This window comes from Collinsella sp. HCP3S3_D1, from assembly GCF_052064015.1.
In the GTDB taxonomy this organism is placed as follows: domain Bacteria; phylum Actinomycetota; class Coriobacteriia; order Coriobacteriales; family Coriobacteriaceae; genus Collinsella.
This window is the reverse complement of the sequence record NZ_JBQHWK010000009.1, coordinates 1-57,671: the sequence shown is the minus strand read 5'-3', so window position 1 is coordinate 57,671 and position 57,671 is coordinate 1. Positions and strand designations below refer to the sequence as shown.

The window sequence follows — 57,671 nt, the reverse complement described above, 5'->3', positions numbered from 1 at the left end:
CCTCGTCGACGACCTTGAGGCCGCGCGTGTGGTCGATCTCGTTGAGGAGGTTAACGCGACGCTCGTGACGGCCGCCCTCGAACTCGGCATCGAGCCACTCGTCGACAATCATCTTGGCGAGCTCGGAGCCCACGACGCGGGCGCCAAAGGCGAGCACGTTGGTGTTGTTGTGCATGCGGGAGAGCTTGGCGCTGAAGGGCTCGGAGCATACGACGGCGCGAACACCTTCGACCTTGTTGGCGGCCAGGCTGATGCCGACGCCGGTACCGCAGATTAGGATACCCAGGTCGACGTCACCGTTGGCCACGGCCTTACCCACCTTGTAGCCGGCGATGGGGTAATCAAAGCTCTCGGAGGTGTCGGTGCCAAAGTTCACGACCTCGCAGCCGCGCTCCTTCAGGTGCTCGGAAATGATGTTCTTGAGCTCGACGGCGGCGTGGTCGTTGCCGATACCGATCTTCATGAGTGGTTCCTCTCTGGTCCGTGCGGCGGAATTGCTAAAGGTTTTACCGCGTTCGACTGCATGATAGCGCGTCTTTTGCCTAAACACTCGGGCGTTTTTTGGTCAAACGCTTTAGCGGACGCGAACATTAGCCCATCACGAAAAATGCCGCCAATTTGCTTCTGGCGGCCGTCTGCCGGAACTCGACTTGCGGTTTTTGGTGCCTTGTTATCAAATGGAGAAGTTGATACTTGCGAGAGCAACCCGTTATACATGTAGGAGATACCTATGCCTACCGATTCCATCCGTGATACCGCGTTTTGTGATGTTTTGAACCGCGAGCTTGTCTGTGCGCTCGGCTGCACCGAGCCCATTGCCGTTGCCTATGCGGCGGCGCTGGCGAGCCAGACGCTCGGTTGCGAACCCGAACATATGGTTGTTGCCTGCTCGGGCAACATCATCAAGAATGTAAAGAGCGTGACCGTGCCCAACTCGGGCGGTATGCACGGTATCGAGGCTGCGGCCGTGCTGGGTGCCGTGGGCGGTGACGCCAAGAGCGCGCTCGAGGTGCTCGAGAGTGTTGACGATGCAGACCGCGCTCGCGTGACCGAGCTGCTCGCCGACGCTGACTACTGCGACGTGTCGCTTGTCGAGGGTGTGCCTAACCTCTATATCAAGGTAACTGCCACTGCCGGGGGCCATACCGCGGTCGTCGAGATCACCGACCACCACACCAATGTTACGTGCCATACGCTCGACGGTATTCCGGTGTGTGGCAAGTCGGCGGGGGAGTGTGACGCCTGCGCCGAGCGCGTCGTGGCCGAGCGTGCCGCCGATAAGGCCGACACGCCCATGTCGATCGAATCCATCATCGACTTTATCGAGGACGGCGACATCGAGGGTGCTCGCGCCGCCGTTGAACGTCAGATTGAGCTGAACGGCGCAATAAGCGCCGAGGGCCTGGCGCACGCTTGGGGCGCTGAGGTAGGCCGTACGCTGCTGGGCGCTCGTGCCGACGACGTCGCCTGCCGTGCCCGTGCCCGTGCGGCCGCCGGGTCCGATGCCCGCATGAACGGCTGTGCGCTGCCGGTCGCCATTGTGTGCGGCTCGGGCAACCAGGGTATTACCTGTGCGTTGCCCGTTATGGAATATGCCGACTACCTGCGCTGCGACCACGAGCGCCTGGTGCGCGCCGTGATGCTGTCTGATCTTATTGCCGTGCATATCAAGAGCTATATTGGTGCGCTCTCGGCGTTTTGCGGTGCTATTTGCGCTGCGTGTGGTGCCGGCGCGGCGATTACCTGGTTGTGCGGTGGCACGCGCGAGCAGATCGGCGCGACGGTCTCCAATACGCTCGGTAACGTGGGCGGCATCGTGTGCGATGGCGCCAAGGCAAGCTGCGCCGCTAAGATTTCCGCTGCCGTTGATGCGGCGATTCTGGGCCACGATATGGCCATGCAGGGCCGCGGCTTCCGTGCCGGCGAGGGCCTGATTCAGGATACGGTGGAAGAGACGATCGCCAGCATGGGCTATGTGGGCCGCGTTGGCATGAAGGATACCGACGTCGAGATCCTCAACATCATGATCGGCAAGACCATCGTCGACTGCTAGGGGCTCTGGGGCACTGCATCTTGTTGTTGAAACTATCGCGCTTGTGGCTGTAAAGCACCTGTCTGCATTGCGGACAGCGAGGATCTCGCGGTAGGTCACCAGGTCGTTCTCGCGCTTGATGCGCTCGAGGACGGTTGCGACAACAAGCGCCGCTATCGCCGGCAGGAACGCCGCAGCCGCGGCGAAGCCGGCGCCCCAGGTGCCCTCCATCCAGTTAAACGCCGGCGACAGTATCAGTGCGAACGCCACCGCCAGCCGCAGCATCCGCGTTCCCATGCGCTTGCGATCTCTTTCGACTGCCTCTTCCATAACGGTTACGTCTCCCTTCACGAGCGTGTCTATGGAGGTGTCGAATAGGATGCTCAGCATGAGCAGGCTCTGGACGTCCGGATACGTCTTGTCCCGCTCCCAGTTCGAGATCGTCTGACGCGACACGTAGAGTTTCTCGGCGAGCTGTTCTTGGGAGAGCCCCATCGCCTCGCGCCGCGTCTTGATCTGGTTGCTGATGTCCATCGTCACCTCCCGGTCGTGAAGGAGCGTCCCGCGAACACGTAGGGTGCGCTATCGAATCTGTTGTACATCATATGCGGCAAGGCTTGCCGGGCGCTGCAAAAACTGTTTTGCACGGGGTTTACCTGCATGATTGTTGCTGCGATGCGTGCCATCGCCGCGGGGAGATTTGGCTTGTGGAGGCTTGCGGGGCGATGGCTTAGCGATGCTGTCGAGCAATCGTCCAAGTGTACAGGCCCATGGCGGCGTAGCCGATTGCGGTATAGGCAACCCCATGGAACGCAAGGTCCTGGCTGCCCTCGACCTTGAGGGGAAACAGGACCGCGGGTCCGATTCCGAGCGCCGCGGGTACCCAGAAGAGCGTCCTCGCGGAGTTCGCGGCGAGCAGGCCGAGGGTGATTGCAGTTGCGGGGAGCACGGGGTAGATCAGCGCCATCATGGCGATCATGCCGGCATCGGGTGGGACGACCCTCACCAGGAGGACGGGGATTGCCCAGCAGGCGCCAACGATTGCGATCAATGCGATGAGGGACGCGCGTACGGTGACGTTCATGGGGCACCTCCTAACGGGAATCGCCCCCATTCTGGCATACATCTTCAGAATGGGGGCTAAGGGGGATACCATTTCGGGGAACGGGTGCGTACCCGCGCTTTTAACTCAGCATCTTGGCGAGCATGCCGATGCCGACGCCCACCAGTCCGCCGGCGATGGCGCCGATGATGATCTGCACCGCGTTGCGCGTGCCCTTGACCCAAGGGTTCATCTCGCGCTCACGGCGCCCCTCGAGCGTGTCGCGATCGACCTGCTCGCCGCGGCTAAACGCCAACACCTCGCGGTACGTGACGAGGTCGTGCTGCTTCTTCATGCGTTCCATATACACGAACGCCACGAGCATCACGACGAGCGCCACGGCGGCAAACGCCGCGGTGGGCGCGATGTGCATGCCCCAGCCCCATTCGAACTGGAACGCCGCCCACGCGCTCAGCACCAAAAACACGACCGCACTCACGACCGTGATTGTGGATAGGGCGTTGTACTTCTTGACCGCTTCGTTCATTACCTGTGCCATGGTTTCCACATCTCCTTTGATGAGGGAGTCCACGGTCACCCCGAACACGTTGGAAAGCAGCAGCAGGCTCTGGACATCCGGATACGTACGGCCGCACTCCCAGTTGCTGATGGTCTGGCGCGACACGTAGATGCGCTCCGCCAGATCGTCTTGGGACAGTCCGAGCTCCGTGCGATGCTCCTTGATGTGCGAGCCCAGCTCCATGCGTTTGCTCCCTAGAGGGTCGGGGTGACCCCTGTCGAGAGCCACCATGTCATTGACGCGAGCATCGTACCATCAAAGGTCTTTATATTTGACCCCCACGGGGCAAAATCGAGCTGTCAAAAGGCTTTATATACGACATCTAGCTGGGAAAAGAACGGTCCCCAAAGGCGGATGCCTCCGGGGACCGGTTGGTGCGTATAGAGGGGGCGAGCTTGCTTTGGGTTGGTGTTGGCCCCGCCGTTCGGCTCGACTTTGGAGCGGCGGGGCTCAGCTCTGCCTCGACCGCGGCGCGGGGCGCGGCTTTGTCCCGACGTCGGCAGCGGCCGAGCCCTGTCTTCCCGGCTTAGCCCTCTTCGCCTTTGGGCGTGCCCTTGAACGAGGGCTCTTTCTTCGGCAGCCTTCCCGCGCGTTTGAGGGCGTCTCGCAAGATCCATTCCACCTGACCGTTGGCGCTGCGCATCTCATCGTCCGCCCAGCGTTGGACGGCCTCCCAGATAGCGGGGTCTATACGGAGTGGATACTGCTTGCGTGCCATGACGTGCCTTCTTGTCGAATGTGCAATTTTGCACCCGTCCCCATATTACTCATTGGTGTTGGGGTTAGTACAGCGAGCCTGCGTTGAGCACCGGGTGCGCCTCGGATTCACCGCAGAGCACCACCATGAGGTTGCTGGCCATCTGCGCCTTGCGCTCGTCGTCGAGCTCGATGGTGCCGCCGGCAGCCATCTCCTTCACGGCCATGTCGACCATGGAGACCGCGCCCTCGACGATCTTCTTGCGTGCGGCGATGACGGCCTCGGCCTGCTGGCGGCGCAGCATCGCCTGGGCGATCTCGGGGGAGTAGGCGAGGTGCGTGAGACGTGCATCGTCGACCTCGACGCCGGCGGGCGCCAGGCGCATCGCGAGCTCGCGGCGCAGGGCTTCGGAGACCTCTTCCACATTGGCGCGCAGCGTGATGGCGCCGGCGGCATCGGACTCGTCCTCCAGGTGGTCGTAGGCGTACACGCTCGCCACGTGGCGCAGCGCCGTCTCGGCCTGCATGGCGACATAGCTCTGGTAGTCGTCGACGTCGAAGAGCGCCTTGGCGGTATCGGCGACGTGCCACACCACGACGGTTGCGATCTCGATGGGGTTGCCCATTTTGTCGTTGACCTTCAGGCGCTCGCCATTCAGGGTGCGCACGCGGGTGGAGATAGTGGTGGGGTTGCCCTTGGCGGCCTTCTGCGCCGCGGCCTTGGCGGCCTTGGAATCGCTCATCTCGAGCTCGATCATCTCGCCGATCCCGGCCGATCCGCCCATGCTCTTGCTAAAGAACGGGTTGGCCCAGAAGAAGCCCTCGTCGCGGACGGTGCCCACGTACTTGCCGAACAGGATGCACACGCGCGCCTGGCCGGGCTGCAGCGAGAAGAATCCGTTGAGTGGGATGAACCACAGGCAAAACGCGAGGATGCTGAGGCCGAGCCCCCATCCGTAGACTGCGGGCGCGTCGACGCCGTCGGGCGTGCTCGCGAGCCCGATGGTGCTCCAGATAAAGAGGCCGATGATGACGATGAGCGCCACCGCCACGGCGACGAGCATGCCGTAGCCCGACTTGGCCTTGAGTTGCTTTTCCACGCTCATTGTGAGTTCCTTTCATGACTGCGCCGGCGTTTGCATGACGTCCCCGGCGCCGCGCTCCAGATTGCGATGGGGAGGAGGCGAGTCCCCGAGCAGTCCGTGCGACTGCTGATTGCATTGTGATATCACATTGAGACCAAGTCAAGGAGAATCGGATGCCGTCTCTCATGGCATAAGTGGTTCGGGGCGCCCGGCATCTACGCTCCGTAGAGGTCTTCCTGTTGCATCTTGGCTCGCAAGTCCCTATAATAGATTCACTCACGGCTGAAGGTTTACCTCTAGATTTGGAAAGGGGAGCTGCACCATGCTTGCTTCCATGAGGATTTGGCTCTAGCCACGGTCGCGTGAGCGACCGGTACTTCGCTGCATACCACCGATCGCATCAAAGGATTATTCCATGACACAACCGAATCCCTGCGCTTCTTGGAAGCGCTCGCTCGCCATCGTCTGGATCGGCGAGTTCTTCTCCGTGCTCACGAGCTCCATTCTGCAGATGGGTCTCATCTGGCACGTCACCCTCACCACCGGCTCCGCGAGCGCCCTGTCGTTCGTGAGCCTGGCGGCCTTCTTGCCCATGGCGCTCCTCGGCGCCTTCGCGGGCACCATCGTGGACCGCACGTCCATCAAGCGTCTCATGATCGGCGCCGATCTCTTCATCGCGGCCGTGAGCCTCACGCTTGTCTTCGGCTCGCTTCGGGGCGACCTTTCTGTCGCCGTTGTGGCGGCGGTGCTGTTCGTCCGTGCGCTGGGCAGCACGCTCCATACGCCCGCCTTCAACGCGCTCACACCGCTCATCGCCCCGCCCGAGGTGCTCGGCAAGCTGGCGGGCATGCTGCAGTTCATGCAGTCGGGTAGCTATATCATCGGCAACGCCATCGCCGCTGCGGTCTACCCGGCGTTTGGTCTGACTTTCATGATCGCGCTCGATGTCGCCGGGGCGGTGCTCGCGAGCATCGCGGTGGCGACCTCCGGCATCAAGACGCCGGCGCCCGAGCGCCATACGCCCGAGGAGAACGCCGAGGCGTCGCACCGCGCGGTGCGGGCCTTCCTATTGGAGACGGCCAACGGGTACCGCGAGCTCAAACGCCATCACGGTCTGTTCGCCATGCTCTGGATCGGCTTCGCCTTCTCGGTCCTGTTCTCGCCCATATCCGCGCTGTTCCCGCTCATGGTGTTCGACCATTTTGGGGGCACCACTACGCAGTCGGCTATCGCGGAGATCGCGTTCTCGGTCGGCATGATCGCGGCGAGCGGCTGGATCGGGGCGACGGGTGGCCTTAAGAACCGCGCTCTTTCGTGCACGCTGGCCATCGGCCTCTTCGGAGCGGGCACGCTCGCGGGCGGCCTCGTGCCCCCTTCCGCGCTCGTTGTGTTTCTGGGGCTTACGTTCGCGATGGGGGTCTCGAGTCCGCTGTACAGCGCGCCGCAGATGGCGCTCATGCAGGAGCGCGTCGATCCCGAGTGCATGGGCCGCGTCTTCGGTCTGTACGGAGCGGTCTGCAGCTGGGCTATGCCCGTGGGGCTCGTCGCATCGACCTTGTTCGCGGACGCCATCGGCGTAAGCGCGTGCTTCGTGCTCATCGGTGCTGCAATGGTGATCCTAGCAGGCATCACCTGGGCGATCCCGAGCATCCGCAAGATTGGGTAGCGCTCTGGCGGAGTGCGTTTCGTTTCGGACGGCTCGTAGGGTCGCTGCGACGTGAAGGGTGGTCGACGGTGCGCCTGCGAGGGCGCCGTCGACCACCCTTTTGTTTAATTCGTCTGGCCCGGCGCCGATCATCATCTGTTCGTCGGGCGATTGCGATGCCGCCGCTTGCCGATACGCGGCTCCTTACGTTGTGCGCATCCCATCGTTCTGGCAGCGTTTCCTGCAGTTAATCTCCAGAGCTCGAGGCGGTGGCCCCTATGAGTAATCTGCTCGAATCCATTCTGCGCGTCGGTATGACCGTGTTCATCGTCGGCCCGCTCACTGCATGGGTCGCCCGCCGCGGCGCGCGCGAGCGCAGCGAGGCAACGGACAGCCTCGATTGCTTCACGGTGCGCATGCCCGCAGCCATCCGCACGATCATCGCCTGCTGCGCCGTCGCGTTCGAACTGCTCATGCTGGGTGTCTACGTCTGGCAGGGCGTCTCGCTGGGCGAGTGGGACCACGAACTTGTGTGGTTCGGTCATGCCATGGCGCTCGCGGGTATGGCTATCTGGGCCTTGCTGAGCATCCCGCGTATCGACGTGGACGGTGGGCGCATTCTCTCGCGTAACGCCTTCGGCATCCGCAAGGAGACGACGTTTGGCAACATCACCCGTGCAACGCTTCACGCGCAGATGATGAGGATCGACCTGTTCGAGGGCGACCGGAAGTTCTGCTCGATAAGCCTCGAGGGGGTGTGCTCGCTCAACCTCCTCGCCCGTCTGGAGGAAGAGGGCATCGAAGTCTCGGACGCCGTCGACGGTCCCATGACCAAGGCGGGCCTGTGTTGGTCTGCCATCAAGCCGTTGACGATTGTTTTCAACGGCATGGCCCTCGTCTTCTCGCTCGTCCTCGCCTTCATGGCGGTCTTCACCGACGAGGGTGCGCGCCTGCTCGTGCTCATCCCGTTCCTGTTCCTGTTCATAGGGGGGGTTCCTGCCCCTGCTCATGCTCGGCATGCCGGCCCGCGGCATCCTCGAGATCGGCAGGCAGGAGCGCGCGCTCGGTTTCTCCTTCTCCGAGGAGATGGCAAGCCGAGGTGCCACGGGTACTTCGCTTGTCGATGACGATTGGTTCATCGAGATCAGCAACGCCCGCGTCGTGGCGTTTCGCCGCGATTACCTCAAGAAGATCACGGCGCACGAGAACAGCGAGAGCGGCGACCGCTGCACGGTGACCACGAGGGGTGGTCGCAAAATCAAGGTGTATGCAAGCGGGCAGCACGCTCGAGGACCTGCGCACGTGGTTCAAACAGGGTGCCAAGGTCAGAAGCACACTCGACCGCGCGGGGGACGCACTCGAGGCGACCGTTTGATTGGGTTGCCTGCCAAGGATCCAAAACGGGAAGGGGCGCTGTCGGCGCCCCTTGTCATACCAGGCCCGCTGGCCAGCGAGAGGCCTGCAGGTCGACATGTCCGTTGGCGAGGAAGGCAACGCCTTCGTCCTCGAGCAGTGTGCGCTGCGCCTCGGGCCCACCGAAGGCGAACCCCTCCGCGAGGCGTCCGTCGGCGAATACGATGCGATGACAGGGGATGGTGCCGGGTTCCGGATTGACGTGCAGGGCGTATCCCACGTATCGGGCTCGACGGGGCTCACCAACGAGCTTGGCGATCTGACCATATGTGGCAACCATGCCGCAGGGCACCTGGCGTACCATGTCGTATACGCGGTTGAAGAATCCGTCGGTGTCCCGGTCTGCCATGCCGCCCTCACTTTCAATCGATATCGCCATTGTAGTCAAGAAAGGCGCCCCACATGCGCGGGGCGCCTTTCCAAAGAGGTGTTGCGCGAGGGGAGGGAAGGCGCAACGTTCGTGTCGAAGGTCTTTAATTCGCCTGTGCCTTCATTAAGTTACCTATAGCTAATTCTCTGAGACCCAAGTCGTAGACCGACGAGCACACAGCCTCTCCATAAGTTAATCAAGGGTTACAAATAGAAAGACACAGTGACATGTGGTCGTTGGGGTTCAAGGAATCGCTCGATGAGTTCGGAGAACGCACCCTCAGTCCCAGCCGTTTCAAGGACGACATCGCAATACGGCCGCACGTCGTCGGTGACATTCGCCACGCCGACGCCCAGTCCCGCCGCCTTGATCATGGAGAGGTCGTTTGCGGAATCACCAACGGCGATGACCTCGGACATCGGAATTCCCAGCATATCGGCAAGGCGCGTGAGCCCCGTCCCTTTGTCAACGCCTGCGGGCATGAGTTCGAGGTAGCGCTTGGAGGAGAAGGTGATGTCAACGCCGAGTCGCTCGGCCATCGGCGCGAGCTTGCGGCCCAATTCCTGCAGCTCATCGAAGTCCCAGTCGACGTACAGGATCTTCACGATGCCACGGCCTTCAAGGAATGAGAGGTCGGGATGGTCAGATCCGCGAAAATGAGTGACCCCGGTGATCGATTCCAGATAGTCGCGCTCCCGTGTGGGTGCGTCATTCACGAACACGTGGCCGTCGGCGACGTTGACGTGCATGCAGAGTCCGAGTTCGAGCCCCTTTGCATAGATCGCGTTCGCGCATTCGTTGGAAAGGCCGCAGGTGGTGAGCGGGGTGGGGTCTCCCACGCGGTTGATGAAGCCGCCGTTATAGGAGAGCACATAGCCGTCTTCGATCAGCTCGCGGGCCTCCCCCGAGAAGTTGTCCATGATAGAGGAATACCATCGCCCGCTCGAAGGGACGAACAGCACACCGAGCTCCCTCATGCGTTTGAGTGCTCGGAGATTGGACGCCGGGATGGCGTGGTCGGCGTCGAGAAACGTCTCATCCATATCGCTGGCAACAAGTCGGTACATGCAATCCCCCATACAACGTAAAAAACGAGGCGGGCTTATTATCGCCCACCTCGTAAGACCTTGGCTATGTCGAAGGCGTGGACACGTGAAGATGGCCCATTCGCGTGTCGCGGCGCGTTTCCGCGAGCCGGATGGCTTAGTACACCATTCCCATGGCTTCGCGTACCTCGGCGAGCGTCGCCTCGGCGACCTCGTTGGCACGGCGATTGCCCTCGCGTAGGACGTCCTTGACGTAGTCCATATCCTGGACCAGTTCCTCGCGGCGGGCGCGGATGGGGGCAAAGTGCTCGTTCACGCTCTCGGTGACGTACTTCTTGAGCGCGCCTGCGCCGCCCATGCCGATCTCCTCGGCGATCTCGACCTCGGAGCGGCCGGTGCAGATGGCGGCGGTGGAGAGCAGGCCGGACACACCGTGACGGGCTTCGGGGTCGAACGTGATCATGCGCTCGCCGTCGGTCTGGCTCTTCTTGATGCGCTTGGCCGTCTCCTCGGCGGTCATGGAGATGTTGATGGCGTTGCCGTAGGACTTGCTCATCTTGCGCCCGTCAAGGCCGGGCAGCAGCGGCGTATCGGACAGCAGCGCGTCGACCTCGGGGAACACCTTGCCGTAGCGGTTGTTGAACTTGCGTGCGATGGTGCGGGTGAGCTCGATGTGCAGCAGCTGGTCGCGCCCGACCGGCACGACGTTGCCCTTGCAGAACAAGATGTCGCACGCCTGGTGCACGGGGTAGGTGAGCAAAAGGCCGGTGAGCTCATGGCCGCTGGCCTCCATCTCGGCCTTGACGATGGGGTTGCGCTGCAGCAGGGCCTCGGAGACGAGCGACAAGAACGGCAGCATGAGCTGGTTTGCCGCGGGCACGGCGGAGTGCGTGTAGATCATCGTCTTGTCGGGGTCCAGGCCGCAGGCCAGGTAGTCGATGACCATGTTGTAGACGTTGTCCTAGATGTTGTCGGTGCTGTCGCGGTCGGTGATGACCTGGTAGTCGGCGATGAGCACGTTGGTGTGGACGCCCATGTCCTGCAGCTCGACACGGCTCTTGAGCGTGCCGAAGTAGTGGCCGAGGTGCAGGCGGCCGGTGGGGCGGTCGCCGGTGAGCATGGTGTACTTCTCGGGGTGCTGCGGCAGGTCGGCGCGGATCTGGTTGCTGCGCTCGAGGCTGACCTCATAGCTGAGCTCGTTGGGCATGCTGTCTCCTTTTGGGTTGAGTGCCTGGCCGGCATTGTCGGTCTTGGTTGAAGATGAAGCTACCAGAGAAACGGCGTCTCTTGCCGGAATCAACGATGGTTTTCGCCGTGTCGTCCCGCAGGGTCGTTTCCCTTCTTGGGAAGGAGCCCCTCGATATGCTCGAGCCGCTCCTCATGGGCCGCGTGCGCCGCGCGCTCCTCGGCGGCGAAAGCGGGGTCTTCGGGCGTGACGGTCTCATCTCGCTGTCGACTCCGGTACCACCGCGACGGCGCTCCTGAGCCTGCTCGTCGACAAGCCGGTGACTATCTACACCACCAACGGCTATGCATGTCGGTTTACGGGCGAGCTTGCTGCTAAGGTGGTGGTAATTGGCGGCGACTTCAACCCCGTTACCTGCTCGCTCACCGGTCCTATGGTTGAGAGCGCGCTGCGCGAGCTGTACTTTGACCGGGCGTTTATAGGTGTCAATGCGGTGGACGAGGACCGCGGCATCATGACGCCAGGTTATCCCGAGGCTATCAAAAAACGTATCGTGATGCAGAATTCCCAAGCGAGTTGCGTACTCGCCGATAGCTCCAAGTACCACGTGTTTTCAAATGTAAAGGTGTGCGACCTGGAGGGCTTTACTGTTATTTCCGACAGGCGCGACTCCAAAATCGGCGAACGCGTCAAAATGATCACGGCCTAGGACACTGGGGCATCGCATCTTGCCCTCAAGCCGTTGCCCACGTAACGAAGCGTGGGGCAAACGTGCGCCCCATTCCTGATTTGGGGACTAGCTTAGTTCGTCGGCTATTTGGTGCTCGTAGAAGGCTTCTACTACGGCGTTAAAGTCGCGGGCGAAGTCTTCCATGGTTCCACGCCAGGTGGCTCGGCCGGGCTTTCCTTGGCCCACATAGGCGGTTTGAATGCCGCAGGCGGGGCTGGGGAAATCGCGCTTGGGGTCGTTGCCCACCATGAGAACCTCATGTGGCTCGAGCCCCATGACCTGCAGCTGCCCTAGATAATATGTGGCATCGGGCTTGCAGCGCGTGGCGTTGCCCATGTGCGTTACGAGCTCGAAGGGCGCGTCTGTCAGCTCGCCCCAGCCCATGCGGCACTCGATGGCCCCTTGGGGAAAGCTGGGGTTGGTGAAGAGCGCACAGCGCAGCCCCGCGTCCTGTACGGCTTGAAGCGCGGCGTGCGCACCCGGCATGGCGTGGGCATTGATGGCATCGTCATTCTTGTACGGGAGAACTTCGCGTTCATAGTAGGTAAAAGCCTCATAGATGAGTGGGTCCGAGAGGCAGATGCCGCACCTGCGCTCGACCTCGGTGCGGTAAAACTCAAGATTGGTGCGATTGTCCGTGCCGCTTCGGCGATTGGCGTTGAGGTCGACCAGGATGGTGCCGAGGCGTGCCATCGTACCACCGCGGCTGCATCGTCCGATATCCGCGAGCATTGACGAGACATCCTTAAAATAGCGAAGGATAAACGCGTTGAGATTGATGCTGAGAAGCGTCTCGTCCATATCGAAAACGACTGCTTTGAGCACGCGGGCACCTTTCTCGAAAAATCGTTTAGAACGTGGGCTCCGGATACTTTACCCCAAAGCCGTATACTCAACTGCTTATCGTCAACTTATGGAGACGGTCGTTCACAAGATTGCGAAAAAGTCTCCATACGAGTAAAAAATCGCAGTTCACGCTTGAAATCGAAGTGATTTCCACGTAACCTATACGAACGTGATTGCATAAGCGTCACATTAGTATCTGTCGGCTCCCGAGTGTTCCTAAACGTTGTGTGCTTGTCGCACCCTTCTGTAGGTCCTAGCAATCGGGGCCCCGTAGTTCGAAAGGGGTCCACCTTTGAGTGAGATTCAGAACTCGTCCATTTTCTCTCTTGACGATGTCAACGAGGAGGAGATGAACAACCTCATCGACGGTACGATTACCGACTTTGATGAGGGCGATCTCGTTAACGGTACTGTCGTTAAGATCGAGCATGACGAGGTGCTCGTTGACATCGGATTCAAGTCCGAGGGCGTTATCCCGGTCCGCGAGCTGTCCATCCGCAAGGACGCTAACCCTGCAGACATCGTTGCACTCGGTGATTCCATCGAGGCCCTGGTTCTCCAGAAGGAGGACAAGGACGGTCGTCTGGTCCTTTCCAAGAAGCGTGCCGAGTACGAGCGTGCTTGGAACCGCATCGAGGAGAAGTTCAACTCCGGCGAGAACGTCGAGGGCGAGGTTATCGAGGTTGTCAAGGGCGGCCTGATCCTCGACATCGGCCTGCGTGGCTTCCTGCCCGCTTCCCTCGTCGACCTCCGTCGCGTCAAGGACCTCACCTCCTACATGGGCACCCGCATCGAGGCCCGCGTCATCGAGATGGACCGCAACCGCAACAACGTCGTTCTCTCCCGTCGCGTCGTGCTTGAGGAGTCCCGTAAGGCCGAGCGTTCCGAGATCCTGTCCAAGCTCAAGTCTGGCATGCGTCTCCAGGGCACCGTTTCCTCCATCGTCGACTTCGGCGCCTTCGTCGACCTCGGCGGTATCGACGGTCTCATCCACATCTCCGAGCTCTCCTGGAACCACGTCAACCATCCTTCCGAGGTTGTCAAGGTCGGCCAGGAGGTCGAGGTCGAGGTTCTCGACGTCGATCTCAACCGCGAGCGCATCTCCCTGGGTCTCAAGCAGACCACCGAGGATCCGTGGCGCGCACTGGTCAAGAAGTACCCCGTCGGCGCTATCGTCGAGGGCACGGTGACCAAGCTTGTCCCGTTTGGCGCTTTCGTCGATCTGGGCGAGGGCATCGAGGGCCTGGTGCACATCTCCGAGATGGCCAACAAGCACGTCGACCAGCCTTCTCAGGTCACCCACGTGGGCGACAAGGTTCAGGTCAAGGTCATGGAGATCGACCTCGACCGTCGTCGTATCTCCCTGTCGATGAAGTCCGCTGCTGAGACTCTGGGCGTCGAGATCGAGGTTACCCCGCTGCCTTCCGAGAAGAAGGACGAGGAGACCGACGCCGAGTAAATCGGTTTGACGATCACTTGCTTTAAGGGATCCGTCCGCAATGGACGGGTCCCTTTTTGCGTTTGCCGGTGAGGTGCGCAATGCTACTCGTGCGCAATGCTGTCCGGGCTGTTCACAGGCTATTGGGTTGTCGGTGCATGAAAATGCCGACATCCCGCCTCGGGGAGGAGGCGGGAACGCACCGAGTAGACGGAGGGGTGCGGAGCGCGGTCGCGTCTCGACTGGCGACGTTGCCCATCGACAACCCTATTGTACTGCATGGCATGGTTCTTGGTATATCGTGTCGAACGCTTGTGTTGTGCCTTTGCCTGCGGCAACGGTGTGTTACACTCTTGCACTGCTGAGTGGGCCAGACGGTCGCGCGATGTGCTGCTTGCGGCACGCGTGAGGAAAGTCCGGGCTCCAGAGGGCGGGATGCCGGCTAACGGCCGGGCGGAGTGATCCGACGGAAAGCGCCGCAGAAAAGAAGACTCCCACCTGCGCCGCAAGGCGTAAAGGGAAAAGCTGAAACGGTGGTGTAAGAGACCACCAGCGTCGTGGCAACACGGCGGCTTGGCAAGCCCCATCCGGAGCAAGCGCGAATAGGAACGCTATGGGCCGGCCCGGTCCGCGTTCGGGTAGCGTGCGTGGAGCTGCACGGTAACGTGCAGACAAGATAAATGACCGTTCACGACAGAACCCGGCTTATAGGCCCACTCGGCACTTTGTTGACGCTGCGAACCCGTCAGCGCGACAATCTGCCTTTCAAGCCTTCGGGCATGACCATAAGGTCAATGCCCTCGTCTTTCAAGGCACCTTGCTCGCGCTGACGGGTTCTCGCTTTCGTTGACGGAATCATCGGCGGTTCCGTTCTTGGCATCTCGCTGTTTTTGCCTGGTCATCGGCAGCCTCATTTCTGTTGCAATCTCGTCTTTCAAGGCACCTTGCTCGCGCTGACGGGTTCTCGCTGTTGGTGACGACATCATTGGCGTTTTCGCTCTTGTTGGCGAGGACAACGGTGCTGTCTTTGCCGTATTATTGAGGCTGTTTGTTGCCGCGCTTAGTTTTGTTGAGGGGCTTTGTTGGACAGCTACTTTACTCTGCGATCGAATATTGAGGCTTCTGGCGAGTTTGTGGATCGCAAGAGCCGGTTTATTGCCCAGCTGGTCCATATTGAATCCGAGGATGAGGCGAATGCCTTCATCGAGATGGTTCGCAAGCGTCATTACGACGCTCGACACAATGTTCCCGCGTGGATTTTGGTCGATGGACGCGAGCGTCAGAGTGATGACGGTGAGCCGAGCCGCACGAGCGGCATGCCGACGCTCGAGGTGTTGCGCGGCGCTGGGCTCAAAAATGTTTGCTGCGTGGTGACGCGCTATTTTGGCGGCACGCTGTTGGGGCCCGGTGGCTTGGTGCGCGCCTATACCGCGGCGACGCAGGCGGCGGTGGCAGCTGCTCAGGAGGCAGGGCAGGTCGTTGAGATGACGAGCGTCGTGCCTGTTGACGTGCACGTGGCCTATCCGCAGTATGAGCAGGTGCTTCGTTTGGCGCAGGATTCGGGTGCCAAGGTTTCGGATACCGATTACGCGGATACCGTGACGATTCATTTGGTGTTTAAGGCGGGGGAGCAGGAGCCGTTTTGCGCTAAGATGCGCGAGCTTATGGCGGGGCGCGAGGAGATTGAGGTCGGCGCTCCCAAATTTGCCGAGTTCTAACGGCGACGGCCGGCGTGCTTTTGGATGAATCCCACGCCCGCCGGCCGTCGTTTTCTGTTGCCGCCGTTTACTCGGCGAGCTGCTTTAGCACATCGCAGGCGATCTCGACGGCGTCGTCGATGCAGCCGGGGCAGCTGCGGAGCGGACCATTGTCCGATCCGATGCCCTTGAGCGTGCCGCAGACGGTCGTCGTGTTTTTCGTTTTAAAACGCTTGGCGATTTCGCGCGACAGCTTGTAAGTCTGGCCCTTGGTCTTGGGGTTTTCCATGCCGTCGCTCATTACAGCGCCCATGATGGCCACGGCGCCCGAGATAGCGCCGCAGGTCTCGGTCATGCCGCCCATGCCGGCGCCAAAGCCCTCGGTGAGGATAAAGGCAGTCTGGGGGTCGAGCCCGACGGCGGGTGCGAGCGTGCAGGCGACGGCCTGTGCGCAGTTAAAGCCGCAGGCGTGGTATTCGGCAGCCTGAGCCTGACAGGCGGTGATGTCGAGCTGGGCAGTATCGATTTGCTTCATCGTTGTCTCCTCGGTAACGGTTACTCGCCTATGGTACCCTTGCCGATGCATTTGTTCATCGAAAGCCTCATGTATGCCTCATTTTTATCTATCGAATAAATGCCAAAATCTGCGATAAATGCCCCCGGTTGATTTGTCTCATAACCTACCTTGGGGATGGGTTGAGAGGGGTGCGGGGTAGCGGTATCGTGAACCGGATAAAAATGTAACCCAGGCAAGGGAGCTAGATATGAGCGAGCAGACCATCGGTACGACATGTGTTCAGGGCGGCTATCACCCGGGAGATGCGGAGCCGCGCCAGGTGCCCATCTACCAGTCCACCACGTGGAAGTATGACACGTCCGAGCACATGGGCAAGCTGTTTGACCTGGAGGAGTCTGGCTATTTCTACAGCCGTCTGCAGAACCCTACGTGCGATCTGGTTGCCGCCAAGATCTGCGAGATGGAGGGCGGCACCGCTGCGATGCTCACGAGCTCGGGTATGGCCGCGAACTTCCTCGCGATCTTTAACGTGGCCGGCGCCGGCGATCATGTGGTCGCAAGCTCGGCCATCTACGGCGGTACCTACAACCTGCTTGCCCATACCATGGGTCGTATGGGCGTTACCTGCACGTTCGTTGCCCCCGATTGCACCGATGAGGAGCTCGAGGCAGCCTTTGAGCCCAATACCAAGCTCGTCTTTGGCGAGACGATCGCCAACCCCGCCCTTGCCGTGCTCGATATTGAGCGCTTTGCCAAGGCCGCGCATGACCACGGCGTGCCGCTGATGGTCGACAACACCTTCCCGACGCCCGTGATGTGCCGTCCCTTTGAGTGGGGCGCCGATATCGTTACGCACTCCACCACCAAGTACATGGATGGACATGGGGCCTGCCTGGGCGGCGTGATCGTCGACCACGGCCAGTTTGATTGGATGGCCCATGCGGACAAGTTCCCGGGTCTCACCACGCCCGATGAGAGCTACCACGGCGTGACCTATGCCGAGAAGTTTGGTCGCGAGGGCGCCTTCATTACCAAGGCAACCGCTCAGCTCATGCGCGACCTCGGCCCCATGCAGAACCCGCAGGCGGCGTTTTTCCTGAACAGCTCGCTCGAGAGCCTGCATGTGCGCATGCCGCGTCATTGCGAGAACGGCCTGGCTGTTGCCAAGTTCCTGCAGAGCCATCCCAAGGTGCGCTTCGTGAGCTATCCGGGTCTGGAGGGCGACAAGTACTATGACCTAGCTCAAAAGTACATGCCCAACGGTACCTGCGGCGTTGTGAGCTTTGGCTTTAACGGTGGTCGCGCGGCGGCCGAGACCTTTATGAAGAGCCTCAAGCTCGCTCAGATCGCCACGCATGTGGCCGACGCCCGCACTTGCTGCCTGCATCCCGCTAACGCCACGCACCGCCAGATGAACGATGAGGAGCTTATCGCCTGTGGCATCTCCGCCGACATGGTGCGCCTGTCGTGCGGCCTCGAGGACACGGCCGATCTGATTGCCGACCTTGAGCAGGCGCTCGAGCAGTGCTAGGCTAGCGTTCGTGCAAGGCGCCGATGCCGGCAGAAAGCTTCGGCGACCTTTAGCTCCGATACCTTAGGCGGGGCCCCAATCGCGACTGTTTGCAGGCGATTGGGGCCCCGTTTTTGTGTTGCGCCACTCGAAAGGATGGATATGGAGAAAACCGCAGAGCAACTGCACCGCGAACACATCGCTCTTGAGGGAGACACCCATGGCAAGAACAAATGGGCGATTCTGTTTACGGTGCTCATCATGACGTTTATGGTGTGTCTGGATTCGACCGTCGTGACCGTGGCGCTGCCCGTGATGCAAAAGGAGCTGGGCGTGGGCCTCGATCGCATTCAGCTGGTAAGCTCGGTGTATCTGCTTGCGGCTTGTGCGGCGATGCGGCTTTGTGGTGCGATGCGGCTTGTGGGGCGGGCGGGGGTCGGTCCGTGGTAGACTATCGAGCAACGTTTATTAATCGCGCGGTATCGTTGCCGCGAGAAGGGGTTGCGCCATGCAGGAGCTTGAGGACCGTATTCGCCATGACGGCATCGTAAAGGCCGGTAATGTCCTTAAGGTTGATGCTTTCCTCAACCACCAGTGCGACGTTGATCTGTTTGACCACATGGGCGCCGAGTGGGCCCGTCTGTTCGAGGATGTCGAGATTAACAAGATCCTTACGATCGAGGCTTCGGGCATTGGCATGGCCTGCATCGCATCCCAGCATTTTGGCGGCGTGCCGGTGGTCTTTGCCAAGAAGGCGCAGTCCATCAACCTCGACGGCGAGCAGTATGCCACGACCATCTATTCCTTTACCAAGCAGAAGGAGTACCCGGTCATCGTTGGCAAGCGCTTCCTGTCCGAGGGTGACAAGGTCCTGATTATCGACGACTTCCTGGCCAACGGATGCGCGCTCGAGGGTCTTATCAAGATCTGCGAGGCTGCGGGTGCCGAGGTGTCCGGCATTGGCATTGCGGTGGAGAAGGGTTTCCAGGGCGGTGGCGATAAGCTCCGCGAGCGCGGCTTCCGTGTTGAGAGCCTGGCCCGTATCGCCGATATGGACTGCGAGAACGGCGAGATCACCTTCGCCTAGGCTCGTAACACAAGCGATTGGTATGCGATGTGACAAAGGGACTGTCCCTTTGTCACATTTTTTGTATGAGGGGAGGTGTTGATATGGATGAGAACACGATGGGATGGCGTGAGTATGCGCGCTATGCCGAGATGTCGGTCGAGGAGCTGGCGCGCGATTGCGAGGTGCAGGTGTTTCGCGCGACGGGTCCGGGCGGGCAAGGCGTGAACACGACGGACTCGGCGGTGCGCATGAAACATATCCCTACGGGGATTACCGTGACGGCGCGCGAGAGTCGCAGTCAGTTCCAAAATCGTAGCTGCTGTTTACGTAAGCTACACGCTGAGCTTGAGCGTCGCGGGCGTCCACCGCGTCGACGCGTAAAGACCAAGGTGCCTCAGCGCTCTCGCCAGCGCAGACTTAATGACAAGCACTTCAACGCCATTAAAAAGGCCAACCGCCGCAAGCCGGGCGGGGAGGAGTGATCTTCTCGATAAGTTGCGGTGAAATAGGGGTGGTTAGCGGGTTGGACGCCAGACTTGGAGGGCGCCGGGTAGGATGTCGACTTCGATGCGCGAGGCGATAACAGGTTCGCCGTCGGCCTGGATGGGGTAGTCGGGCTCCTCAAAGGTAAGCTCGGCATGGCGGCAGCGGCGCATGCAAACCGGTGGCAACTTGGTATGGTGGCCGTCCTTGGCCGAAAGAAACATGGGAAGCGCGACCGCACGCGGAACGGGGCCGCAGGCGTAGCAAACGTCGAGCATGCCGTCGCACGGGTCGGCGTCGGGACAGATGCGATAGCCCGAGCCATAGGTGGGGCCCAGCTGAATCGCCATGATGATCGCCCTCACGCGCTCGGCGGGCGCGCCGTCAAAGCTGACTGTCATGGGGTAGTTGCGATAGCGCAGGCCAAACTGTTCAAGTCCCGAGAGGGTGTAGAGCGGAGCGCCGGTGAGGCCCGTCTTTTTGCGCAGCTCGGTGGTGCCAAGGCCGATGGCGGCGTCAATACCGACGGAGAGCGTCTGGTCGTAGTACTCAACGGAAGCCTCGCCGCTACCGCTTGCGGGGTTCCATGAGCGAATGCGACCGATGTCCTGACGCTGCAGCTCGCAGGTGAGCAGCGCGCCAAAATCCTTGCCGGAGAAATCTTCTATACCGAGCGTTTGGGCAAAATCGTTGCCGGAACCCACGGGTAGGATGGCAAGAGCGGGGCGGGGGTCCTCCTTTTGTGCCATAAGCCCGTTGACGACCTCGTGGATCACGCCGTCGCCGCCAAGGGCGATAACGGTGCGATAGCCCTGAGCCTGTGCGGCCAGCTCCTTGGCGTGTCCCATACACTCGGTCAATACCAGGTCAAACTGGGATGCGCGTGCAGTCATGTCCAAAAAGCGTTGCAGGCGCTCGGCAACTTCGCGCGCCGCACCCGATTGGGCGGCGGGGTTGGCGATGATGAGCGTTCGACCAAAATCAGTTGCGTGCATGGGCGACTCCCGGCGTATGGCGTGACGGTGCGGTCGCGCTCGGGTCGAATTGTCCCCCGATTGTGGCTGCACGGCGAATACTTACGTCTACTCTATCAGGTCGTTGTGGCGCTCGATAGCATCCGCTACCGTACCGCCCTCGTCCACTATAAGCGAACGGCGCTTGGGTGAGATGATGCGCTGGGCAGGGTACACGCCGCGGTGTCCGCCGGCGAGGTAGCTGATAAAGGCCACGATGACAAAGAACCCGGCGGCCGTGCCGTGGAACAGGTCGATGGCCATCATGCAGGTGGTGATGGGCACGTTAAGGCCGGCACAGAACACGCCGAGCATGCCGAGAGCCGCCAGAAAACTGGGGTCGAGCCCGGTAAGGCAACCGATCCAGCCACCGAGTGCCGCACCGATGCCAAACAGGGGCGTGACCTCGCCGCCTTGGAAACCGGCACCCAGGGTGAGTGCCGTTACGACGAGCTTGATGGCGGCGTCGGCGAGGGTGGTGTTGCCGGCAAACCCGGCGCCCGAAAGCCACGTGGAAAGGCCGGCGTAGTCCCAGGCGTCGAGGAGAGCATAGACAGCCAAAACCACGAGTGCGCCTATAAGTGCGCGAACGAGGTAATTGGTGATAAAGCGACCGTACAGGCTCTTGACGGTTCGAACCGCCCAGGCAAAGAGGCGTGCCGTCAGACCGAAGATAATGGCGCTGATAACAACGATAACGACCGTTTTGGGCGTCATGGCGGGAACGCTGGCGATGGCATTCGCTTCGTACTCGGTACCCAGGGCGAGTGATGTAAAGTAGCCGGTAAACGAGGCGACCAGGCAGTAGATCCCTGCGGTGTAGTCGATCTTGCCGATAAAGCACATCTCCATGCCAAAGAAAGCTCCGGCAAGGGGAGAGCCGAATACGGCGCCAAAGGCCGACGAGATGCCGGCGAGCATGAGGTCGTGGTGGTCATGCTTTTTGAGGTGGGCGAGGCTTGAGATGTTGCTGGCGATGGTGCCGCCAATCTGCACCGCGGCTCCCTCGCGACCGGCCGATCCGCCCGTTAGGTGCGTGAGCGTGGAGCAGACGAAGGTGAGGACGGCCATGCGCTTATGGATGAGGCGTGTGCCCAGAGCGGAGTCGATGACCAGGTTGTTACCGCGTTTGGCGGCAAGACCGTGGTTTTTGTACGCCCATGCGGTGGCAACGCCCACAACGGGAAGCAGCGCGTAAATCCACGTATGGTGCTCGCGATAGTCGGTCGCGATATTCAACGAGGCCAAAAACGCCCAAGCGGCAACGCCCATGGCGAGCGAGACGATGACGACGAGTACGAGCAACTTAGCGCTCGCGAGTAGGTTGTGGGCATTGCGGCGCGTGTCGGCAGCCAAGAGATGCTCGGAGCGGGTGAGCTGTTGCCTGCCTGCCATGATGACGTCGTTCAGGGAGAAAAAGCCGTCGTCGTCGAGCGGCTGGGAATGATCCTGCGCCTCGTTTGCGCTTTCGGGTTTGTCGGTAAAAGCCATACGGTCCTCTTTTAGGTTGCAACACGAGCATTATAGAACGTGCCAAACGTGACAAACCGGCAGGTTGGTTTCGGTTCTGTTTCGCGGCTTGCGGCCGACAGATGTATTCGAGAACGTGGGTCGTTTCGCCGCCGTGCGGCAGGGGATTATACTGAGACAAGCATAAAGAATTGGCGCCCCCGTTGTGCGCTGTGGCATTAAGAGGTGCATATGGCAGAGAAACTCATTCCGCTGGAGGACGCGCAGTCGATTGTTCTGTCGCACGTTGCTCCGACCGGTCTCGTCGAGATTCCCGTGTGGCAGGCCGCCGGCCTTCCCTTGGCCGAGGACGCGGTGGCCGATATCGACATTTCACCGTTTGCCAACAGCGCTATGGACGGATATGCCGTGCGCGCCGTCGACCTCGCCAAAGCGTCCACCGATGCGCCCGTGACGCTTTCTGTCGTGGGGCACGAGGCGGCGGGCCATGTCTTTGAGGGCGCAATCGGCGCGGGCGACACGGTTCGTATCATGACGGGCGCGCCGGTACCCGAAGGTGCCGATGCCGTGGTGAAGTACGAGATCGTCGATGTGCTCGACGGTGACGGCAACGAGGGTTCGCGTGTGAGATTCTCGGCGCCTGCCAAGGTGGGGGAGAACGTTCGATCGGCTGCTGAGGAAGCGCATGCTGGCGACGTCGTGATGTACGCTGGAGAGGTTGTGGCTCCGGCGGGCGCCGGCTTGCTGGCGAGTGCCGGGTATGCGAGCGTGAAGGTGCATGCCGCTCCGCGCGTGGGCATTATCTCGCTGGGGACGGAACTGGTCGCACCGAGTAACGTGCCGGCGCGCGGGCAGATTCGCGACTCCAACTCGTCGGCGTTGATGGCCGAGGCGCTCGATGCAGGAGCCGAGCCCGTGTTCTACGGCATTGCGCCCGATGATGAGCAGGCGATTGCCGAGTTGGTGCATCGCGCCGCGCAGGACTGCGATTTTGTCATTACGAGTGGTGGCGCCTCTGCGGGTGATTACGACTATGTGACGGCGCTCGTTCGGCGCGAGGGCGAGGTGCTGTTCGACCGCATCTCGATGCGTCCCGGCAAGGCCATCACGTTTGGCCTGCTTGGGGGCAAGCCATATTTGGGACTTTCGGGCAATCCCGCGGCGGCGTATGTGGGCTTTGAGATGCTTGCCCGCCCGGCGATCCGCAAGATGCGCGGCTTTGCCGAGGGCGTGCGTCCCGTGCAGCAGGCGAAGCTCACACACGGCGTGAAGAAGCGACAGCATCGCCGCTTCTTCGATCGTGCCACGGTTTTGCGCGACCCCGAGACCGGTGAGCTGTTGGTGACCGAGGCCAAGACGCAGAATTCGGCGCTGCTCGGCACGATGCAGCGGGCCAACTGCCTGCTGCGTATTGACGAAGGCCCGTGTGACCTCAGGGCGGGCGACGTCGTGGATGTCGTGCGTGTCGACTTGCCTGAGGGCGCGGTGCTATAGGAGGAATGCTATGGAGCTGAAGATATCGATTGTGACGTGCTCGGATACGCGCGATCTTGCCCAGGACGAAGCGGGTGCTGCGCTCGAGGAACTCATCGCGGCGCAGGGCTGGACGGTCGCCTCACATGTGGTCGTGCGCGACGACGTCAGCGAGATCGGTGATGCCATTGAGGAAGCGGCCGATGAGTGCCACGCCAATGTCGTGCTCACCTGCGGCGGCACGGGCCTTTCGATGCGCGACGTGACGCCCGAGGCGACGCGTGCCGTCTGCGACCGCGATGTACCGGGTATTGCAGAGGCAATCCGTGCGTACTCCATGACCAAGACGCGCCGCGCTATGCTTTCGCGCGCCGTGTGCATGCAGCGTGGGCATACGCTTGTCATCAACTTTCCGGGATCAACGAAAGCGGCCCGCGAAAGCTGGGAGGCCGTGAGCGACCAGCTGGAGCACGCAGCTCAAATGACGGCGGGGGGCGGGCACGCCAAATAAGCGCATTACCTGCGGCGGAGTGACCTTACGGGCTGCTCCGCCTTTTTTATGCAGCGACAGTGCGGGCCGTCTCGTGGTTATCGGTAAAGGAAAATTATTAGACGAGAAATATTTATCACAAACACTATTCGTGCAAAAGTATAATCTAGTAACAGCATAAAGCTTGCGGCGGGGTGCCCGGGCGTAGCGTTCGAAAGGGTTGAACATGTTCGATACGGTTTCTCGCCGCGGGTTCGTTTCACTTTCCGCTGTCGCCGCTGCCGGCCTTGGCCTTGCCGGCTGTTCCGGCAGCAAGACGTCTGGGCCGACTGGTTCCGATGCCGGCTCCGCCAAGATTTCGTCCAAGAAGGCTGTTGAGCTGCAGGTCTTTGCTGCCAACTCGCTCGAGAAGGCCCTGCCCGAGGTTCAGAAGCTCTATACCGACCAGACCGGCACCACGTTTGCCGACACGCAGTTTAAGGCTTCCGGCGACCTTGTCGAGCAGATGCGCGCCGGTGCCGCCGTCGACGTACTCATCACGGCCTCCAAGGGCACCATGGATGACGCCGAGGCCGCCGAGCTCGTCGACGCCGACACGCGTGAGGACATGTTCGTCAACGACCTCGTGATCATTCGCGCCGAGGGCTCCGACACCAGGGTCGAGGCCATCGCCGACGTCGCGAACCTGGACGGCAAGATCGCCATCGGCGACGCCAAGACCGTTCCCGCTGGCAAGTACGCCAACCAGGTCCTGGCCTCCGTGGGCCTCTACACCGGCACCGAGGGCGACGACGGCGAGTATGCGCCCGATCTCGCCGACAAGGTGGCTCTGGCCGACAAGGTCGGCACCGCTGCGTCTTACGTCTCTACGGGCGATTGCGTGGCCGGTTTTGTCTACAGCTCCGATATCTTCCGCTACGACGGCATCGAGGAGACCTTCGTGTGCCCCGAGGACTCGCACAAGCCCATCGTGTATCCCGGCGCTGTCGCCGATAGCTCCGAGCACGCCGACGAGGCCAAGGCGTTCATCGACTTCTGCCTGACCAACAAGAAAGCCCAGAAGATTTGGGCTAAGTACGGCTTTGAGCTTTCCGCGTAGTTCGCAACATCGCCGCATAACGATATGCTTGAGGGCGGGCGTTCTCGCGATCGCCCGCCCTTTTGATTGAACCGGCGTGTCCGCGTGCCGTTGCCCTGTGTTTGAGGAGTCGCCCGTGCCAAGGAAAACGATTCGCCTGCTCGCCGTGCTGGCTGCGGTTCTGTGCGTGCTGACCGCACCGCCCGGGGTTGCTCGGGCCGAGGCACTCTTCACCACCGCCGATGGCTGCCAGGCGACCGAAGATTCCGCGCTTATCGATGGCGTCGGGTTTGGCCTCAACGCGTTTGAGCGCAATGCCAAGGGCACGGCCCGTTCGTTTGCGGGTCAGCCCGAGGGCTACCGTTTTCCTATCTACAAGAAGACGACCCTCGTGACGGTGACGACGCCTGAGAGCATCGTGGTCTGGCTCGACGCCCATGCCGCCAAAGACGCGGGGCTCGATATCTCAAAGGCAGATGACCAAAAGGCGCTCAAGAAGATGCTCGTGGGGCTCGACAAGTCGCACTCCATGGGTGGTGCGTTGCTGGAGGACTCTAATCTCGAATGGGTCTTTACCTCGGATAACGCGCTGGTGCAGAGCGATTACCGCTATCAGTTTAAGGTGAAGGGCGGCAACGGCGATTACTACACGGTAGTGAATGCCGCCGACGCCGCGAATGCCGAGCTAGATTTGGGTGACGGCGTCCTGTGGAGCGATAACGCCGCCCTCGTGCGGTATGCGGACGTGTCGACGACGGTGCCGCCGTCGCTGGCGGAGCGCGCCGCAGCCTTCTTTGGCGACATCGACTATCGCCCGTTTTGGGTGTCCATAAAAACGAGCGGCCTTGCCCTGCTGATCTCCTTTGCGCTGGGGCTGTTCGCCGCGTGGAAGACTATGGGTACCTCGAGTCGCATCAAGGGCCTGCTCGATTCGGTTTTTACGATTCCTATGGTGCTGCCGCCCACGGTCTGCGGCTTTCTGCTCCTCATGCTGTTTGGCCGCTCGACCGGGGTGGGCCAGTGGCTCATCGCGCACGGCATCTCGATTGTCTTTACGTGGTCGGCGGCGGTGATATCTGCCGTGGTGGTGTCGTTTCCGCTCGTCTATCGTACGGCACTTGGTGCCTTCGAGAGCCTCGACACGCAGATGCTCGATGCGGCGCGCACGCTGGGATGGTCCGAGCGTCGCATCTTTACCAAGCTCATGATGCCGCTCGGCTGGCCCTCCATCGCCGCCGGCACGGTGCTCGCCTTTGCCCGCGCAATGGGTGAGTTTGGCTGCACGCTGTTCTTTGCGGGCAACTATGCCGGCATCACGCAGACCATTCCCATCGCCATCTACTTTGAGTGGATGGGCGGCAATACGTCGGTGGCCCTCTTTTGGGTCGTGGTCGTAATCGTGTTTAGTTTCCTAGTCATCCTGTTCATCAACATGTACACTGCGCATTCGCAAAAGTACCGCGAGCGCGGCCTTTCCCGTGCGGAGCGCAAGCAGGCCAAAGATCTCGCCGGACGGGGCGATTCGCTCGACCCGGCGGGCGGCGATGCCTTGCGTATCGATCGCGAGGCGCTGGCCGAGCTCATGCGCGATGACGCCGCTTTGCAGGGAGGTCGATAGGCCATGTCGCTCGTTCTGGATATCAAAAAGCGCTATCCCGGGTTTACGCTCGACATGCAGCTTGAGGCCGGCGAGGAGCGTGTGGCGCTGCTGGGCGCCTCGGGCTGCGGCAAGAGCTGCACGCTGCGCTGCATTGCCGGCGTGGAGACGCCCGACGAGGGCAAGATCGTCGTCAACGGTGTAACCTTCTTTGACTCGGCGGCGGGCATCAACCTGTCGCCCCAGGAGCGAAAATGCGCCCTGCTGTTCCAAAACTATCAGCTGTTTCCCAACATGACGGTGGCCGATAACGTATGCGCCGGCGTAAAGGATGCGGGCGACGCCGCCGCGCGCAAAAAGCTCGCCGAGCGCTATCTGGGCATTTTCGGTCTGGCCGATTTTGCCGACCGCTATCCCGCGCGACTCTCGGGCGGCCAGCAGCAACGCGTGGCGCTCGCCCGCATGGTGGCGGCGCATCCGGGCATCTTTATGTTCGACGAGCCTATGAGCGCGCTCGATTCCTATCTTAAGAGCGCACTCGAGCAGAACATGCTCGACCTGTTCGACGTCTGTAACCGCACCGTGCTCTACGTGAGCCACGATATCGACGAAGCGTGCCGCCTCTGCCAGCGCATCTGCGTGATGCATAACGGGCGCGTCGAGGAGATCGGTTCTGTCGAGGACGTGGTTCGCCGTCCGCAGACACTGGCGGCGCTGCGCTTGACGGGCTGCAAGAACACTAGCCGGGCGCGCAAGATCGGCGATGAAGAAGTTGAGGCGCTCGATTGGGGCATGACCTTTAACGTGGGTCGCGAGGTTCCCGATAATGTGGTGTACCTGGGCATTCGCGCAAGTTACTTCCATGTTGACAACCGTGCCGAGCGGGGCCGCAATAGCTATGATTTGCACGTGGCCCGTGTGAGCGATTCGCGCTTTGAGCGCCTGGTGCTGTTGGATGCGCCGCGGGCCGATGCACCAACGCGTCTGCAGTGGAAGGTCAACAAGGTGAGCGTACCTGTCGACGAGCTACCGCAAGCAGGCGAGACGCTGCGCATGCATTTTGATGCGAGCAGGATTCATTTGGTTTGTCGATAGCGCCGGGTAATGCCGTCGGGGATATAAGCCTCGGCGGCTTTGTCTTGCCGTTCGCCGAATGAGGGATGACAAACTCTTATCAATCAAGATAATAATTTATTAAACGACGGCACACGATGCTGTCGTACGACGATGCCGCGGGGGCTGCAAGCGTGGCTCTGTGCGGTACGTCCGACGAGGTGATTCCCGAGGCCGAGAAGGTGCTGCCGTCAAACCTCTGCCCGTTCATCAAGTCGACGTACGGCTTTGCCTACTCGCAAAAGTGCCCGTTTACGTACTTTAGCGACATGATCATCGGCGAGACCACCTGCGACGGCAAGAAGAAGATGTACGAGCTGCTGGGGGAGCTTAAGCGCACGCACATTCTGCATCTTCCTCAGGGTCGCGACCGCGCCTACGAGCGTGAAGGCTGGTACGAGGAGTGCCGCCTGCTCAAGGAGGAGCTCGAGGGCTTCTACGGCGGCTAAGGCCGCTGTGGTCGATGGGGTGGATTCGGTGACGTGGACCTGCGTGCAGCCAACCGGGTTCTCCTCGGTCGATGCTTCCGAGCGGCTGCGCGAGGCACTGGCAGCGGCTGGCTATGACGTGGCTGCCGACCTGGCGCGTTCCGGCGAGCCCACCAAGATCAGCAGCATGTGCACGGTGTTTGCCGAAAGCGAGGTCATTAGCCTGATCGGCCGCGGCGAGCCGCGCGAGAACATTGCCCGCGGTGTGATCGACAGCGTCGTGTCACGTGTGGCGACCATGGCCTCGCAAGCCGCGGGCGCCCCGTACTATCTGACCGGTGGTCTGTGCGAAAACGCCTATGTCGTCGAGCGTCTTGGCGCATTGGTGGGCTCGCCAGTCACCACCTCGCCCCAGGCCCGCTTTGCCGGTGCCATCGGCGCGGCCATTCGAGCCCAGGCGCTCGCGTAGGGGGCCGGTGCGATAAATTGCCCGCTCTCGGCGCCGTCATGCGTATACTGGGAGGAACTGATTGACCGATGAGAGGAGGTATCGATGGCTGACGATCTCATGAAGCTCACGCAGATGACTGCCGCGAGCGGTTGAGCCGCTAAGTTGGCTCCTGGAGCCCTCGCCCAGGTCCTGGGCGACTTACCCAATGTGCATAACGACAACCTGCTCGTGGGGTTCGATACTTCCGACGATGCGAGCGTCTTCCGCGTTGGCGATAACTTGGGCCTCGTGCAGTCCATCGACTTCTTCCCACCGATGGTCGATGACCCGTTCCTGTTTGGCCAGATCGCCGCGGCAAACTCGCTGTCGGACATCTACGCCATGGGTGGACGGCCGAGCCATGCCATGAACCTGCTTTGCATACCCAGTTGCCTGGGCGTTGAGGTTGCCGGCCAGATTCTGGCGGGTGGCGCCGACAAGTGCGTCGAGGCCTGCTGTGCCATCGCGGGCGGCCACACCATCAACGACGACGAGCCCAAGTACGGCCTGTCCGTGAGTGGCTTTGTCGCGCTTGACCGTATGCTCGCCAACAGCGGCGCACGCGTGGGCGATGTTCTGCTGCTGACCAAGGCGATCGGCTCGGGCATCATCACTACGGCCATTAAGGGCGAGCTCATCGAACAGGACGAGGCCGCAGCCATGTTTGACTCGATGCGGACCCTCAACGAGGCTCCGATTCGTCTGGCCGAGGACCTCGAGCTTCATGGCTGCACCGACATCACGGGCTTTGGCCTGATCGGACATGCGTGCGAGATGGCCGAGGGCTCGGGCGTGCAGATTGAGCTTGTGTCGGGGGCGGTGCCGCTCTTTGACCAGGTGCTCGACATGGCACGCCTTGGCATTATCCCTGCCGGCGCCTACCGTAACCAGGACTTTTTTGGCCCGCGCGTGGCAGTCGACGATGGTCTGGAGCCGGGGATGCTGGATGCGCTGTACGATCCGCAGACCTCGGGCGGCCTGCTTATCGCGGCACCCGCTGCCGATGTGGATGAGCTTGCGCGCCGTCTGCATGCCGAAGGACGTATCGCCTCCGTCGTCGGTCGCGTGTGCGAGCCGGTGCCAGGCGGTCCTGCCGTCCACGTTGTCCGCTAGCCCGCACGTTTATGTAACTGTTTACCGTTCTCTAGAACGGTTCTTTCGAAAGGAAATGCTATGTCTACCAAGATTGAAGTCAATGCCACGGGCGATGCCTGCCCGCTGCCCGTCGTCAAGACGCTTAAGGCGCTCAAGCAGCTCGATGGCGAGGGCGTTGTCGTGACCTCGGTCGATAACGAGACCGCCGTCAAGAACATCTCCAAGATGGCGCAGGAGAAGGGCTGCACGGCCTCGGTCGAGAAGGTTTCTGACGCCGAGTGGCACGTGACCGTGGCGACCGCCGGTGCCGTGGCCGTTGCGGACCCCGAGCAGGACGGTGCTGCCTTCTGTGATGCCAGCGCCGGCAAGGGCAAGCTCGTCATTTCCGTCTACACCGACTGCATGGGCCGCGGCGACGACGAGCTGGGCCACAAGCTCATGAAGGCGTTTATCTTTGCCGTGACGCAGCAGGAGGAGCTGCCCGCGACCATGCTGTTCTACAACGGCGGCGCCAAGCTCACCGTCGAGGGCTCGCCGGTGCTCGATGACCTGAAGGGCCTGGCCGAGCAGGGCGTCGAGATTCTCACTTGCGGTACCTGCCTGGACCACTTTGGCATTAAAGACCAGCTTGCGGTGGGCGAGGTCACCAACATGTACGTGATCGTGGAGAAGATGGAGCAGGCCGTGCGCGTCGTGCGCCCGTAGCGTATTGGTTGGAGTTGCCATGAGGGAGAAGCGCCCGGCGCTTGTCATCACGTTTCCCACCACGGCGGCCGCCATGGGCTGCGAGACCCTATGCATCGAGCGCGGCCTTCCCGGGCGCACGATTCCCGTGCCCGGGGAGGTCGCTGCCGGCTGCGGCTTGGCGTGGAAGGCGTTGCCTGCCGATGAGGAACTGCTGCGCACCGAGCTTGCCGCAGCTGGTGTTCCCACCGAGGGCTTTACGGTGATTGACATGTGGGAGGTCGTGCGATGATCTATCTGGATAACGCGGCGACGACCATGCTCAAGCCGCAGGCGGTCATCGATGCCGTGACGCAGGCGATGTGCTCGCTCGGCAATGCCGGGCGCGGCGCCACGTCGGGTGCTCTCGATGCGGCTCGTACGATTCACGGTTGCCGTGCCAAGCTCGCGCGCCTTTTGGGTTGCCCGAGAGCGGACCATGTGTGCTTTACGCCCAACTCCACGGCTGCACTCAACACCGCCATCTGTGGCGTGGTGCGCCCCGGCGACCGTGTGGTCACGACGGTGCTCGAGCACAACTCGGTGTTACGCCCGCTCAATCGCCTGGCGGCGGAGCGGGGTGTGGCGGTTGAGCATGCGGGCTGCGACGCGAACGGCGTGCTCGACTACGACGAGCTCGAGCGGTTGGTCACGCCCGGTACGCGCGCTGTGGTGGTGACGCACGCCTCCAATGTGACCGGCAACGCGGTCGACATTGCGCGCGTGGCGGCCATGGCCCATGCGGCAGGTGCGCTGGTGATCGTCGATGCCTCGCAGTCTGGCGGTACGGCGCATATCGATATGCACGCCATGGGGCTCGATGTCGTGTGCTTTACCGGCCACAAGGGGCTCATGGGACCTCAAGGCACCGGCGGCCTGGCCGTGGCGGAAGGCATTGACGTGGCGCCCTGGGCCATGGGCGGCACGGGCGTGCACAGCTTCGATGCGCTGCAGCCGCTTGAGTGGCCCACGCGCCTTGAGGCGGGCACGCTCAACGGTCACGGTATCGCGGGCCTTTCTGCCGGTCTCGACTTTATCGAGGCCCAGGGTGGGGTCGAGGCGATTGCGGCGCACGAGCGCTCGCTTGCAGAGCGCTTCCTTGCCGGCGTGCGCGAGATTCCGGGGATTAAGCTCTACGGTGCCTTTGACCAGCCCGTGCGCTCGGCGATCGTCTCACTCAACGTGGGTGATATCGACTCTGCCCAGATTTCGGACGCGCTCATGCAGGGGTGGGGGATTGCGACGCGCCCCGGCGCCCATTGTGCCCCGCTCATGCACCGCGCGCTCGGGACTGAGCGTCAGGGTGTCGTTCGTTTCTCGTTTGGGTATTTCAACACGGACGAGGAAGTCGACACCGCGATTGACGCTTTGCGTGATTTGAGCTGCGATTAGACCAACCTTCTGCGCCCTTAGATAAACCGTTTGCGTAACCTTCCCGCATTGTCGCTTATACAGGGTATTGTGAGATGATGGCCCGCACTGGGTCCTCGGTATCTTTGCGAATTGCGGGAAGGTTCCTATGAACAGGATCACTGCTGCCCTCTATAGGTTTTTGGTCGTCTATCTTTCGGTCGCGATGGTCGTGACCTCGATACCCCTTGCGCCCAGCACAGCCTATGCCGATGATGCTGGGGCGGTCGCCGTCGAAAACGAGGCCCAAGAGACCGACTCGGGCTCTGACGCTGATGCCGATGCGGTCGATAACGCGTCGTCTTTGGGCGAGGGCGGCTCATCCACAACTTCCGACCAAACGAATAACGCTCTGGACGAATCGTCCAGCTCGGATACCAGCACTTCCACGTCGAGCCTGGCCCAAGATCTTTCGAGCTCCGCGACCAACTCCGATGCAGCAAAGACCTCGCCTGCAACGGCGGAACCCTCGTCCGATGACAGCGAAGTCGATCCCCTCGTGTATGAGGACCCAACGGTCTATGAGTATGCCAAGCTTATGCCGAACGGCTATGTGTATCCGTGTGATGCTGGCGGAAGCGTTACGGTAGAGATTGATGAAAACGACCCGAATGAGAACTCTGTCGATGGTAAATTGGTGACCAACCTGATCGTTGATTACGGAGTGGATGGGGTCCCCGGATATATTTGTGAGTACTCCTCCAATCTGCGCTCGGTACGTTTTGAGAACAGCTCTATTTCTTCAATTGGATTACACGCCTTTTCTGGCTGCTCGAATCTCGCCGATATCAGCTTTTCCGGTATGACCATTGGGGGCATCGGAACAGAAGCGTTTTCTGGGTGCGGATCGCTTACGAGTCTGAACATTAATGACGTTGCTACCATCGGCTCTATGGACGATGCCGCGTTTGCCTGGAGCGGGCTGCGGTCTACGGGGCTCGACAAGGTCGTTGGTCTCAGTTCGATTCCTGAGAACGCTTATAATGGCTGCAGCGCTCTGACCGATACCGGTCTGGGAGGGAACACATCTATCACATCAATCGGCGTTAATGCGTTCAAAAACTGCTCTCGCCTTGCGACGACGGGGCTCGAGAACAATACGACGATCAAGACGCTTCGCGAAGGCTGTTTCTCCGGGACCAATATGAGCGGCGGGCTGACGCTGCCCCTTTATTCCAAGATCGAGGAACTGCCGAGCCGTGCGTTCTATGGCTCTAAGCTTGAAACTGTGTACTTTGGATGCGACCATGTGGTGCTCATTAATTCCACCACGTTCCCCAAGCAAAACATGACCGTCATGGTTCCTGCCAAGATGGTTTCGCAATACGCAAGCGGTCGCCCCAACGAGGTCTGGGAGAGTTGCAATGGCAGCCTGCCCGTCCCCGTGGGCAAGATGCTTCAAAAGATTAAGGTCTCGCGTGATCCCGACAAGATGGCCTATCACCAGGGTGACACCATTTCGCTCGAGGGCATGATCGTCACGTTTCAATATCCTCATTCGACGATGGATAGCGACTACGAAGCGCTCATAAAGGACGAACTCGGCGAATACCTTACGGCGACCCCCTGTGATGGTGATGTCTTCGACGAGTCGATGGACGGAGAACCTATACAGCTCGTGTACGACGATGGCTACACGCGCCTTGTCGCGTACAGCAAGGGCAATCTGCAGCAGGCGGCCTACGAGTATGCCAAGTTTATGCCGAACTACTACCTGTATCCGTGCGACGCAAACGGAAATCTTACGGTAGAAATCGATGAAAACAACCCGCGCGAGAACTCCGTCGACGGTCGAATGGTAACGAATTTGATTGTCGATTACGGGGTTGATGAAGTCGACGCACAGCTCTGCGCCGACTCTACCAATCTGTGCTCAGTGCGCTTTGAGAACAGTTCCATTTCCAAAATCGGACTGCACGCCTTCTATAACTGCCCGAATCTCACCGATATCAGCCTTTCCGGCATGACCATCGGTACCATCGGGAAAGAGGCATTCTATGGCTGCAAGTCGCTTACGAGTTTGAACATCAACGAGGTTGCCGCCATTGGCTCTATGGGCGACGCCGCGTTTGCCGAGAGTGGGCTGGTGTCCACGGGGCTCGACAAGGTTGTCGGCCTCACATCGATTCCCGACAGAGCCTACGAAGGCTGCAGAGCTCTGACCGATACCGGCCTGGACAAGAATACCTCCATTACATCGATTGGCGTTTGCGCGTTTAGGTTCTGCTCGAACCTTGCTACCACGGGGCTCGAGAGCAACACAACGGTCGAAACGCTTGGTCACACCTGCTTCTACGGCACCGACTTGAGCGGCGGGCTGACACTGCCATATAACTCCAAGATCGAGGAGTTGCCGAAAAAGGCGTTTGGCAGTACCAATCTCGAGACCGTGTTCTTTGGGTGCAACAATGCGGTGCTCATTAACACCGACACGTTCCCCAAATACAACATGACCGTCATGGTCCCCGCCAAGATGATTCCGAAGTATGCTAACGGGCATCCCAAAGCTGTTTGGGAGATGTGCAACGGCTGCCTGCCCGTCCCGGTGGGCAAGGTGCTCGAGAACGTTGAGATTTCATGCGACCCCAACAACATGACCTATGAGACGGGGGAGACCATTTCGCTCGAGGGCATGAACGTCGAGCTCGATTACCCGCATTCGGTATCGATTTGGGACTACGAGGCCCTCATACAGAAAGAGCTCGGCGAGTACCTTACGGCCACCCCCCGCGACGGCGACGTCTTCGATGGGTCGATGGACGGACAACCCGTAAAGCTCGTGTATGACGACGGCTATTCGCATTTTGAAACCCAGACCAAGGGCACGCTACAGCTTAAGAAACCCACGCCGACATCGTTCCAGATCTCCTATGCCCAAACGATTGATAAGGGCGAACGCAAGCTGATGGACGGCGTTGAGCTTCCCGATGTTTCCGGCACGATGACGATCGATGCAGGTGCCGAGGTCGCGCTCGATGCCGGTACTTTGGGGATGCTCAACGACAACATCACGTTTAAGGGCTGGTATGACACCGAGTCCGGCAAGTACATCTCCAAGGAGCCGGTCTACACGTTTACGCCAGATAAGGACCTGTCCCTGGAGGCTCGCTTTAAGCTCAAGGACTATGCGGTGTACGTCAACGATGCGCAGGCGACCGACTCGTCGCAGGACTTTGCGCACCTGAGTGTTACCGCTCAAAACTGCTATCGCAATGCCGGCGAGACGGTTGAGGTTTCCGCTGTCACGGATAACGCGCTGTTCCTGGGCTGGTATCTGGGCGAGGGCGATGATGCGTACGCCGTGAGCGATCAGCTTGACTTTACCTATACGGTGGACAAGGCGGACGCGATTGTGTCCGAGGACAAGACTGACGCTAGGATCGAGATCACTCCGCGCTACTGCGCTCCGCAGGCGAGCGTTGTGCTGGGTGTGGACGGGGTCGATGAGAACGGGCAGCCGCTCGGACAGTTCCTCTCTACCGGTCTGTACGGTATCGGGTCGCGCGTAACGGTCGTGGCGGTGCCAATGCCTGGCTATGTGTTTGACTACGCGACCGATGCCCTCGGCAACGTTGTCTTTACCGGCGACGATGGTCCGTCCTACACGTTTGTGCTCGAGGGAGATGTGCAGTACACCGCGCATTTCCGCGCTGCGACTGACCCCGACGAGTCACTCGCAGCGCTTAAGGCTGCACTCATCGCCGCGATTACGGCTGCGGCCGTCCTCGCTACCATGTATGGGCTGGGCGAGATCGTCGACCCCATCGCGGCCGATGCGGTGATCGAGATCGGTATGGCCGACAACATTGAGGATGTTGCCGCCGTCGGCACGAAGGTGCTCAAGGAGATTAAGGACATCATCGACGACCACAAGAAGCCCAAGCCTCATGGCGACCATAAGATCGAAATAATTGCCACCGCGCAGCCCGAGGTGGGCGGCGTCGTTACCGGAGGCGGTATCCACTATGAGGGGACGGTCGCCACGCTGGAGGCTGTCGCCAATCCCGGCTATCGCTTCGTGTGTTGGAAAGAGAACGGTGTCGAGGTCTCGACATCACCTCTCAAGACGATGACGATCACGGACCTGACGCCCGAGGTCGTAAAAATGACGGCCGTTTTCGAGAAAAAAGTTGAGATTACGGCGGTTGCCGAAGCCGATGGCATTCAGGCCGATTTTTCGACAGGCTGCACCGCAAGCCCCGTAAAGCAGAGCATTACGCGTGGCGATCAGGCTATGGTCACCGCGAGCGAGGGTCCCGACTATGCCTTTGTGGGATGGTTTGAGGACGGCATCGAGGTCTCGCCCGAGCGTACGTATATCTTCAAGGCCGAGGTCGACCGCCATCTGGTTGCACGCTTCCGCAAGGCGGATAAGACAATCCTGGTGAATACCGACCCCTTCGATAGCGCCGAGGTGCTGTGCGATGGCGTGCCGGTCGTGGATGGCAAGGTTCGCGCGAAGGATGGGGACATTCTCACGTTTACGATGCGGCCCAAGGTGCGCCCCGACAATCCGGAAAAAACGTATCGGTTTGTGGAGTGGCGCGAAACCGATGCGCAGGGCATCACGATTGCCAACAAGCAGGAAGTTTGCGAATACCGCGTTAACGGGAATGCCCGGATCGAGGCTGTAATGGACGGCAGGGATGCGCATATCGTGCGTGCCGAGGCCGACCCGCTCGAGGGCGGCACCGTTACACTGAAGCGCGGCGAGACTGCCGGCATGGTGCTCGAGGTTCCCGAAGGGCAGCGCGTGACCGCGGAGGCCACCCCATCCGAGGGTTATATCTTTGACGGTTGGTATCTGAGCAATGGTGGCTCGGATACTACGTCGACGCTGGTGTCGAGCGAGCGTTCCTATACCTTTGAGCCCATTACCGACTGCGTGGTCCAGGCGAAGTTTACGCGTGCCTGCAAGGTAGACGTGGTCGTTGAGCCGGCCGCGGCCATGGCGGGCAAATATTTAGTGCACGGCGAGGGCTACTGCATGAAGGGCGAGCCTGCCATGCTGAGCATAGAGCTCACGGCCGAGGCGAGCAAACAATTTACCTTTAAGGGCTGGTACGACGCCAAGACGGACCTGCTTTTGGGCACCGACCCCAGCTACCTCGAGTTCTATCCCGAGGACGTGGAATGCACCGTGCGCGCGGTGTTTGAGGAAAATACCTATACCGTGACGGCGAAGGCCAAGAAGACCTTTATGGAGCGCGGTGCGGTTGAGATTGAGGGGCACCCGGGGGCATCTTCGGTTACCTGCGGATATGGCGACACGGTGATGCTCAAGGCAAAGGCCAATGACGGCTACCGCTTTGACCATTGGAAGGATGACTCCGGTAAGGAGTACGACACCGCCGAGCTGGTCGTTAAGGTTACCAAGAGCGACACCTATACCGCGATCTTTACCGACTCAAAACCCGAGGTCATGGTCACGGCTGATTCGTGGCTCGGCGGTACCGTGACGTGCAACGGGACTGTGGTGAAGCCCACGACTGATAAGTTCAAATTAGGTGAGACCCTTCATCTGACGGCCAAGGCCCATCCTGGCTTTTTGTTCTGGGGTTGGTACGTCAATGGCCGCCTGAAGAGCCTTAAGCATGAGACCTCGTTGGTTGCGAAGGCTCGCGGTAAAACCGGGCACTGCGTTATTACCGCGGCCTTTGTGCCTATCGATACCGTTTGCGTACCCCTCGCCGATCCTGCGGAAGGTGGCACCGTCAAGGCGAGCCGCGTCCTTGCCGACCGCGGCGCTGAGGTTGCCCTGAAGGCGACGCCCAACCCCGGTTACGTCTTTACTGGTTGGTATACGGCCGACGGCACGTTTGAGTCTGCCGATGCGGAGTTCACCTGCCACCAGGAGCGCAGCCATGTGCACGTCGCTCGCTTTATGGCAAAAAGCTATGGAGTCGACGCCACGGCGGTAGTCGATTCCGGCACCGGTTCGCTGGTCGAATCGAGCGTCGCCGGCTGGGTCGAGGGCACAGGTACCGTTGAGGCGGGGCATGCCGCCACGCTGACCGCGCATGCGCTTTCGGGCTATGCGTTTGAGTATTGGGCCGATGCCTCGGGAGCCGTGGTAAGCCGTGACAGAACCTATCACGTGGTGCCGACGTCTGACACGACGCTCCAGGCCGTGTTCTCGGCAAAGCAATGTACGGTGGACGTCTCGTGCGAGGAGAGTATGGGCACGGTCGAGGGCGCGGGGACGTATGCCGCCGGACAGGTCGCAACCGTGCGTGCGGTCGCCGCCGAGGATACGGCTTTTGTGGGCTGGCTCCGTAACGGCACGTGCGTGAGCTCCAAGAAAACCTATCGATTTACCGTGCGTGAGGATACGTCGCTCTATGCCCTCTTTGCGTCGGGTTCGTATGTCGTGCATACCGTTGCTTCGCCTGGCGAGGGCGGAGCCGTGAGCGGCTTTGGTGGCTATGAGTCCGGCGACCGCGCAACGCTTCGCGCGACTGCAAACACCGGGTATTCGTTTGCTGGTTGGACGGACGACAGGGGCGAGACGGTCAGCGAGAACGCCGACTATACCGTTAAGGTCACGGGCGACGCCGCCTACACGGCGACCTTTGCTCCTAAGTCCTATCAGGTCGTTTTGAGCGCGAGTGACGATAGCGTTGGTACCCTGAGCGGCGAGGGCTCCTATCAATTCGGTGATACGGTCGAACTCAACGCTACGCCTATGGGAATCAAACGTTTTGTCGGCTGGTATGTCCTGGATGCCGAGGGCAGCAAGTCGCTGCTGAGCTGCGACGCCCATTGTTGGGTTAAGCTCGACAAGGATATGGTCGAGGGGCTCGAGGACGATACGTTGGAGCTTCAGGCCGTGTTTGCCGATCCGTACGAGGTGACCGTTACGGGTGAGGTCGTGGTGAAGGACAAGGCTTCGAACAGGGGCTGCCGTGTTACGGGTAGCGGTAGCTTTGCCGCGGGCGATCAGGTGGAACTGACCGCTGTTGCCGGTATGGGCTATCGCTTTGTGGGCTGGAGCACCGATAAGGCGGGTACCTCGATTGTCGAGACCGCGACGACCCTCGATGTGACCGCCACACAAGACATAACGTACTACGCGCAGTTCGAATCCGATGGACAGGTGACTATTACCGTCACCGGCTCGTCCATCTTCCGCGGTACGGCCCTTCTGGTCGACGGTATTCCTGCCGGCAGCAGGTCGTACGACAGGGGCGACATGTTTATGGCGATCGCGATCCCGTGGAAGAAGTACCACTTCTCACATTGGGTCGATGATGCGGGTGTCACGGTGAGCTACAGCGCGTTCTATATCGGTACCGCAAAGGAGAACAGGCAGCTTACGGCCGTGTTCTATGAGACGGGCTGCGATGTTCAGGTCGCCACGTATCCCAAGGGCGCGGGCTTTAGCATGGTTGCGCTTGGTACCGGCGGCTCCTACCACTCCGCGGCGATTATGTTTACCGTGCCGCACGAGGGTTGGAAGTTTAAATACTGGGTCGACGAGAACGGCATGCCTGTGGGATTTACGCCGGTGATCAACCGCGTAGTGTTTGGCAACCGTACTTTTACGGCCGTTTATGAGCGGGCGTCGATGACGGTTACGGCGGTGGATTCGCGTCAGGGCGGACACGTCGAGGGTTCCTCCGAGGACGAATCTCTGGGCTATGCCGTGACCAACGAAGTCGAGAACGGTGAGTCCACGACCCTGACTGCTGTTCCCGATGCGGGCTATGTGTTTGATGGGTGGTATACGCGCAATGACGACGGGTCGTTGGGCGATGAGCCGCTGAGCACGGATGCTACCTGGACGTTTGTCCCCGAGGACAACATGACCGTCGAGGCGCGCTTTGCGGAGGCGCCTAAGTACAAGGTGACGGCCCGAGCGGTCAACGGATCGGTTGATCCGGAGTCTGCTTTGGTCGCTACGGATGGCAAGGTGACGCTTTCGGCGACGCCCGATGAGGGCTGCTACCTGACGCGCGTGACCGTTGCCGAAGAGGCAGGCGATGACGGTTCGGCTGGCAATGCCTATGACCTTGATATTTCTGACTATAAGGGTGGGGCGTACGAAGTCACACTGAGTGGCGTGAGTGCTCCGCAGCAGGTCACATTTGAATTCGCGAAGGCTGCGGCTCCGGAGGTGCTCGCTCAGCCGCAGGATGCGAGTGCTTACGAGGGCGATCCGGTTGAGCTTTCGTTCGCCGCCGAGGCGGGGCGCAATGTTCGCGTCCATGCGGCCGTGTCTTCTGGATCCGCTGCAGACGTCAAGCTGAGCTACCAGTGGTATCGCATGTCTGACGATGGTGGCAAGGTAGAGCCGCTAAAGGGCCAGACGGGGGAGACGCTTTCGATCGCTCAGCTCGACAGCGACGGCGAGGGCGAGTTCTTCTGTCGCATTACGCAGAGCTACCTGGGCACGGTGACAAAGACGGATACCGAACATGCGAAGGTATCCATCGTGCCCCGAGAAACGCTTGTGTTTAACGGGCGTGTGCTGCCGGTGGCGACCGCTCACGATGAATACCGTGCCCAGATTGCCGGCGCTACGGGCGGCAAGGCGCCGTATGCGTATAACTTGGGTGATGTTGCGGTTCCTGAGGGCATGCAGCTGACGCTGGCAGATGACGGATCGGGCGCCTTGGTGCTCTCGGGCGTGCCTGCGGCTACGGGTGTGCATAGCTTCAAGATTAGGTGTACCGATGACCTGGGTAATAAGCGCGTAGCGCATTTTGTGCTGCTCGTGAAGGCGAAGAAAGCCCCACTTGCATTTGAGGGCCAGACCTTTACCTACAATGCGACGGCGCAGGCCCCGGAGCTTTCGGGCGTGCCCGAGGGTTGCGAGGACGATGTCGAACTAACGTATGTTGGCACGGACGACACACATTACTCGTCGTATCAGGCGCCGGTGGATGCCGGCACGTATCGTGCGGTGGCGACGCTCGAAGCCAACGGATATGTCGGTAATGCCTCCTGTGACTTTACGATCGAGAAGGCCCCGGTCGATATTTCGATCGAGACGTCTGATGTGACATACGATGGCGCACGACACGGTGCGGCGGTTGCGGTTGCCGGCCTTGATGCGTCTGCCTATTCCGTTGCCTATCGCGGTATAGATGGAACGTCCTATGGTCCGACGGCGCTGGAGCCGTGCGACAGTGGCAACTACCGCGTCACGGTTACGGTGACTGACACCAACTATCAGGGTAAAAAGTCCGCCGAGTTCTCGATTGCAAAGGCAAGCCAGGTCATTACGGGAACGACGATCTATTCGGGTGTTTACGGTGGAGACCCCATTGTGTTTAACAACGTTGCCCAGACTCCCGTGAGCTTTGAGCTGGTTGATTCCGATGACGATGCGAGCTCGGTTTCGATTAAGGGGCGTTGTGCGACGGTGAAGGCCGCCGGTACGGCGCGTGTTGTCGCCCGTGCCGCTGCCTCGCGTAACTATCTTGCCGCCGAAGACGTTGAACTGACGGTTACTGTTGCGCCGGCTCAGCTGCTGGTGAAGGTCGACGATGCTGAGCGCTTTGAGGGTCAGAAGAACCCCGAGTTTACCTCCAGCTTGGTGAGTCGTTGCGACACGTCGGACGTAAAGGTTACGTACTTCTGCTCGGCGAATGAGAAATCGCCGGCGGGTGAATACCAGATCGACGCGGCGGTCGCCGATCCGAACTTCGATGTCGCGGTCGACCCCGGCACGCTGACGGTCAAGAAGAAGCCCGAGCACTACAAGGTGACGGCGAAGGCAGTCAACGGTTCGGTTGACAATGCTTCGGTTTCGGTTGTTGAGGGCGGGGAAGCGATCCTCTCGGCAACGCCCGACGAGGGCTGCTACCTCGAGTGCGTGACGGTCGCGCAGGCAGGCTCGGATGCGACCGTTGACCTCGACATTTCTGATTACAAGGGCGGGGCGTACGAGGTCACGTTGAGCGATGTCACCGCATCGCAGGAGGTCACGTTCGAGTTCGCGAAGGCGGACGCTCCGCGTGTGATCGCGCGGCCGCAGGACGTGAGCGTCCATGAGGGCGATTCGGCTGTGCTCTCGGTTGCGGCCGAGGCAGGCAAAAACGTCGCTGACCACGCTGCCTCGTCAACGGGTTGCGCTGCCGAGGTCGAGCTTTCCTACCAGTGGTTCCGCATGGTGAATGGCAGGGCCGTGGCGCTCGAGGGCGAGACGGGGGAGACGCTCTCACTCGCGGACCTCGATGACGAGCAGGCCGGCGAGTATTTCTGCCGCGTCACTCAGCGCTACCTTGGTACTGAGAAGCAGACGGACAGTGATTGTGCCTCCGTCTCTATCGTGCCGTGGGACACCCTTGTATTTAACGGCGACCTGCTGCCGGCAGCGAGCGCCCACAGCACGTACCTCGCAACGATTGCCGGGGCCGCGGGCGGCATGGCTCCGTACGAGTACGCATGGGATGAGGCGAAGCTCCCCGACGGGCTTAAGCTCTCCCGTACTTCGAGCGGCCTGACGCTCTCTGGCGTTCCGTCCAAGACGGGCGTTTCCACCTTCGACATCACGTGCACGGATGCACGTGGCGAGGCCGTGACTGCCCACTTTGCGATCGTTGTTCAGGCAAAGCGCGTAAAGCTATCGTTCACGGATGGCAACTTTACCTTTAATGGCGCGTCGCAGGCGCCCGAAGTTTCCGGTACTCCCAAGGTCTGCAAGGGCGACCTTAACGTCAGGTACTACGGGTGCGGAAGTACGCAGTATTCCTCGACGGAGGCCCCGACCGATGCCGGCACATACCGCGCTGTCGCCACGCTGCGCAGCCACGGCTACATCGGTGCCGCTGCCTGCCAGTTCGAGATCGCTCCGGCAAGGCTCAAGGTGAAGGTTGACGATGCCGAGCGCTTCGAGGGAGAGACGAACCCAGCGTTTTCCTCGAGCCTGGAGAGTGCGGTTGATACTTCGGGTGTGAAGGTCGAGTACTCCTGCGATGCCGACGAGAGCTCTCCTGCTGGCGGGTACCAAATCGGCGCGACGGTTGCCGACCCGAACTTCGATGTCGAGGTCGTGCCCGGAACGCTGACGGTGAAAAAGAAGCAGGAGCCCGTCGATCCCGGCCCGGTGGTTCCGGACCCGGACAATCCGGACCCGGATAGCCCTGAGCCGGACAATCCAGATAACCCTGACCCGGACAACCCAGATCCCGATCAGCCTGGTCCTGGTCCCAACCCCGACCCGGATAATCCGGATCCCGATCAGCCTGATCCGGGCCCCAAGCCTGATCCCGATAATCCCGACCCTGATAACCCCGAGCCCGATAACCCGGACAAGCCCGAGCGCTTTGAGGTGACGGCGAAGGCGGTCAACGGTTCGGTCAACAACGCTTCCGTCACCGTTGATGCCGGCGGCGACGTGACGCTCTCGGCGACGCCTGACGAGGGCTACTACCTCGAGCGGGTGACGGTCACGGAAGCCGACTCGGACAAGGCCATCGATCTTGATATCTCCGACTATGAGGGCGGAGCGTACGAGGTCACGCTGAGTGGCGTCACCGCGTCGCACGAGATTACGTTCGAGTTCGCGAAAGCGGACGCTCCGAAGGTGATTGCGCAGCCACAGGATGCGAGTGCCCACGAGGACGATGCTGTTGTGCTCTCGGTTGCTGCCGAGGCGGGGAAGGGCGTCCTCGACCACGCGTCCTCGTCCACGGGTTCTGCTGCCGAGATTGAGCTTTCCTATCAGTGGTTCCACATGGTGGGCGGCGAGGCTGTGGCGCTTGAGGGCGAGACGGAGGAGACGCTTCTCATCGAGGGCCTCGATGAGGATTGCGCCGGCGAGTATTCCTGCCGCGTCACTCAGCGATATCTTCGTACCGAGACACAGGTGGACAGCGATCGCGCCGTCGTTTCCGTTGTGCCCCGGGATGCCCTCGTGTTCAACGGCGGTCTGCTGCCGGTTGCACGTGCGCATAACACGTATCGCGCGACGATTTTGGGTGCCGCGGGTGGCGAAGCTCCGTATGAGTACACGTGGGACGACGCTAAGCTCCCAGACGGATTTAAGCTCATCCGCACGGCGGGCGGTCTGACGCTCTCGGGCACCTCGTTCAAGGCCGGAGTGTCTACCTTTGACGTCACGTGCAAGGATGCTCATGGCAAGACCGCGACCGCGCACTTCGTTCTGGTCGTTCAGGCGAAGCGGGTCGAGCTCGCATTTGCAGGCGGCGACTTCGTCTATAGTGGTGACGCCCAGGCGCCCGAGGTCACGGGGGTTCCCAAGGCCTGCGAAGGTGACTTGAGGATCAGGTATTACGGGACGGGCGGCACACACTATTCGTCGAGTGAGGCCCCGACCGATGCGGGCACGTATCGCGCCGTTGCCACGCTGCGAAGCAACGGGTATATCGGCGCCGCCTCGCGCAACTTCAAGATTGCGCCGGCGAAGCTTAAGGTAAAGGTCGACGATGCTGAACGCTTCGAGGGAGAGACGAACCCCGCGTTTACCTCGAGCCTAAAGAGCTCGGCCAATACCTCGGGCGTGAAGGTCGAGTACTCCTGCGTCGCCGATGAGAGTTCCCCGGCGGGCGAGTACCAGATCGAGGCGACGGTCACCGACCCGAACTTCGATGTCATGGTTGAGCCCGGTACGCTGACGGTGAAGAAGAAGCAGGAGCCTGTCGACCCGGACCCGGTGGTTCCCGATCCGGGCAAGCCCGACCCGGACCAGCCGGACAAGCCCGAGCCTGACCAGCCTGACCAGCCGGACCCGGGCAAGCCTGAGCCCGATAAACCGGAGCCTGATCAGCCGGACAAGCCCGACCCGGACCAGCCGGACAAGCCCGAGCCTGACAACCCGAGTAAGCCGGAGCCGGAAAAGCCCGGAACGCCCGATTCCGACCAGCCGGATTCAAAGGATCCGACAAAACCCGGTAGCTCGGATGACTCCGCAGTCGATAAGGCAAAGGCATCGGGCGCGGAAAACTCCGGTAAGAAGGAGTCTTCCAAGTCGAGTGCTCAGCAGCTCGCCGATACGGGCGATCGCACGCCGTTGGCTGTCGCTGTGGCCGCGGGTGCTGTTGCGCTTGTCGCACTGGGGCTCGAGCTGCTGCGTCGCCGTCGCTCTGACGCGTAGCGGATCTAAAGAGGCAACCAGATTGATGCTTTGCATCATCTGACCTGCTCAAACGTTTATACTTGCGGGACGGGTCTTTTGCCCGTCCCGTTTTGTTTCGACCCGAAAGGTGGTCCCATGGCCTCATCCGCCCCGCGCGGCCTGCGCTCCGACCATGTCGTTACCGTCGGCATCGCCCTGTTCTCGATGCTCTTTGGCGCCGGCAACCTCATTATTCCGCCGCTGTTGGCGCTGCAGGCTGGCTCTGCCACGCCGCTCGCCATGCTCGGCTTTCTGATTGCCGCCATCGGCCTGCCCGTCATGGGCTTTATCGCCGTGGCGCTTGCCGGAACGGCGCGCGAGCTGGCCGGGCGTGTGCATCCTAAGTTTGGCGAATTCTTCGTTGCGGCGGTGTATCTAGCCATCGGCCCGTGCCTGGCTATTCCGCGCACGAGCTCCACGGCCTTCGAGATGCTGGTGCCGCTGCTGCCGGAGGGCGTCTCGCTCGGCACGGCACGTTTGGTTTTTGCCGTTGGCTTCTTTGTCGTCGCGTTTGCGCTCACGCTGCGTCCGGGCGTTATCACGCGCGTGCTCGGTCGCATTACGGGACCCGCACTCATTGCGCTCATCGTGCTGGTCGTGGGTGCCGCCGTGGTCTCGCCGTTGGGTCCCGCTGGCGCGCCGCAGGCTCCCTACGATGCAGGCGCTGCCGTGCAGGGCTTTTTGACCGGCTATCAAACCATGGACCTGCTTGCGTCGCTCGCCTTTGGCATTATCATCGCCGAGACCATCCACGAGCTGGGCGTGACCGACGATAAGCGCGTGGCCTTCGAGATTTCGCGTTCCGGTGTGATCGCCGGCGTGCTCATGGCCATCATCTACTGCGGCCTGGCGCTTGCCGGCATGCAGCTCGGCACGGTTATACCCGACGCTACCAACGGCGCCGCCATCCTTGCCCGCTCTGCCTCCATACACTTTGGTCTTGCCGGCACGATCGTGGTCTTTGCGATCTTTTTCCTCGCCTGCATGAACGTGTGCATCGGCCTCATCAGCTGCTGCTCGCGCTACTTCTGCGAGACGTATGTGGTCGAAGGGGGAGCGGAGGCTTCCGAGGAGGCCATGCGCCGTCCCTTTGCGGTTCTCGCCTTTGTGTTCGCGGCGTTTTCTTGCGTGCTCTCCAACGTGGGTCTCGACGCGATCCTCATGTTCTCGGTGCCCATGCTCAACGCCTTGTATCCCGTTGCCATCGTGCTGGTGCTTATGGGCCTGGTGCACGGCTTTTGCGACGCTCATCCGCAGGTGTGGGTCTGGGTCGGCGGCGTCGTCGCGGTGCAGAGCGTAATCACTTCGGTCCGCGACGCGTTCTTTGCGGGCGCGTGGCTGCCGTTCGATGCGCTGCCGCTGGCGGATATTGGAGCCGCGTGGGCGCCGGCCGCCGTTGTGGCGTTTGTGATTGGCCTGCTCCATAGCCAGTTTGTCACACATTCGAGGAGCTAGGGTATCGTCGCTTGCACAAGCGGGAAGTCTCCCCTATAATTTCCTTCGCTTTGGGACACGCAAGGTTTAGACCTTAGCTGCTCAACACCTTCGGGACGTGGCGCAGTTTGGTAGCGCGCCTGCTTTGGGAGCAGGATGTCGCAGGTTCAAATCCTGTCGTCCCGACCATATCTTGCGGGCGTAGTTCAATGGTAGAACCCCAGCCTTCCAAGCTGATGACGCGGGTTCGATTCCCGTCGCCCGCTCCATAGGATAGTTTTAACGGCTTTGGCTCTATTTGGTGCCAGAGCCGTTTTCATAAGCGTGCCGGGCGACGGGAATCGAACTCGGCAGGGTGCGAAGCTGAGAAAATGCGTGAGCATTTTCCAGCGCAGCACGCAAGGGCCAATGGCCCGCAGCGAAACAAGGGTTTGCGAAGCAAACCCTTGGACTTCCCGTCGCCCGCTCCACAAGATGGATGAATGGCTCTGCTTCCTTTTGGAAGCAGAGCCATTTCCATATACATGCTGGGAACCCCACATCCCCTCCTAAGTTGCGGTGAAATACGGACTGTTTTCCGGCTTTTATGGCCCATGTAGTCCGTATTTCACCGCAACTTGCACCTGAGCTTCAGGTTGAGATTGCTCGGCCAGGAAACGCCGGCTATTATCTGGCAGATTATGGTTGGCACGTGCCGTCGCTACTCGAGGCCTGCGATGCGCTGCTCGACGAGCGCGGTTTTCGCGGGTCGGCCAAGGCCGGCATCTCGGTGTTTGACGACGACTTTGGCCTGCATGCCCAGCAGGTGGCACCATCCGCCTGCTCGACAAACGCGACGTAGCCCGTAAGTCGATGTTCACCACGCATTCGCTCCCTTTGTCGATTCTGATCGAAGAAATCGAGCAATCGTGCGATGATATCTTCTTCATAGGGATTCAGCCGGGCGACACGGAGTTCTACAACCCCATGTCCCCGGAAGTCTTTGACGCCGTTGACGCCGTGTACGACGCCGTGGCCGCCAACGACTTTTCCCACTTTGTCCGCTTGGGACAGGAGCTGTAGCAGCGCTTGTCCCTGGTGATTAGGAAAGAAGTGATTGACATGGCAGATTCCAAGGTGGAGTACCCTGCTCCCGATTGCCTGGCGCCCGCCGCGATCGAGGTCAAGACCGAGGCCGCCGGCGTGACCAAGGCTAACCTGCCGGTCGATAAGGCCTTTCTGTTGGCAATGTTCGCCGGTGCGTTTATCGCCTTCGGCGGTCTGTTCTTTACGGTGTTTTTGAGCGACAGCACGCTGGGCTGGGGTGCCCAGCGCGTCGTGGGCGGCCTGTGCTTTTGCCTGGGCCTGGTGCTGGTGCTGGTGTGTGGCGCCGAGTTGTTCACCGGTAATTCGCTTATGGTCTGCGCGCTCAAGAGCAAAAAGATCACCCTGGTCCAGATGCTCAAGGCTTGGGTCGTCGTGTGGCTTGGCAACTTTGCCGGTGCCCTGTTCATCGTCTTTTTGGTGTACATGGCCGGCATTTACAAGCTCAACGGCGAGGCGGTCGCCAATTCCATGGTGAGTGTCGCCGCCGGCAAGGTGACGATCGACTGGCTGACGATCTTCTTCCGCGGCATCCTGTGTAACATCTTTGTGTGCCTGGCCGTGTGGATCGGTACCGCCGGCAAGACCGTGGTCGATAAGGTCGTGGGCATTCTGCTGCCCATCGCCGCCTTTGTGGCCTGCGGTTTTGAGCACTGCGTTGCCAATATGTACTTTTTGCCCATGGGTGCCGTGATGCACGCGTGCGGCTATGGTGTCGACGTCGCCGGCGCCGATGCACTCAACGCCGCGGGCATTGCGTTTAACCTGTCCGCCGCCACGTTGGGCAACATCGTGGGCGGTGCGGTTCTGGTCGCGCTCGGCTACTGGTTTATCTACGCCAAGAAGTCTGAGGCGTAGGGTACCGTCTGTTTGACGTTGGACCTCCCGCGGGGCGTCGCCGTGCGAGGATAATAGCGATTGATTGACTCAGCCGATCGAATCGGCTGATAGTTTGACGTTCGAACGATTGATTCACCTTTGGTTTTGAAAGGCCGCACATGAGCGATAGCCAGAACATGTCCGATGAGGTTCGCGCCCGCCTGCGAGCCATTCCCTCCGTCAACGAGCTGCTCGCCGAATGGCCGGTAGTGAAGGCGGCGGGGGAGACCTGCGACGCAGTGGTGCATGCCGCCGTCACGGCCGAGCTCGACGAGGAACGCGCCGCCATTCGCGCCGGTGCCGCCCCGCGCTCTAAGCGCGACCTGGCCTCGGCGATCGAGTGGCGTGCGCACCGCTCCGCGCTGCCGAGCCTGCGCCCTGCCGTCAACGCCACGGGCGTGGTCATCCATACCAACTTGGGCCGCGCCCCGCTCGCGGAGTCGGCGGCAAAGGCCGTGGCCGAGGTTGCGCGCGGGTACAGTACGCTCGAGTACAGCGTGGACACCTGCTCGCGCGGGTCGCGCAAGGAACACGCCGCGCAGCTGATCCGCTCGCTCACCGGTGCCGAGGACGCGCTTGTGGTCAACAACAACGCCGCCGCGGTGCTGCTGGTGCTGGCTACCCATGCCGCAGGCAAGGAGGTCATCGTTAGCCGCGGCGAGCTTGTCGAGATCGGCGGCAGCTTTCGCATCCCCGATGTCATGGCGTCTTCGGGCGCCAAGCTCGTCGAGGTCGGCGCCACCAACCGCACGCACCTAGCAGATTATGAGCAAGCCATCACGCCCGATACGGCCATGATTCTCAAGGTCCATCCTTCCAACTATCGCATCGAGGGCTTTCACGAGGAGGTGAGCTCTCGGGAGCTTGCGGTGCTTGCTCACAAGCATGGCCTGCTGTTCTATGAGGACCAGGGGTCGGGCGCGCTCCTGCCCGATGACATCCTGGTGCGCGGTGGCGAGGAACCCACGCCGGCTTCGGTCGCGGCGGGGCTCGATATCGTGTCGTGCTCGGGCGATAAGCTGCTGGGCGCGGCGCAGGCGGGCATCATCATGGGCCGTCGCGATCTGGTCCAGGCCTGCGGCGCACATCCACTCATGCGCGCTCTGCGTCCGGGCAAGTTGGCGCTTACGGCGCTCGAGGCCACGCTGCGTATCTACATGGACGGCGCCGATGTTGCCCATCGCGATATTCCGGTGCTCAACATGCTTACGCTGCCGCAGGCCCATTTGGAGCGACGTGCCCGCAAGCTGCGCGATCGTATGGTCGCCGGGCTCGATAAGGCCGGTTGCCCGTGCGCCGTTCAGGTGGAGATCGTCGAGGAATCGTCGACCCCCGGTGGCGGCTCGCTGCCTACCATGGAGCTGCCCACGATGTGCGTTGCCGTGCGTCTTGTTGACGCGCGCCTGACGGTCGATGCGCTCAAGCGCTCGCTTGTCCAGGACTTCGACACGCCGGTCGTCACGCGAACCTCGCATGATCGCATTTTGTTTGACGTCCGTACGCTCGTGGGCGACCGCGATATCGAGACGGCGGCGTCGATGCTTGCCGCATGCGTTGAGAAGGCGCTTGCTCGATGAGTGAGGTCCAGGCGCTGGTGGAGTGTCCCGTTATCGTTGGCACGGCGGGCCACGTCGACCACGGTAAGTCGGCATTGATCGAGGCACTGACCGGCAAGAATCCCGACCGTCTGGAGGTTGAGCGTCGTCGAGGTATGACCGTTGAGCTTGGCTTTGGCGAGCTGGCGCTGCCGAGTGGCAAGATTGTCGGCCTGGTCGACGTGCCTGGCCATGCCCACTACCTGCGCGCCATGGTGCAGGGCGCCACGGGTATCGACGTGGCCGTGCTGGTGGTTTCGGCCGTCGAGGGCGTGATGCCGCAGACCCGCGAGCACGTGCATGTGCTGGAGCTGCTGGGCGTTACGCATATGGTGGTCGCGCTGACGATGTGCGACCTGGCCGATGCCGAGATGACCGAGCTTGCCGAGCTCGATGTCGATGACTTTTTGTCGGGTACCGTGTTTGCGGGCGCGCCGATTGTGCCCGTGTCGTCCAAGACGGGCGAGGGGATCGACGGGCTGCTTGCGGTGGTCGACGAGCAGGTAAGTGCCTGCTGGGATGCTTGCCGCAACCGTTCCGATCGGAGCGATGCCTCGTCTCGCCTGCCGATTGACCGCTGCTTTACGATCAAGGGTGTCGGCACCGTCGTTACGGGAACGCTGCACGATGCGCCGGTTGCGGTGGGCGACGAGCTGATGGCTCTGCCGTCGCGTACGGTCTGTCGTGTGCGCGGGATTCAGGTGCATGGCGATACGCCGCGCGCGCTGCCTGGACAACGCGTGGCGCTCAACCTGGTCGGTGACGGTGTCGCGGCGCTTGACCGTGGTGAGATGCTGGGCGTGGCGGGTCGCTTTGGTCAGACGTTGCGCTTTATGATGACGTTTACCTACCTGGGCCGCGAGGGCGCCAAGCCGCGCGTGCTCGAGTCGGGCGCGCGCGTGCACGTGATGGCCGGCACGGCCGAGGTCATCGGCCGCGTTATGCTTTTGGAAGGCGAGGCCCCCATGGCGGTGGGCGAGACCCGTACCGTGCAGGTGCGCCTGGAGGAGCCATTGCCGCTGCGCGCCGGAGACCATGCCGTGGTGCTGTCGTATTCGCCCGTTATGCTCATCGGCGGCGGGCGTGCGCTGTTTGCGGCGCTTGAAGCCGGCGATGCCGTTGCTGGCGTAGACGCGTGGCTGGCGCTGCAAGCGCTGCCGGTTGCGGCGGCTGATGTTGCCGAGGCGCTCGATCTTGTTGCCGGTGAGGCTGAGGCAGCGCTGGGCGAGTTGGTGGCGCGAGGTGTTGTTTGCGAGCTTGCCGGCTCGGGCGGCACGTTGTATGCGAATGGCGTCGTGCTCGATGCCGCCATGGACGTGCTGGCGGCGACCCTGTCTGCCATGCACGCGGCGGCTCCCAAGGAGACGGGTTTTACGCCCGGCGCCGTTGCCCATGCTGCGTGGCCTGCCGCCGATGAAGGCGTTGCCGCGGCTCTGATTGCCGAGGGCTGCTCGCGTGGCGTGTGCGCCGCCGAGGGCGCCGAGGTATTCGACCCGCACTCCGCTGCCGCCGCGGCGCGTGTGGTGCGCGAGGCGTGTGAGCGCATTGTGGCGCTGCTCGACGGGGCCGGCCTCGATGCGCCGACGCTGCCCGAGGTGGGTGAGCGACTGCAGCTCGACCGCGACACCATGACGCGCGCCCTGCGCGAGCTTTCGCTCAACCGCTCGATCGTTAAGGTCGAGCGCGACGTTGCCCTGTCTGCCATCTCGGAAGCCCATGCGCGCGAGCTTGTCGCCGCCGCCATTGAGGCAGCCGGCGGCGCTGCCACCACGAGCGTGCTGCGCGAGGCGCTGGGTGTGTCGCGCAAACGTGCCATCAGCATCTTGGAGCATCTGGATGCCGTGCGCTTTACGGTGCTCGACAAGGAAGCCGGTGGCCTGAGGTCCCTGCGCTAGACTGGCTGCTCGGTTTGGTAAAATACCGCCGCACTTGGGAACGGATGGGCTCCGGTGGGCTCCGCGGTCCTCAAAACCGTTGCGAGGCGTGCAAAACGTCTTGGATGTGTTCGATTCACATACGTTCCCGCCACACGCTACCAGCGCTTTTGTGCTCGCGGTCTTGCTGCGTGCCGCAAAGGCGCTGTTTTGTTTTTGTGCGGGTCGGCCGTGTCGTCTGTCTTGCCGCCGGTGTGCCCGGGCGCATCATGTGTCCCCAATGTGGTGGTTTGGAACATGTGGACGAAACAGCTTCGAAACACGCGATTTGTACGTCGGGCGCTCAAAAACGCTTCTACCTGCATCGTAATCAAAACGAAACATCTGCTCGTCGGCTTATGCGAAACTTTGCTGCAACAGTGCGATATTATCCATACACGATAAAGTTCGCGGCGCATAGGGTGCCGTGACCGACATTTTCGTTTCCCATCATTGGAGGAAGCATGAGCTACACGCAGAAAGTTCTCGAAGAGCTCAAGGCCCGCTATCCCGAGCAGCCTGAGTTCATCCAGGCCGCGACCGAGATCCTCGGCACCATCCAGCCGGCGCTCGACGCCCACCCCGAGTACGAGGAGGCCGCCCTGCTGGAGCGCCTCGTCGAGCCCGAGCGCATCGTCATGTTCCGTGTTCCCTGGGTCGACGATCAGGGCAAGGTTCAGGTCAACCGCGGTTACCGCGTCGAGTTCAACTCTGCCATTGGACCCTACAAGGGCGGCCTGCGCTTTAACCCGACGGTCACCCTGGGTATGCTCAAGTTCCTGGGTCTGGAGCAGATCCTCAAGAACAGCCTGACCACCCTTCCCATGGGCGGCGGCAAGGGCGGCTCCGACTTTGACCCCAAGGGCAAGTCCAACAACGAGATCATGCACTTCTGCCAGTCCTTCATGACCGAGCTCTATCGCCACATTGGCCCCAACACCGACGTTCCCGCCGGCGACCTGGGCGTTGGCGGCCGCGAGGTTGCCTACATGTTCGGTCAGTACAAGCGCCTGACCAACGAGTGGACCGGCGTCCTTACCGGCAAGGGCCTCTCCTTTGGCGGCTCGCTCGCCCGTACCGAGGCCACCGGTTACGGTCTGGTCTACTTTGTGGACGAGTACCTCAAGAGCCGCGGCGACTCCTTCGAGGGCAAGAACGTTGTCGTTCACGGCTCCGGTAACGTCGCTATCTACGCGGTCCAGAAGGTCGCCCAGCTCGGCGGCAAGGTGCTCGCCTGCTCCGATACCCACGGCTGGGTCGAGGATCCCGACGGCATCGACTACGCCGTACTCGAGCACGTCTACAACAAGAAGCGCTCCGGCCACGACAAGGGCGTTACGCTCGCCATGTATGTTGACGAGAAGCCCAACGCCGTGTGGCACGAGGGCGACGGCCGCGGCGTGTGGCAGCTGCCCTGCGACATCGCGCTGCCCTGCGCTCGCGAGAACACGCTGCTGCTCGAGGACGCCCAGGCGCTCGTCGCCAACGGCTGCAAGGTGGTCGGCGAGGGCGCGAACATGCCCACGACCATCGAGGCCACGACTTACTTCCAGGAGAACGGCGTCGCCTTTATGCCCGGTAAGGCTGCCAACGCCGGCGGCGTGCTCGTGTCCGGCCTGGAGATGAGCCAGAACGCCGAGCACCTGTCCTGGACCTTCGAGGAGGTCGACGGCAAGCTCGAGCAGCTCATGCGCGGCATGTTCCACAACGTGGACGACACCGCCAAGGAGTACGGCCAGGAGGGCAACTTTGTCATGGGCGCCAACATCGCCGGCTTCCTGAAGGTCGCCGACGCCATGCTCGCCCAGGGCGTCTGCTAAATCTTCGCCCGACATACCATGTGATGAGGCTCCCAGCCATCAGGCTGGGAGCCTTTTTCTATGGTGGCGAGGGCTGTGCTCCCTCGTTTGGTACACTTAGAGGTACTGGATAAGTGAGGAGATGGGGGAGAACGTGCTCAAGTTCGGTACCTACGTTCGTGTTGGAAACGCGGCCGAAGCCTATGAGCTCTTACAGAAGAACCGCAACAACAAGATTGTGGGCGGCGGCATCTGGATGCGCCTGGGTTCACGTCGCGTGGCGACGGCGATTGACCTTTCGGCCTGCGGACTCGATCAGATCGAGGAGACCGAGACCGAGTTTCGCATCGGTGCCATGTGCACCCTGCGCCAGCTCGAGCGCCATGCCGAGCTCAACGCGCTTGCCAACCATGTCTTTGAGTTCGCCGTCCACGATATCGTGGGCGTGCAGCTGCGCAACACCGCCACGGTGGGCGGCAGCATCTACGGTCGCTTTGGTTTCTCGGACGTGCTCTCGGCCTTTTTGGCGCTCGATTCATACGTCGAGCTGACGGGGGCCGGTCGCGTGTCGCTCGCCGAGTTCGTGGATATGGGTTACGTGCGTGACGTGATTGAGCGCATCGTGGTCGTTAAGCACGATTACCGCGCAAGCTACGAGGCCGTGCGCAAGGCCGCGACCGACTTCCCCTCCTTAAACGTCACCGCTGCCTGGTGGGACAACAGCTGGCATGTCACCGTGGGCGCCCGCCCGCTGCGCGCGACCCTGCTGCAGGGCGAGGCGTGCGGCCTGGTGAGCGAGCAGCCTTCCGAGGACGAGCTGCGCGCCCTGGCCACGTCCGTACGCGCACTGAGCTACGGCACCAACCTGTGGGGCTCGGCCGACTATCGCCGTTGCATCTCGGCGCCGCTTGCCGTGCAGGCCGTGCGCCGCGCCGCCGGCATCGAGCTTTCGGCCTCGCTTGCCCGCGAGCTCGAGGGCGTGCAAGTGCCTAAGTTTGCCACGGACGAGTATTCCTGCCGCCGCGTGCCCGGCGTCGATTCTAGCGAGGTGCGCTAATGGCTGCCAAACTCATCGATCTTTCCTTTACGCTCAACGGCCGCAAGGTCAAGGTTCAGATTGCCCCCGACACCATGCTCTTTGCGCTGCTGCGCGAGCAGGGCTGCGCGTCGGTGCGCTGCGCCTGCGAGACTACTAACTGCGGCCTGTGCACGGTGTGGCTCGACGGCGACCCGGTGCTGAGCTGCTCGGTTCCCGCTGCGCGCGTCGAGGGCCGCTCCGTCACCACGCTCGAGGGCCTCAAGGCCGAGTCCGAGGCGCTCGCCCACGCAATGGCTGCCGAAGGCGCCGAGCAGTGCGGTTTTTGCGCCCCCGGCCTCATCATGAACGTGCTGGCGCTTGCCCGCGCCGCCAAGGAGGACCCGAGCCTCGTCGCCACGCGCGAGGAGCTCTCGCGCCAGCTCGCTGGCAACCTCTGCCGTTGCAGCGGCTACGAGAGCCAGCTGCGCGCCATCGTCCGCTTCCTTAACGAGTCCGGCGTGCAGGTGGGCTTTGAGATGCCCGAGCTTCCGGTCAACGACACCAGCTGCGATGGCGTCTCGTACAAGCAGATCACCCATAAGCAGCCCAAGAAGGACTCGAAGGCCCTGCTCGAGGGGCGTCCCGTCTACACAGGAGACCTGGTGCCCGCCGGCGCCCTTATCGTCAAGCTCAAGCGCAGCCCGTATGCCCGTGCCAAGATCCGCTCCATCGATACGTCGCGCGCCCTGAAGGTGCCCGGCGTCGTGGGCGTCTACACCTACGAGGACGTGCCCAAGCGCCGCTTTACCATCGCCGGCCAGAGCTATCCGCAGCCGAGCCCCTACGACCGCCTGATCCTCGAGAACCTGGTGCGCTACCAAAACGAGGAGGTGGCGATCGTCGCCGCCGAGACCGAGGAGGCCGCCGACAAGGCACTTAAGCTCATCAAGGTCGACTACGAGGTGCTCGAGCCCCTGCTCGACTTTACCCAGGCGCTCGATAACGACATCGTGGTCCACCCCGAGGGCGACGTGACCTTTATGTTCCCGCAGGGCGGCGACGTTGCTCGCAACCTGGTGTGCAGCGGTACCAGCGATTTTGGCGACCTGGACGAGGCCTTCGCCCAGAGCGACATCGTCTTTGAGCGCACCTACACCAGCCAGGCCACGCAGACCGCGCCCATGGAGACCTTCCGTGCCTTCGCGACGACCGACGCGTTCGGACGCATCTCGGTGACCACCTCCACGCAGGTGCCCTTTCATGTGCGCCGCATGGTCGCGCAGTCGCTCGACATTCCGCAGTCGCAGGTGCAGGTTATTAAGCCGCGCATCGGCGGCGGCTTTGGCTCCAAGCAGACGGGCTGCTGCGAGATCTTCGTGGCGTTCGTGACGCAGCAGACTGGCCGTCCGAGCTATTGCTGCTACACCCGCGAGGAGACCATCACTGCGGGCAACTCGCGTCACCAGATGCAGATGACCGTCAAGCTGGGCGCCATGAACGACGGCACCATCACGGCCATCGACCTGCACACGTTGTCCAACGCCGGCGCGTATGGCGAACATGCCACCACGACGATCGGCCTCTCGGGCCACAAGAGCCTGCCCATCTACAACCACGTGAAGGCGAGCCGCTTTAGGTGGGACGCCGTCTACACCAACACCAACCGCGGCGGTGCGTATCGCGGCTACGGCGCCACCCAGGGCCAGTTTGCCGTGGAGAGCGCCGTCAACGAGCTCGCCGACATGCTGCACATGGATCCCGCCGACCTGCGCCTTAAGAACATCGTGCGCGAGGGCGAGATTATGCCGCAGTACTACAACGAAAAGCTCAACGCCTGCGCGCTCGACCGCTGCCTTCTGCGTGCGATGGACATGATCGGCTGGCGCGACAAGCCGCTGGCCGTGGACCTGGGCGACCGCGTGCGTGCTCTGGGCTGCGCGCTCACCATGCAGGGCTCGGGCATCTCCAACGTGGATATCGGCGGCATCGACATGCGCCTGGAGGAGGACGGCTTCATTACCATCGGCACCGGCGCCACCGATAACGGCATGGGTGTCGACACGATCCTGGCGCAGATTGCCGCCGAGGAGCTGGGCGTGGAGAGCTCGCTTATCGTGGTGCGCGGCGTGGATACCGACGTCTCGCCGTTCGATGCCGGCTCGTACGCGAGCTCGGGCACGTACGTGACGGGCCTGGCAGCCAAGAATGCCGCGACCGAGCTGCGCGAGAAGATCTGCGCCAAGGCCGCCCAGATGTGGGACGTGGACGCCGCCGACGTGGTCTTCGACGGCCAGTACGTGCGTCTGTCTGACGAGCGCGCCGCTCGCGAGTGCGGCCGCTACCTCACGCTGCGTGACTTTGCCAACCTGTGCGTCAAGAACATCGCGGGCGGCGACGCGCTCACCTCGCATGCTTCTGCCTGCCTGCCAGTTTCGCCTCCGCCGTTTATGGCCGGCATTGCCGAGGCCGAGGTCGACAAGGCCACCGGCAAGGTGACTGTGGTGGACTATGCGGCGGCTGTGGACTGCGGCACCGTGATCAACGAGGCGCTCGCGCGCGTCCAGGCCGAGGGCGGCATTGCCCAGGGCATCGGTCACGCGCTCTACGAGATTGTCGAGCACGACGACCGCGGCCGCCTGCGCACCGGTAACTTTATGAGCTACAAGCTGCCCACGCGCCTGGATATCGGCAGCATTCGCGTGGCCTTTGAGCCGAGCTACGAGCCGACGGGCCCGTTTGGCGCCAAGTCGATCGGCGAGGTCGTCATCAACACACCGCTCGCCGCCGTTGCCTCGGCCGTGGCGCACGCCACCGGCCACCAGGTTCGCTCGCTGCCGATCACGCCCGAGAAGGCCCTGCTGGGGGAGTAGGCGAGGCGCGGCAGCCGCCGCTCTTTGGCAAGCCCGAGGAAACTGCAGCCCACTTTTCAACCGAATTGTGGGCTGCGGGAGATAGCCGATGGGGGTAGCTAATTTGGGACGGGGGGTTTTTTTATTACCCCCCCAGCGGGGGTGGGTAAAAAAGCCCCGGCCCAAATTTGTGGCCGGGTTCGGGGGTAGGGGGGGGGGGGGGGGGGGGGGTAAAAAGGGGGGGGGGGGGGG

42 protein-coding genes, 3 tRNA genes, 1 other RNA gene and 2 pseudogenes (1 of these 48 running past the window's edge) are annotated in these 57,671 nt (G+C 61.6%); 35 read left to right on the top strand and 13 right to left on the bottom strand.

Annotated features, from left to right (window positions below):
• A protein-coding gene (rpiB, locus tag ACTNDJ_RS04530; RefSeq protein ID WP_006234151.1) for a ribose 5-phosphate isomerase B crosses the window boundary here: on the bottom strand, positions 1-463 show its 5' portion. The gene continues 5 nt to the left of window position 1, outside the view; 463 of the gene's 468 nt are visible here — the first part of the coding sequence; it begins with the start codon at positions 461-463; its stop codon lies beyond the left edge, outside the window.
• 267 nt (positions 464-730) lie between these two features.
• Between rpiB and ACTNDJ_RS04525 the strand changes: the two genes are divergently transcribed.
• Positions 731-2,053, top strand: coding sequence for an L-cysteine desulfidase family protein (locus tag ACTNDJ_RS04525; RefSeq protein WP_441056171.1), 1,323 nt, complete (start codon positions 731-733; stop codon positions 2,051-2,053).
• 342 nt (positions 2,054-2,395) lie between these two features.
• Here the strand turns inward: ACTNDJ_RS04525 and ACTNDJ_RS04520 are convergent.
• The 5 genes and pseudogenes from ACTNDJ_RS04520 to ACTNDJ_RS04500 form a co-directional block, all read right to left on the bottom strand.
• A pseudogene (locus ACTNDJ_RS04520) lies at positions 2,396-2,566 on the bottom strand (helix-turn-helix transcriptional regulator); the annotation flags it as partial.
• Positions 2,567-2,762: 196 nt separating this feature from the next.
• Positions 2,763-3,116: a hypothetical protein gene (locus tag ACTNDJ_RS04515; RefSeq protein ID WP_441063176.1), complete on the bottom strand. Its 354-nt coding sequence runs from the start codon at positions 3,114-3,116 to the stop codon at positions 2,763-2,765.
• 100 nt (positions 3,117-3,216) lie between these two features.
• Positions 3,217-3,837 carry a helix-turn-helix domain-containing protein gene (locus ACTNDJ_RS04510; RefSeq protein WP_117762863.1) on the bottom strand — a complete coding sequence of 207 codons (621 nt, stop codon included), beginning with the start codon at positions 3,835-3,837 and terminating at the stop codon, positions 3,217-3,219.
• A 343-nt stretch (positions 3,838-4,180) separates the two neighbouring features.
• A complete protein-coding gene (locus ACTNDJ_RS04505; protein WP_117734980.1) occupies positions 4,181-4,372 on the bottom strand; it encodes an Arc family DNA binding domain-containing protein in 192 nt (63 codons plus the stop codon).
• Between the two features lie 64 nt (positions 4,373-4,436).
• Positions 4,437-5,456: an SPFH domain-containing protein gene (locus ACTNDJ_RS04500; protein ID WP_118345662.1), complete on the bottom strand. Its 1,020-nt coding sequence runs from the start codon at positions 5,454-5,456 to the stop codon at positions 4,437-4,439.
• Between the two features lie 394 nt (positions 5,457-5,850).
• Here ACTNDJ_RS04500 and ACTNDJ_RS04495 point away from each other — a divergent pair, with 394 nt between their 5' ends.
• Positions 5,851-7,101 carry an MFS transporter gene (locus ACTNDJ_RS04495; protein ID WP_117799207.1) on the top strand — a complete coding sequence of 417 codons (1,251 nt, stop codon included), beginning with the start codon at positions 5,851-5,853 and terminating at the stop codon, positions 7,099-7,101.
• A 257-nt stretch (positions 7,102-7,358) separates the two neighbouring features.
• On the top strand, positions 7,359-8,207 hold the full coding sequence (locus ACTNDJ_RS04490) for a hypothetical protein (protein ID WP_233505259.1): 849 nt from the start codon (positions 7,359-7,361) through the stop codon (positions 8,205-8,207).
• A gap of 302 nt (positions 8,208-8,509) precedes the next feature.
• Here the strand turns inward: ACTNDJ_RS04490 and ACTNDJ_RS04485 are convergent, their stop codons facing one another.
• From ACTNDJ_RS04485 to trpS, 3 genes and pseudogenes are all read right to left on the bottom strand, one after another.
• Complete coding sequence (locus ACTNDJ_RS04485; RefSeq protein ID WP_117743637.1) at positions 8,510-8,842, bottom strand: MGMT family protein; 333 nt, start codon at positions 8,840-8,842, stop codon at positions 8,510-8,512.
• 224 nt (positions 8,843-9,066) lie between these two features.
• Positions 9,067-9,930: an HAD-IIB family hydrolase gene (locus tag ACTNDJ_RS04480; protein WP_233540280.1), complete on the bottom strand. Its 864-nt coding sequence runs from the start codon at positions 9,928-9,930 to the stop codon at positions 9,067-9,069.
• Positions 9,931-10,066: 136 nt separating this feature from the next.
• A pseudogene (gene trpS / locus ACTNDJ_RS04475) lies at positions 10,067-11,116 on the bottom strand (tryptophan--tRNA ligase).
• 298 nt (positions 11,117-11,414) lie between these two features.
• Here trpS and ACTNDJ_RS04470 point away from each other — a divergent pair.
• Positions 11,415-11,804, top strand: a complete 390-nt coding sequence (locus tag ACTNDJ_RS04470) for a hypothetical protein (protein ID WP_441063173.1) — start codon at positions 11,415-11,417, stop codon at positions 11,802-11,804.
• 87 nt (positions 11,805-11,891) lie between these two features.
• On the opposite strand, the gene ACTNDJ_RS04465 is transcribed toward ACTNDJ_RS04470, so the two are convergent.
• Positions 11,892-12,650, bottom strand: coding sequence for an HAD family hydrolase (locus ACTNDJ_RS04465; RefSeq protein ID WP_441056167.1), 759 nt, complete (start codon positions 12,648-12,650; stop codon positions 11,892-11,894).
• A 313-nt stretch (positions 12,651-12,963) separates the two neighbouring features.
• On the opposite strand from ACTNDJ_RS04465, the gene rpsA reads away from it, so the two are divergent.
• The 3 genes from rpsA (at position 12,964) to ACTNDJ_RS04450 (ending at position 15,827) form a co-directional block, all read left to right on the top strand.
• Entirely contained in the window at positions 12,964-14,130 is a 1,167-nt protein-coding gene (gene rpsA / locus ACTNDJ_RS04460; protein WP_154515317.1) for a 30S ribosomal protein S1, read from the top strand.
• Positions 14,131-14,471: 341 nt separating this feature from the next.
• Positions 14,472-14,833: RNase P RNA component class A (rnpB, locus tag ACTNDJ_RS04455), an RNA gene on the top strand.
• Between the two features lie 355 nt (positions 14,834-15,188).
• A complete protein-coding gene (locus ACTNDJ_RS04450) occupies positions 15,189-15,827 on the top strand; it encodes a YigZ family protein (protein ID WP_441063172.1) in 639 nt (212 codons plus the stop codon).
• 67 nt (positions 15,828-15,894) lie between these two features.
• Here the strand turns inward: ACTNDJ_RS04450 and ACTNDJ_RS04445 are convergent, their stop codons facing one another.
• The gene (locus tag ACTNDJ_RS04445) at positions 15,895-16,341 is read right to left on the bottom strand and encodes a C-GCAxxG-C-C family protein (RefSeq protein WP_441063170.1); all 447 of its coding nucleotides are present in this window, start codon (positions 16,339-16,341) and stop codon (positions 15,895-15,897) included.
• Between the two features lie 229 nt (positions 16,342-16,570).
• Between ACTNDJ_RS04445 and ACTNDJ_RS04440 the strand changes: the two genes are divergently transcribed.
• From ACTNDJ_RS04440 to ACTNDJ_RS04425, 4 genes are all read left to right on the top strand, one after another.
• Positions 16,571-17,854 (top strand): O-acetylhomoserine aminocarboxypropyltransferase/cysteine synthase family protein, encoded by a 1,284-nt coding sequence (locus tag ACTNDJ_RS04440; protein WP_427719685.1) that lies wholly within the window; start codon positions 16,571-16,573, stop codon positions 17,852-17,854.
• 141 nt (positions 17,855-17,995) lie between these two features.
• Positions 17,996-18,283 (top strand): hypothetical protein, encoded by a 288-nt coding sequence (locus ACTNDJ_RS04435; protein ID WP_427719684.1) that lies wholly within the window; start codon positions 17,996-17,998, stop codon positions 18,281-18,283.
• Positions 18,284-18,341: 58 nt separating this feature from the next.
• The gene (locus ACTNDJ_RS04430) at positions 18,342-18,920 is read left to right on the top strand and encodes a xanthine phosphoribosyltransferase (RefSeq protein ID WP_441063168.1); all 579 of its coding nucleotides are present in this window, start codon (positions 18,342-18,344) and stop codon (positions 18,918-18,920) included.
• An 83-nt stretch (positions 18,921-19,003) separates the two neighbouring features.
• Positions 19,004-19,384, top strand: a complete 381-nt coding sequence (locus ACTNDJ_RS04425; protein ID WP_441063167.1) for a peptide chain release factor family protein — start codon at positions 19,004-19,006, stop codon at positions 19,382-19,384.
• Between the two features lie 33 nt (positions 19,385-19,417).
• Here the strand turns inward: ACTNDJ_RS04425 and ACTNDJ_RS04420 are convergent, their stop codons facing one another.
• Together ACTNDJ_RS04420 and ACTNDJ_RS04415 are read right to left on the bottom strand one after the other, a co-directional pair.
• Entirely contained in the window at positions 19,418-20,380 is a 963-nt protein-coding gene (locus ACTNDJ_RS04420) for a diacylglycerol/lipid kinase family protein (RefSeq protein WP_441063165.1), read from the bottom strand.
• Between the two features lie 87 nt (positions 20,381-20,467).
• Positions 20,468-21,889 carry a chloride channel protein gene (locus ACTNDJ_RS04415; protein WP_441063164.1) on the bottom strand — a complete coding sequence of 474 codons (1,422 nt, stop codon included), beginning with the start codon at positions 21,887-21,889 and terminating at the stop codon, positions 20,468-20,470.
• Positions 21,890-22,099: 210 nt separating this feature from the next.
• Between ACTNDJ_RS04415 and ACTNDJ_RS04410 the strand changes: the two genes are divergently transcribed.
• The 24 genes from ACTNDJ_RS04410 (at position 22,100) to ACTNDJ_RS04295 (ending at position 57,440) form a co-directional block, all read left to right on the top strand.
• Positions 22,100-23,362, top strand: coding sequence for a molybdopterin molybdotransferase MoeA (locus ACTNDJ_RS04410; protein ID WP_441063163.1), 1,263 nt, complete (start codon positions 22,100-22,102; stop codon positions 23,360-23,362).
• A gap of 10 nt (positions 23,363-23,372) precedes the next feature.
• On the top strand, positions 23,373-23,852 hold the full coding sequence (locus ACTNDJ_RS04405; protein WP_441063161.1) for a MogA/MoaB family molybdenum cofactor biosynthesis protein: 480 nt from the start codon (positions 23,373-23,375) through the stop codon (positions 23,850-23,852).
• A 205-nt stretch (positions 23,853-24,057) separates the two neighbouring features.
• Positions 24,058-24,930, top strand: coding sequence for a molybdate ABC transporter substrate-binding protein (modA, locus tag ACTNDJ_RS04400; RefSeq protein WP_441063159.1), 873 nt, complete (start codon positions 24,058-24,060; stop codon positions 24,928-24,930).
• Between the two features lie 115 nt (positions 24,931-25,045).
• Entirely contained in the window at positions 25,046-26,527 is a 1,482-nt protein-coding gene (modB, locus tag ACTNDJ_RS04395; protein WP_441063158.1) for a molybdate ABC transporter permease subunit, read from the top strand.
• A 3-nt stretch (positions 26,528-26,530) separates the two neighbouring features.
• A complete protein-coding gene (locus ACTNDJ_RS04390) occupies positions 26,531-27,601 on the top strand; it encodes a sulfate/molybdate ABC transporter ATP-binding protein (protein WP_441063157.1) in 1,071 nt (356 codons plus the stop codon).
• Positions 27,602-27,717: 116 nt separating this feature from the next.
• Positions 27,718-28,068 (top strand): 2-hydroxyacyl-CoA dehydratase, encoded by a 351-nt coding sequence (locus ACTNDJ_RS04385; protein ID WP_427794463.1) that lies wholly within the window; start codon positions 27,718-27,720, stop codon positions 28,066-28,068.
• 7 nt (positions 28,069-28,075) lie between these two features.
• Complete coding sequence (locus ACTNDJ_RS04380) at positions 28,076-28,516, top strand: BadF/BadG/BcrA/BcrD ATPase family protein (protein ID WP_441063155.1); 441 nt, start codon at positions 28,076-28,078, stop codon at positions 28,514-28,516.
• An 84-nt stretch (positions 28,517-28,600) separates the two neighbouring features.
• A complete protein-coding gene (gene selD, locus ACTNDJ_RS04375; RefSeq protein ID WP_441063154.1) occupies positions 28,601-29,650 on the top strand; it encodes a selenide, water dikinase SelD in 1,050 nt (349 codons plus the stop codon).
• A 60-nt stretch (positions 29,651-29,710) separates the two neighbouring features.
• Positions 29,711-30,337 (top strand): sulfurtransferase-like selenium metabolism protein YedF, encoded by a 627-nt coding sequence (gene yedF / locus ACTNDJ_RS04370; RefSeq protein WP_441063153.1) that lies wholly within the window; start codon positions 29,711-29,713, stop codon positions 30,335-30,337.
• A 19-nt stretch (positions 30,338-30,356) separates the two neighbouring features.
• Positions 30,357-30,608, top strand: coding sequence for a DUF3343 domain-containing protein (locus tag ACTNDJ_RS04365; RefSeq protein ID WP_154515347.1), 252 nt, complete (start codon positions 30,357-30,359; stop codon positions 30,606-30,608).
• Positions 30,605-31,747, top strand: coding sequence for an aminotransferase class V-fold PLP-dependent enzyme (locus ACTNDJ_RS04360; RefSeq protein WP_441063152.1), 1,143 nt, complete (start codon positions 30,605-30,607; stop codon positions 31,745-31,747). Before ACTNDJ_RS04365 ends, ACTNDJ_RS04360 begins: the two co-directional genes overlap by 4 nt.
• A 127-nt stretch (positions 31,748-31,874) precedes the next feature.
• Complete coding sequence (locus ACTNDJ_RS04355; protein WP_441063151.1) at positions 31,875-44,828, top strand: InlB B-repeat-containing protein; 12,954 nt, start codon at positions 31,875-31,877, stop codon at positions 44,826-44,828.
• A gap of 117 nt (positions 44,829-44,945) precedes the next feature.
• Positions 44,946-46,304, top strand: a complete 1,359-nt coding sequence (gene brnQ / locus ACTNDJ_RS04350; protein WP_427795780.1) for a branched-chain amino acid transport system II carrier protein — start codon at positions 44,946-44,948, stop codon at positions 46,302-46,304.
• A 91-nt stretch (positions 46,305-46,395) separates the two neighbouring features.
• Positions 46,396-46,472 (top strand) — tRNA-Pro (locus ACTNDJ_RS04345).
• Positions 46,473-46,478: 6 nt separating this feature from the next.
• Positions 46,479-46,552, top strand: a tRNA-Gly gene (locus tag ACTNDJ_RS04340).
• A gap of 422 nt (positions 46,553-46,974) precedes the next feature.
• Positions 46,975-47,124 carry a hypothetical protein gene (locus ACTNDJ_RS04335; RefSeq protein WP_427747744.1) on the top strand — a complete coding sequence of 50 codons (150 nt, stop codon included), beginning with the start codon at positions 46,975-46,977 and terminating at the stop codon, positions 47,122-47,124.
• Positions 47,125-47,135: 11 nt separating this feature from the next.
• Positions 47,136-47,345 carry a hypothetical protein gene (locus ACTNDJ_RS04330; RefSeq protein WP_427727526.1) on the top strand — a complete coding sequence of 70 codons (210 nt, stop codon included), beginning with the start codon at positions 47,136-47,138 and terminating at the stop codon, positions 47,343-47,345.
• A 39-nt stretch (positions 47,346-47,384) separates the two neighbouring features.
• On the top strand, positions 47,385-48,224 hold the full coding sequence (locus tag ACTNDJ_RS04325; protein ID WP_441063150.1) for a formate/nitrite transporter family protein: 840 nt from the start codon (positions 47,385-47,387) through the stop codon (positions 48,222-48,224).
• A gap of 140 nt (positions 48,225-48,364) precedes the next feature.
• Positions 48,365-49,822 (top strand): L-seryl-tRNA(Sec) selenium transferase, encoded by a 1,458-nt coding sequence (gene selA, locus ACTNDJ_RS04320; RefSeq protein WP_441063149.1) that lies wholly within the window; start codon positions 48,365-48,367, stop codon positions 49,820-49,822.
• The gene (gene selB / locus ACTNDJ_RS04315) at positions 49,819-51,735 is read left to right on the top strand and encodes a selenocysteine-specific translation elongation factor (protein ID WP_441083414.1); all 1,917 of its coding nucleotides are present in this window, start codon (positions 49,819-49,821) and stop codon (positions 51,733-51,735) included. Before selA ends, selB begins: the two co-directional genes overlap by 4 nt.
• A 36-nt stretch (positions 51,736-51,771) precedes the next feature.
• Positions 51,772-51,868, top strand: a tRNA-Sec gene (locus ACTNDJ_RS04310).
• Between the two features lie 349 nt (positions 51,869-52,217).
• A complete protein-coding gene (gene gdhA, locus ACTNDJ_RS04305; RefSeq protein WP_441083413.1) occupies positions 52,218-53,573 on the top strand; it encodes an NADP-specific glutamate dehydrogenase in 1,356 nt (451 codons plus the stop codon).
• 121 nt (positions 53,574-53,694) lie between these two features.
• Positions 53,695-54,609: an FAD binding domain-containing protein gene (locus tag ACTNDJ_RS04300; protein WP_441083412.1), complete on the top strand. Its 915-nt coding sequence runs from the start codon at positions 53,695-53,697 to the stop codon at positions 54,607-54,609.
• Entirely contained in the window at positions 54,609-57,440 is a 2,832-nt protein-coding gene (locus tag ACTNDJ_RS04295) for a molybdopterin-dependent oxidoreductase (protein ID WP_441083411.1), read from the top strand. Before ACTNDJ_RS04300 ends, ACTNDJ_RS04295 begins: the two co-directional genes overlap by 1 nt.
• The last annotated feature ends 231 nt before the right edge of the window (positions 57,441-57,671 follow it).

Coding starts and splice junctions, on each gene's coding strand:
- ACTNDJ_RS04525 (WP_441056171.1), top strand. CDS start 731: ATGCCTACCGATTCCATCCGTGATACCGCGTTTTGTGATGTTTTGAAC.
- ACTNDJ_RS04515 (WP_441063176.1), bottom strand. CDS start 3,116: ATGAACGTCACCGTACGCGCGTCCCTCATCGCATTGATCGCAATCGTT.
- ACTNDJ_RS04510 (WP_117762863.1), bottom strand. CDS start 3,837: ATGGAGCTGGGCTCGCACATCAAGGAGCATCGCACGGAGCTCGGACTG.
- ACTNDJ_RS04505 (WP_117734980.1), bottom strand. CDS start 4,372: ATGGCACGCAAGCAGTATCCACTCCGTATAGACCCCGCTATCTGGGAG.
- ACTNDJ_RS04500 (WP_118345662.1), bottom strand. CDS start 5,456: ATGAGCGTGGAAAAGCAACTCAAGGCCAAGTCGGGCTACGGCATGCTC.
- ACTNDJ_RS04495 (WP_117799207.1), top strand. CDS start 5,851: ATGACACAACCGAATCCCTGCGCTTCTTGGAAGCGCTCGCTCGCCATC.
- ACTNDJ_RS04490 (WP_233505259.1), top strand. CDS start 7,359: ATGAGTAATCTGCTCGAATCCATTCTGCGCGTCGGTATGACCGTGTTC.
- ACTNDJ_RS04485 (WP_117743637.1), bottom strand. CDS start 8,842: ATGGCAGACCGGGACACCGACGGATTCTTCAACCGCGTATACGACATG.
- ACTNDJ_RS04480 (WP_233540280.1), bottom strand. CDS start 9,930: ATGTACCGACTTGTTGCCAGCGATATGGATGAGACGTTTCTCGACGCC.
- ACTNDJ_RS04445 (WP_441063170.1), bottom strand. CDS start 16,341: ATGAAGCAAATCGATACTGCCCAGCTCGACATCACCGCCTGTCAGGCT.
- ACTNDJ_RS04440 (WP_427719685.1), top strand. CDS start 16,571: ATGAGCGAGCAGACCATCGGTACGACATGTGTTCAGGGCGGCTATCAC.
- ACTNDJ_RS04435 (WP_427719684.1), top strand. CDS start 17,996: ATGGAGAAAACCGCAGAGCAACTGCACCGCGAACACATCGCTCTTGAG.
- ACTNDJ_RS04430 (WP_441063168.1), top strand. CDS start 18,342: ATGCAGGAGCTTGAGGACCGTATTCGCCATGACGGCATCGTAAAGGCC.
- ACTNDJ_RS04425 (WP_441063167.1), top strand. CDS start 19,004: ATGGATGAGAACACGATGGGATGGCGTGAGTATGCGCGCTATGCCGAG.
- ACTNDJ_RS04420 (WP_441063165.1), bottom strand. CDS start 20,380: ATGCACGCAACTGATTTTGGTCGAACGCTCATCATCGCCAACCCCGCC.
- ACTNDJ_RS04415 (WP_441063164.1), bottom strand. CDS start 21,889: ATGGCTTTTACCGACAAACCCGAAAGCGCAAACGAGGCGCAGGATCAT.
- ACTNDJ_RS04410 (WP_441063163.1), top strand. CDS start 22,100: ATGGCAGAGAAACTCATTCCGCTGGAGGACGCGCAGTCGATTGTTCTG.
- ACTNDJ_RS04405 (WP_441063161.1), top strand. CDS start 23,373: ATGGAGCTGAAGATATCGATTGTGACGTGCTCGGATACGCGCGATCTT.
- modA (WP_441063159.1), top strand. CDS start 24,058: ATGTTCGATACGGTTTCTCGCCGCGGGTTCGTTTCACTTTCCGCTGTC.
- ACTNDJ_RS04390 (WP_441063157.1), top strand. CDS start 26,531: ATGTCGCTCGTTCTGGATATCAAAAAGCGCTATCCCGGGTTTACGCTC.
- ACTNDJ_RS04385 (WP_427794463.1), top strand. CDS start 27,718: ATGCTGTCGTACGACGATGCCGCGGGGGCTGCAAGCGTGGCTCTGTGC.
- yedF (WP_441063153.1), top strand. CDS start 29,711: ATGTCTACCAAGATTGAAGTCAATGCCACGGGCGATGCCTGCCCGCTG.
- ACTNDJ_RS04365 (WP_154515347.1), top strand. CDS start 30,357: ATGAGGGAGAAGCGCCCGGCGCTTGTCATCACGTTTCCCACCACGGCG.
- ACTNDJ_RS04360 (WP_441063152.1), top strand. CDS start 30,605: ATGATCTATCTGGATAACGCGGCGACGACCATGCTCAAGCCGCAGGCG.
- ACTNDJ_RS04355 (WP_441063151.1), top strand. CDS start 31,875: ATGAACAGGATCACTGCTGCCCTCTATAGGTTTTTGGTCGTCTATCTT.
- brnQ (WP_427795780.1), top strand. CDS start 44,946: ATGGCCTCATCCGCCCCGCGCGGCCTGCGCTCCGACCATGTCGTTACC.
- ACTNDJ_RS04330 (WP_427727526.1), top strand. CDS start 47,136: ATGTTCACCACGCATTCGCTCCCTTTGTCGATTCTGATCGAAGAAATC.
- ACTNDJ_RS04325 (WP_441063150.1), top strand. CDS start 47,385: ATGGCAGATTCCAAGGTGGAGTACCCTGCTCCCGATTGCCTGGCGCCC.
- selA (WP_441063149.1), top strand. CDS start 48,365: ATGAGCGATAGCCAGAACATGTCCGATGAGGTTCGCGCCCGCCTGCGA.
- selB (WP_441083414.1), top strand. CDS start 49,819: ATGAGTGAGGTCCAGGCGCTGGTGGAGTGTCCCGTTATCGTTGGCACG.
- gdhA (WP_441083413.1), top strand. CDS start 52,218: ATGAGCTACACGCAGAAAGTTCTCGAAGAGCTCAAGGCCCGCTATCCC.
- ACTNDJ_RS04300 (WP_441083412.1), top strand. CDS start 53,695: ATGGGGGAGAACGTGCTCAAGTTCGGTACCTACGTTCGTGTTGGAAAC.
- ACTNDJ_RS04295 (WP_441083411.1), top strand. CDS start 54,609: ATGGCTGCCAAACTCATCGATCTTTCCTTTACGCTCAACGGCCGCAAG.